This window comes from Nostoc sp. (genome assembly GCF_036917315.1).
GTDB lineage: Bacteria > Cyanobacteriota > Cyanobacteriia > Cyanobacteriales > Nostocaceae > Nostoc.
Map to the genome: position 1 here is coordinate 1 of NZ_JBALDR010000003.1, position 57,671 is coordinate 57,671.

Sequence of the window (57,671 nt, forward strand, 5' to 3'; positions counted from 1 at the left end):
TTGTCGCAAATGTTCAATCAGAGAAGTACCCATGATTTTTATCCCCTCAACACTTGCAATTTTACCTGTTTTAGGGAATGAAACAGCCCTGCCTTAAAAAGGGGGGAACCGGAATCAAAGTCCCCCTTTTTAAGGGGGATTTAGGGGGATCTAAAATTTTTGATACCGACAAGAGGACTTTTCAAACATCCTCTTAACAGAACTAGACAGTATTGAAGTAGCTGTTAGAAAACATGGTAAGAAATTTATGAGTGACATATAGAGAATTGGAACAAAACCATGATTGATGAACAAGAAATAGAAAAATTGTGGCAAGCTTTCAAAGTATTAGACGTAGACGGCAACGGAGCAATCTCAACCGAGGAACTGGGGGAGGTAATGCGATCGCTAGGGCAAAATCCCACGGAAGCGGGGCTGCGTGACTTGATTAAGGAGATTGACGTTGACTTATCAGGCACCATCGACTTTGAAGAATTTAAAACGCTGATGATAGCGAAAGTAGGCGATCGCCAAAGCCGCCTGAAGTTAGCCTTCAGTGCCTTTGATGAGGACGGTAGCGGTCAAATTACTGCCGTTGAACTGCGGACAGTGATGAGTCAGTTTGGGCTGACAGACGCTGAATTGAAAGAGATGTTGCAGGAAGTAGATCATGATGGCGATGGCTCAATTGACTTTGAGGAATTCTGTCAGCTAGTACCGGAGGAGTCAGAGAGGAAAACTGGTTATCAAGACTCACCGATTTCCCTGAACAGTTCGCTCAAAACAGTTGCTACTTCCAATGAGGCCGCAGCAGCCAGCACCCAGCCGACGCCAGAAGCAACGACTCCAGAGTTGGTACAGCTAAGAGAACAGTTAGCACAACAACCAAACTCACCGAATCAGAAAAAAAGTGGTACCTCCCCATTACAAATGCAGATTGGTTTGTTTCGTTTGATTCAAGGAGCAGCCTACCGCAGTTTCCGTGAGAGTTTCTCTGCAAATCACGAAACTCACTTGCGGGTGAAAAACTTGCCATACAAAATTACTGATTTTGTGGAGTTTGTCAAACAGGCGATCGCACTTTACAAAGCATTAGGTATAGTATCCGAGGATTGCTACCCCGTTCTGGATGCAGTGGTTAAATCGATTGCCGATGAATATGCTCGATTGCAGGAGCGGATCGAGAACTGGCAAACAGTGGCAAAGACACCAGAAATGTTGGCAGAACAGCAAGCGATTTTAGAAGCGCGGAGTAAATTTGCCAATGTCAAAGAAAAGTTTGCTGCTGGAGTCGAGTTTGCAATTACGATCAAAAAGAAAAGTCTTAGCCTGGGTGACATCGTAGAAGGTGTGCTGGCCATTAACGAACTCAATCGTCTGCGGGGAATAGAACTGAATGAAGAAATGGCTCCACCACCAACTAAATCTCAGGCAAATCCAAAAGACTATTTGCACAAGTGGAATCGCGTCATCCTCTCCCAAGCAACTGAGGAAATAGATGGTGCAATCATGCCAGTAGCATACTGGTATGAAGACTTTATGCCGAAGTTGTTGGCAGCGTTTAGTGTTTCTAGCACAGCAGATATCCAAAACAACACCGTACCCGACCAAGCGGCTTTGGATGAATGGTATCAGCGTACAAAAAACTCAGGAGAATTTAGCCGCTATGGGGCGGATGTTGCGGAAAATTTTCCCCGTTGCACTCCCAAACAGAAATTGATCCTCAAACAAGCATGGCGGTTAACGCATCACTACCTGAATGGAGTCCAGAAACGCCGGGAACGCCTAGAATTTGGGCGAGAATCAGGGGCGCTATCGCAGTATGTAGCATTCATTGATGTCTATCTAGATCGGACTGAAGTTAAGGATTCCCAAATGCGGGTTAGCTTCCCCTATTACATTGGCCCGGCAGTGTGGCGCTTTTTCCATACCACAGCTGAGATTGTCTGTACCAAGACACCAGAAAAGCAAAAAGCCGCAGTCGCAATCTTCAAAGATTTCTTCCAACTGTTTGCCACAATGTACCCCTGTCCTTACTGCCGACACCACCTGAATATGTATGTTGTCCAAAATAAGGAAGTGGATATGTATCCTGTAGAATACCTGGTGCTTGGACGCGATCCCAACCTGATTGACTTTGAGGTATCACTAGAGGCGAAATTATCCACCGTGGTAAATGGTTCCTCTCTGCGGTTATTCTTCTGGAAACTGCATAACACCGTTTCCTCTTCCATTGCGCGATCGGAAGAATGGTATCACAAGGATGAGAAAGCGTTCTACACCACCCGTTTTTGGCCCAGCCTTGACTCTGAGTTAGCAAGAGCCAATGCACTCAAATACACCAGCATAGAAACTGCTCGGATCTACAACATCTACGGAATTCTCAAGCCATTGGCACGGCTGACAGGGGTAAAAACAGAATTGCCAAAGCTACTGGAGAAGGGCGATGCGAATAATCTTAAGGAAGCGTGTATAGTTGCACAGAATCACATCAAGGATTTAGAAGAAGCTGTGATTATCGGGCAGTTTCTCCAAGAGACATACTACTTTGAGCCTAGCCTTGTGGATAAACCTCCACTTTTCACCCCTGAAGAAGAAGAGTTTGCCCGAACTGGTATGTTTACAGAAACGATTTAAATACTTAGGAATGCTTTAATTCCCCTCCTTCAAAGTTTCGTCGGCAGGGGAATTTTAGCGCGACCCATTAAAATCCGTCTGCTTGGGCTACAGCGTGCCAAACGCTTGGGCTAGCGATCGCCCTTGGCGTTGGCGCAGCCATCGCCGTTACAACATTATGGATTGTCTAATGAGAATTGCCCTTGGTAGCTTGAAATATCGATGATATAAAGGAGAAAATAAAAATAGCCAAAGTAGAAACTTGCCTCAAAAAAGCAATTTGAATGCTTTGAAAAGTCACAGCATTGGCATCTCACGCTGTATGTACCTTTGAATATCCTCTAAAATGACTGTTTAGAAGCGTCAAGGTCTAGTTTATAGAGGATTTTCTCTAAAAGACAACCACCGATGTAACCTGTAACCCCACATGACCAATCAAGAGAAATTGATGAAGAACGAATCAACGTTAGCAAGCAATGCCAACGTAAATTTCCTTATCGGTGGAGGTGAAATGGGGGCTAGGATGCGAGAACAGGATTGGTCAAAAACGTCCCTTGGCCCAACACAACAATGGCCACAAAGTTTGAAGACTGCCGTGCGAATTATGCTAACTTGCCGTCAACCCATGTTTGTTTGGTGGGGCGACGAACTGATTAACCTTTACAATGACGCTTACAAGGCGATTATTGGCGGCAAACATCCAGAAGCACTTGGGCAGCCAGCTTCATACGTGTGGCGGGAAATCTGGGATCAGGTTGGGCCTCGCGCCGAATCAGCGATGCTGAAGAATGAGGGTACTTACGACGAAGCGCTGCTGCTAATTATGGAGCGCAATGGCTACCCAGAAGAAACCTATTATACTTTTTCATATAGCCCGGTTCCTAATGACCAGGGCGACACAGGCGGGATCATCTGCGCCAACACAGAGGACACGCAGCGAATTATCAGCGAGCGTCAGTTGGCACTTTTGCGCGAACTCGCAGCAAGGACGGCAGACGCGCGAACATTCGATGAAGCCTGTACGTTGAGTGTGAGTTGTCTGGAGAGCAACCCTTACGATCTCCCTTTTGCAATGATTTATTTGGTCGATCCCGATAAGCAGGAAGTTTTTCTGGCTGGAACCTGCCGCATTGAGCAAAACCACGTAGCAGTTCCCGAAACAGTGGCTCTTGATGCCGATGGGGTTTGGCCCTTTGCAGAAGTAATCGGAACACATCAAGCCAAACTGATTTCCGGTTTGGAAATGTCTTTTAGTAGTTTACCCTGTGGTGTTTGGCAGCGATCGCCCCACCAAGCGATCGCAGTACCCATTGCCCCATCCGGTCAAAGCGGAAAAGCTGGTATATTAATCGCTGGTTTGAACCCCTTCAGGCTATTTGACGACAATTATAAAGGATTCATTGATTTAGTTGCGGCTCAAATTGCAGCCAGCATCGCTAACGCCCAAGCTTACGAGGAAGAACGCAAACGCGCTGAAGCCTTGGCAGAAATCGATCGCGCCAAAACCGTTTTTTTCAGCAATGTCAGCCACGAGTTCCGTACCCCACTTACCCTAATGTTGGGGCCATTAGAGGACACCTTAACCACTTGTGCCACGCTGCTTCCAGCCAAAGAACGAGAGCAGCTAGAAATGGTGCAACGCAACGGACTTCGGCTGCTGAAACTGGTCAACAGCTTGCTAGATTTTTCCCGCATTGAAGCCGGAAGGGTTCAAGCCTCTTATGAACCCACCAACCTTGCCACCTTCACCGCAGAATTAGCTAGTGTATTTCGTTCCGCGGTAGAACGGGCAGGGATGCAGTTATCAGTTAATTGTCCTTCCCTGCCAGCACCAGTGTATGTAGATCGGGAGATGTGGGAAAAAATTGTTCTAAACCTGCTCTCGAATGCCTTCAAGTTCACGATGGCTGGAGAAATTGCGGTCAGTTTGCAGTGGTCAAATGACCATATCGAGTTTGCAGTCAAAGATACAGGAATCGGTATCCCAGCCGCAGAAATTCCCCACCTTTTTGAACGATTCCACCGCGTCAAAGGGGCGCAAGGACGAACTTTTGAAGGGTCAGGAATTGGATTATCACTGGTGCAAGAATTGGTGCAAATGCATGGTGGAACAGTTGATGTTACCAGTCTTCTCGGAGTAGGCAGTTGCTTTACCGTGTCAATTCCAACAGGATATGCTCATTTGCCTCCAGACCGGATTAGTGCCCCGCGAACTTTAGCTTCAACTGCATTAGGTGCAACGCCTTATTTAGAAGAAGCCCTGCGGTGGCTACCGGAAGAGGCAGGGGAGCAGGGGAGCAGGGGAGCAGGGGAGCAGGGGAGCAGGGGGGCAGGGGAGCAGGGGGGCAGGGGAGTAGGGGAGAAGGAAGTATTTTCTCTTCTGCCTCTTTGCCCTTCTGTTCCCTCTGCTCGGATTCTCTTGGCTGATGACAACGCAGATATGCGCGATTATGTTAAGCGGCTATTAAGTCAGCAGTATGAGGTGGAATCAGTGCCGGATGGTTTAGCTGCTTTGGATTCGGCTCGTGGACGTGTCCCAGATTTGGTACTGACAGATGTGATGATGCCTGGATTAGATGGCTTTGGACTGCTGCAAGCATTACGAGCCGATCCGCTGACACAAAAAGTTCCCATCATTCTGTTGTCGGCACGGGCGGGAGAAGAGGCACGGGTGGAAGGGTTAGAAGCGGGAGCCGATGATTATCTGATTAAACCTTTCTCTGCCCGGGAATTGTTGGCGCGAGTAGAGGCAGCCCTAAAAATGGCTCGTCTCCGCCAAGAGGCAATGGAACGCGAGCAAGGGTTGCGAATTGAAGCTGAGGTCGCCAAAGCACACCTAGAGACTGTTATCGCTGGTATTCAAGACCAGTTCTTTGTCTTGGATCGAGAGTGGCGTTATACCTTTGTCAATCAACAGGTAGCAGAAATTGTTGGCATCCCTAAGGAAGAGTTGCTAGGTAAGATCGTGTGGGAAGTGCTTCCCGATATGGTTCAAAGCGAGTTTGATACCCAAGTTCATCGAGCGATCGCCCAAAACACTGTTGTTCAGTTTGAATACTTTTATCCAGCTTGGCAGCGCTGGTTTGAGAATCGCATCTACCCCTTTGCAGAAGGAGTAAGCATTTTTGTTACGGACATTAGCGATCGCAAACAGGCAGAAAAAGCACTTCGTGAAAGCGAAGAAAAGTTCCGCAACATGGCTGATAATGCCCCCTTCATGGTTTGGGTGACAGATACCAATAGCCACTGCACCTATCTCAGTCAAAGCTGGTACGATTTTACAGGTCAGACCGAGGAAATGGGTCTGGGATTTGGCTGGTTAAATGCTGTGCATCCAGAAGACTATAATGACGCCAGGAATGTTTTTCTGGAAGCTAGTAGCAGTTATTCGGCCTTCCGTTTGGAATACCGCTTGCGGCGCAAAGACGGCAAATATCGCTCTTGCATTGATGCTGCGAATCCGTGGTTTGGAGTGGAAGGTCAGTTTAAAGGTTACATCGGCTCAGTGATTGACATTACCGAACGCAAAGCCGCAGAAGCCGAACGCGATCGCCTCCTAGAACTCGAGCAAGCTGCCAGAACTGAAGCTGAAAGAGCCAACCGGATTAAAGATGAGTTTCTGGCGGTACTTTCCCATGAATTGCGATCGCCTCTGAATCCGATTCTTGGTTGGGCGAGACTCTTGCAGACTCGTGAATTTGACGCAGTAGCTCTAAAGAAAGCGATCGCAACTATCGAGCGGAATGCTCAATTACAAGCTCAACTAATTGAAGATTTGCTTGATGTCTCTCGGATCTTACAAGGCAAGCTCAACCTGAAGATGTTACCTGTCAACCTAGTACTTGTGATTGAGGCGGGATTGGAAACAGTACGTTTGGCAGCAGAAGCTAAAAATATTCAAATTCAGACGATGCTGGATGCTTCTTTCGGGCAAGTTTTGGGTGATTCTGGTCGTTTACAACAAGTTATTTGGAATCTCTTATCGAATGCCGTTAAATTCACTCCTGAAGGAGGAAAAATTGATATTCAACTAGAGTGCGTTGACGCTCAAGCTCAGATTACCGTCAGCGATACAGGTAAGGGAATCAGCCCTGAGTTTCTGCCTTATGTGTTTGAATATTTTCGTCAGGCTGATGGCACAACAACCCGAAAATTTGGTGGATTGGGGTTAGGGTTAGCAATTGTGCGTCATTTGATCGAATTACATGGCGGCACGATTCAGGCAGAAAGTTTAGGTGAAGGGCAAGGAGCTATTTTTCGAGTTAGGCTACCACTAATTAAAAAAGATTTAACCCCAAAACAAAATATAGATGTTGCTGCATTAAATCCTTCTCCTTCGATTGAAATCCTTGCAGGCATCCAAATCTTAGTTGTAGATGATGACGATGATACCCGTGACTTCCACACATTTGTACTAGAACAGGCTGGAGCAATGGTGACAGCAGTGACATCAGCAAAAGAAGCATTACAAATTTTGGCAAAGTCACAACCAGATATGCTGCTCAGTGATATTGGGATGCCAGAGATGGATGGCTATATGCTAATGCGCCAAGTTAAAGCATTGCAGGCAAACCAAGCCAAACAAATTCCAGCGATCGCTTTAACTGCTTATGCGGGAGAAATCAATCACCAACAAGCACTTGAAGCAGGGTTTCAAAAGCATCTGTCCAAACCCGTCGAACCAGATAAGTTAGTTAAGGCAATTGCAACTCTAATTGGTAGAAGTGTGCATGTCTAAGTATAGAGTGAAAGCTCATTTACTCATGGCTTAATTTATTAGCTTGTTTCAAATATTTTGTTGTTTATTGAGGTCGATTCATTCTTAAAAAAGATATATTTACTCGGAATTAATCTAGCTAAAAGCTGTTAATAATCTGGCTAATTATACCTTCGTTTTATAATTTAAATTGTTAATATAACTCCTGGCTTTGTTGTTTAATTACACAAAACACATCGGCAATTACTTGGGCTTTTAGTATAAATTTTAGTATGTGTTGCCAAGTCACTTACTCAGCTAAATTATTCAGTTTACTTAACTCATCAAATCTTCATGTATTTGAAGTGTAGTTTATCTTTTACAGTAAAAAGAGTGGGAATAATAGAATAAATCGGATTGAGCAAATTATTTAGCTATGAGCCAAATATGTCCTATATCCAAAACCTGTGCTTGTCGTAATGTTGCACGCTGCCGGACTAAGGAAGCAGGTAGGCTCTTTCTCTGGTTCCCCGTTTCACATACCCTGATAAAAGTCACCTCATACTTACAGCAGTTTTCCTTTAAGTATGAACTGATGCACGAGCGACCAGGTTTGAGTTTGGATTGTAAACCCGGACAGTCTCTAGAAATTGCTCGTAACCTAGCCAAACTACTTGCACCAAGAGAATTAAAAGAGACGCAAGTCCTTTTCATTCAAGGTAATATCCAACCTCAACTCCATGATTTTAGTGACATAGCCTCATTACAACGCTTCATTAAGTTGAACCAATCCGACTGGCTGGTTGAAATGCTGGCAACAGAACGATTTACCAGTTACTTCCAACCAATTGTCTCAATTAACGATACATCGCAAATTTTTGGATATGAATCGCTCTTGCGAGGGCTGGATGAAGAAGGCAATTTAGTGCTACCGACACCAATTTTGGAGTTAGCAACCGAAGCCGGACTTCTACCACAACTAGACCAAGTTGCTCGACTCAGCGCAATCACTCAATTCAGCCGCTATCAAGTGAATGGGCACATCTTCATCAATTTTGCACCAACGTCACTTTATGACCCAGCTTTTTGCCTACGTAGCACGGTGGAGGCAATTGATACTGCCGGAATTTCTCACGATCGCGTTGTTTTTGAAGTTGTAGAATCAGACAATCCTCAAGATTTAGCCCACCTTAAGGCAGTGCTTCGATACTACCGGAATGCTGGATTTTTAGTCGCTCTTGACGATCTCGGTTCTGGCTATTCCAGCCTAAACTTGCTGCATCAGTTACGTCCAGACTTTATCAAGCTGGATATGGAGTTAATTCGAGATGTGCATCAAGACCTTTACAAAGCTTCGATTACCGAGAAGCTTCTGGAGATTACTCAAAAGTTAAATATTCAAACCGTTGCTGAAGGAATTGAGTGCATTGAGGAACTGAATTGGTTGCGAGAACGAGGTGCAAATTTTGCTCAAGGCTATTTGATTGCTAAACCCAGTGCAGCGCCTGTCACTACAACCCCTTACTTTGAGCAAATCTTGTTAACTGTAGCATCGGCAAATTCTAAGGTAGTTGAGCAGGTTCAACACCAAAGCGAGCCTGAGCGAATTGTTGCGGCTGTGACGCAGCGCATTCGCCAATCGTTGGAGTTAGACGAGATTTTACAAACGACAGCAGCCGAAGTGCGACAACTGTTTGAGGTAGACCGAGTGCTGATTTACCAGTTTGAGTCAGACTGGAGTGGATTAGTCGCTGTAGAATCCTTAGCAGAAGGGTGTATGTCGATTTTGGGATTTCACGTCATGGATACCTGCTTTCAATCGACGCGTGCAGCTTACTATCAACAAGGTAACACCAGAGCGATCGAAGACATTGAAACTGCGAGATTATCACCGTGCCATGTTGACCTGCTTAGAAGTCTGCAAATCCGGGCAAACCTTGTCGTACCAATTTTGCAGCAAGGGTGTTTGTGGGGATTATTGATTGCTCATCAATGCCGTCAGCCCAGACAATGGCAACAATCGGAGATTAACTTGTTTAACCAGTTAGCAGGTCAAGCTGCGATCGCTATTCAGCAATCAGAACTTTACCATCAATTACAACAAGCAAACCAGGAATTACAACGCCTTGCCTGTTCCGATGGTCTAACCCAAGTGGGAAATCGACGCTGCTTTGATGACACGTTAAACACGCAGTGGCAATGGTTGGCACGAGAGCAAGGTTCGCTATCTTTGATTTTGTGTGATGTCGATTACTTTAAGCTTTACAACGATACGCATGGACATCTGGCAGGAGATGATGCACTCAGACAAGTTGCTAAGGCAATCTCTCAAACAGTTAAACACCCAGCTGATTTAGTGGCTCGTTATGGCGGAGAAGAGTTTGCAGTTATTTTGCCGAATACTGATATTGAAGGGGCTATTGCAATTGCAAAAGATATTCAGATCAATGTTAGTGCATTACAAATGCCTCATCCCCATTCTCAAGTCAGTGAATTCATTACCCTAAGTCTTGGTGTGGCAACTATCACTCCTCATAGCCAACTATCTCCTGCAATCTTAATTGCTGCTGCTGACCAAGGACTCTACCAGGCAAAAGCACAAGGGAGAAATTGTGTTGTGCAGATGGATTGTGAGAATGCTGATGCTAAATAAGCTGATGCCCTTGTAAGTTGCATACAGGACTTACGCAAAAATTGCTAAAAAGCTTAATTTATGGAACCGCCATCGCGCTTCGCGTCTCGCAGAGAAGACGCCATCGCGTAGCGTCTCGTCAGAGAAGAGCGCCGAGAATTCGTAGAGTGTGCGTAATATCATGTTCGCATAATTTAGTTATGATTTCCACAGTCATTGCACCCCACACGCTAGTCGCTCATGGGGGAAACCCCCAGACGCTCGCGGACTCGCTTGCCGCCGGCGCTATCGCCCGAAGACCGCGCTGGCTGCCCTTAATGCCCTCCCCGCTCTTCGGGAGGGGAGAGCGTAGCTTTGGCGGGGTGGGGTTCTTTGGGTTTATAAGTAATCAAGCGAACATGATATAAGTCCTAGGGTAGTTCAAATCGCTAGAAAGATGTAACGCGGATATACGGAGAGGAAAAGACACATGAACCCACTATCTACGCGCAATTATCGTAGTTAACACCAGAGAAACGCTTCAATGTTATTCAGACAAAAACAATGATTGTAGCCATAATGTTAGCAAACAAAGCTCCAAACTTACTTTCTGTCTATTGTTTAAAAGTTGGCTGAGATTTTCCTCTGCTTAGAGTGATGCAAGAGCGTTAAGTAGAGAGGCATAAATAATTAAAGGTTTGTAGTGAAAACTTTAGCCATCAAGTGAGGGCTAAAGTTCTCACTACAAACTAATCTCAAGATTTTTTACATTACTTAATTTACTTCGATTTATTCTCACTTACTTAAAGTTGGTGAAGATAAAACGAAAAATGAAGGTGTGAATAAAATGTTAATGGCTTGACAAGTTGTGATTATATGAAATAATAATCATCTATGTATAGAAATACCTTGATGCTATCAATAAATTTTCATATACAACTGTTAAATTAATTCAATTTTATGTTCATATATGAATGTATTAATTATTTCAGCTGAAGTCAGCCTGATAATCTTTGTTTTTTTATTACTGAACTGGGTTTTCAGCAAATTATTCAAGCTATTTACTAAAACCTTTATACCTAAAAGCGACAATAGAAGCATCAAAACCCTCCGCCGAAATATCACAGGGTTATTGTTACTTGCTTGTGTGGTGTCGTGCATTCTGATTGTGGGTGCTAATGGTTATCTAGTTTATCGGGGCGAAAACCTTCAGCAATACACACTCTTGTTGATTGAGCGTATCCCATCAAGATTTTGGGTGACACTAGGAATTGGCATAGCTCAAAGTATTGGCACTTTGATTTTAGCGGCGATCGCTCTGAAATTTATCAAATATTGGCTGAAGGTAGCCAGCACTCGCGCCAAGAACTTAGAAAAAAATACTGCTGACGATGAAAGTATTGATGCTTTCTTTAACGCCTTCTATGACAGAATCAGCGGTGGAATCTGGCTGTGGGCTACCATCTTGTGTGCCCAGTTTCTCAAATTGCCAGCAACGGTTTCGGAATATTTGTACATCGCGCTGCGAATCTATCTAATCATTGCCGTCGGGTTGCTTATACTCAAAGCAGTCGCTGCGATCGTTGATAGCCTAGATGCTCTTAGCATCAGATACTCCAATCCTGATAACCTGCTGAGATTCTACGATCGCCTCCGACACCTGATACCCTTTTTAAAGCGCTGCTTGGAATTTGTGATTTATGTCTGCATGGCAACATTGGTGATTCAGCAGGTGCAGTTAATTGCCAATGTCGCAACTTTTGGCCCGCGAATTATTAAGATTATCGGTATCATCTTCATTAGTCGCGTGTTGTTTGAGGTCGTTTACTTACTTGTTGAAGAGGTGCTGTTCAAAGACCAGAATCTAACTGAGATTCAAAGAAGTAGACGCCTGACGCTCGTTCCTCTGTTTCGTAGTTTCTTACAATACTTAATTTACTTTGGGGCTACAGTTTTTATTCTCTATGCGCTGAGTATCGATCCCACTCCCATACTTGCGGGTGCTGGTATTGTCGGCATCGCTGTGGGGTTAGGGGCACAAACACTAATTAATGATATTGTCTGCGGCTTCTTTATTTTGTTTGAGAACTACTACTTAGTCGGTGACTATATTGAAGCTGGAAAAGCCGAAGATAAAGTTGTCGAAGGTATTGTCGAGGCGATTGAACTCAGAACCACTCGTGTCAGACATCCTAATGGTCAATTGCAGATTATTCAAAATGGGAATATTGGCTCAATTACTAATTACTCCAAACAGTATATCTTTGCAGTAGTAGAAGTTGGTGTGCCTTATGATTCCAACTTAGCGCACGTGTACAAAGTCATTGAGGAGGTGGGACAGCAGTTAAAAGCAGACGATCCAGATGTACTCGAAGGCACACAGGTGGATGGAGTCGAAAGTCTAGGAGAGTCTAACTTATTGCTACGAACATTAACGAAAGTAAAGCCAGGAAAACATCTTCAGATTCAGCGCGTTCTTCGGAAGATTTTTACGAATGCACTGCTGCGAGAAGGAATTGTAATTCCCGTGCGCGCTGAAAGTGCCGAAGGTTAATTTGGCACTTTCTTTTAATCAAAAATCACTCAGGAGTCATTTAATTTTGGGTTTTTCCTTCAATCAAAAAGCCCAAATTGGCAGAGCAACTTATTTGAAATTGCAATAATTGAAACAGGCACTAATGAATTATACCCTCATCGCCCAAGCCGCAGAATCTGCATCAAAAGCTTCTGTTGTAGTACCACCACCTCCGACTTTTCCAACGGCGGCACAAATTAGCTCTTTCCTTTATACATTCGGTGCATCTATAGTTGTCGTATTTGTACTCTATATATTACTTTTCTATCTACTGCGATCGTTTCTGCGCCGCACAGAAAAAGATACAGCCTTGTTTATCCTTGGGATCTTACAAATCCCTGCGATCGCTATTTTTATCCTGGCTAGTCTAAAACTCTCTCTGACTCAACTCGGATCGGGGGGAATTATTAATTTAATCGATCGAGGACTCACGGCTTTCCTAATTCTTGGTTTCACTTACGGCATAACTTTATTGTTTACAGAAGCAGCAGTCTACTACTTAAAAGACTACGCCCGAAAAACTGAGGCTGTCTGGGATGACGTATTAATTCCACTCCTACAAAATTTTATCCCAGTCATCACTTACCTAATTGGCATATCTCTGTTTTTCAGCACCATTGGGGTTGATTTAACAGGAATTGGGTTAGCAATAGGTAGTATCACTGTAGTGTTGGGATTAGCAGTAAAAGATATTTTAAGCGATTTTTTCAGTGGGTTAGTTTTACTAGTTGATACACCCTTTAGATTTGGAGATGTCATCTCCATGCCAGATGGTTCAATTGCAATTATCAAACACATTGGTATCCGGGTGACAAAACTATATTTGATTAACGAGCATTGCGAGGTTTATACACCAAACACGACTTTGGGAGGTCAAAACATAGTCAATCTCAGTCGTCCTACAACTCACTACGCTTATACGATTCAAGTGTCAGTGAGAGTTGATGCTGATGCAGTGGTAGCAACAAACATTTTGCAACAAATTATCCTCGGTCATCCAGACACATTAGGCGATATTGATGAAAAACTTCAATATTTAGATAGTTTTGCTGCATTGACAGAAGCCGAGGATAATAAACTGTCAAAAAAAGAAGCAGGGCGGCTGCGTTTATTAGTTGAAAAAGATGTGAACACGCAACTGCAAAAAATTGAGCAAGCATTTGAAGATTTTGTTAGAGAAGTTAAGAAGGTAGAAAAGGGTGGGTTGAATTCAGAAGAATTGAAAATTCTCCAGAAAAATTATTTAGAAATATTGAACATTGTGGGGCTGGTAGTCATTACAGAACGTAAGGGTAAACGTCTGCGATCGCGCCTAGAAGAACAAGAGCCGACTGAGAAACAAACTCTAATTGGTTTGATTCGCCAATGGTATCAAACTTGGTTAAAAGATCCTGATTTAGTAATTGAAGACCAACATCTTTTACCAGACGAATGGGAGCAAAAAATTGACCTTCTGAAGATTAAACTAAATAAATTATTTCAAAAAATCGCAAGTCCTGGAGTAGATGAAACAAGATTAGATGACTATTCCTTAAAATTTGTCGAATGGTTACATGATAGTTTTAAAGAGTCTAATACTGCCTGGAAAGAACCACAAGTTCAGCTAACTGATATCCAAGGCTCTGCTATGCAATTTTCTGTCCGTTTCTATGTTGATAATATTCAGTTAGAACACTGGCGACGTGGAAACCGCGTCCAAAATGAGATACGTCGGGAGATGGTAAGGCAGTTAAGACAAGCCTATATCTACACGCTAGGATAATTCAGTCAGTGAAACCAGAGAATAGCGATCGCTTGTGGATGATGCGATCGCTGTCTTACTGAAATCTCATCTTTAAACTCAGTTATTATAAAAACAACGGTTTTGAATCATATTTTAGAATAAGTGTTGTATCAGGCTTGATATGACATAATAAATAAATTTTAAATTTAATATAAATGTGTTGATTTATACAAAATATTAGTAGTGATTGTTATAGCCTTGAAAAGCCCTTTACTTTTGTACTTTTGGCGAAACTTCACCGCCAAAAAAGCACCAGAGCGATAGGAAATTACCTGTTACCAAATGCGATTGATACTTAATCAAACGCAAACTTGGTTAAGTTAACAGATTCTTGTGAGCAGAATAGGTGATTACCTACGCTCTGGTTATTTCTTTTAATTATTTTATCTCAATGGCTGTAAGCGATATCAATGTTATCTCAAATACTTTGGCAGTTTGTGCGTTTGCCAAAGATATTATGAACAAAATATGGTTGTAAGTTGCTAAAATTAATCCCTTCACTGATTCATTAGGCAAAACAGTTCTGTTAGCATTAACGCGGCGTTTAGCCTGTTGCCAGTTCTGAGTAAAGATGTCAGATTCCCAACTTCTTTACTCAGCACTACTACCCCAGTCTCTAGTCTCTCATCCCCATCAGCCTAACCAATTAATTTCTGCCAGCTAGCAGGCCCGATAATGCCATCAGCATCTAAACCATTTTGCTTTTGAAAGTTTTTAACTATAACCTCTGTTTGCGGCCCGTACACGCCATCATTCTCAACACCTAAACGGTATTGTAAGTATCTGACAACTGCACCACCGGCATGGTTTGGTCTGATAATTCGTTTTGCCAAAATTAGATTTATGGCATTCCATGTAGTTTCGTCAGCAATTCCAGTCGGCTGAACTGCGACAATAGTCTGAAATTTTTCTACAGCAGATTTGGTGCTAGCCCCCGTGAAGCCATCTTCCACTAACGCCTTACCATTTTTATCGGTTATTTTTAGTCTATTTAAGGATTTTTGCAGTCTGAGAATAGTGGCATCTGCATTCTCCTCTTCATCTGGTACAGGGTTAACAGGGGCACTTGGCACTTTACCAGTTAAGCCTTTGACAATTGCATTAGCCATTGCTTCAGGATTAAAAAGATTCATATCTTTTTGAGAATCGAGGAAGCAACATTCTATCAAGATAGCAGGCATATCTGTATTTTTCAGAACATACAAGTGGGAACCACTCTTAACGCCACGATTAAAAAATCCTAACTTGATGATTTCATCTAATACAGGTTTAGCAATTTTTCTACCTGTATCGCTAGTCGCATATACTTCTGTGCCGTTAGCTTGGTTGTTAAAAGCATTAAAATGAATCGAGACGTAAATATCTACTTTACTGGAATTAGCTGTAGAACATCTTTTTGAGAGTGAGTCACGGACTGTATTAGCACTACTTGGTCTACATACTACGACTTCATTTCCTAAAGCTCTTAACTTGGCTATAACTCTATTACCTACATCTAGAGTTAAATTATCCTCGAATTTAATACCTCTAGCTCCTGTATCTGGTGGACAATTGTGCCCGCTATCAATTCCGAATTTCATTATTTCATCCTCAATTTACTTGTTTTTACACTAGTTCAAAACTCTTATAATTATATAGACAAAGTTTGGTTAATAACTTTGTGAAAATACTTGTTAGCAATGGCTGCATTATTTTCAGCATTACTACGCTATTAGACCAAAGAAGTTTTTGTGCGAACCTGAACAGCAACTTTTGTTTGGTAAAATCCACTAATTCAAAGCTATATTTTAACCAAAAACACAACTATTATAAGTTATCAATATCGAGAATAACCAGGAAATTTTTGCAATAAATTGAAATCTAGCAATTGCCTCCATTATTTAGATAATAACGCCTTATAAAAGTGGAAGGCCATGACAAATGTACTTAGTTAAGATGCCCAAATCCTTAAACCGAACACACCCCCTGATGTGAACCTGGGTTTATAAGGTCGTAACCTCTTGACAGACTTTACCCTTGGCTTCATGTTAACCCTGAGCAGCTTAACACATAATACTTTACAGTAATAATGAATACGCGTTCGCCCTTGGCGATGGCTCCGCCAACGCTTCTAGACACCTGTGCGAGATTTATCAGATAAACTGCTCAAGAAACGAGGCTCAACATGGGATCTTTAAATTTTGTGAAGCTACTGGAGAATTCCATCAATGAACCCGGCTTAGGGTGGACTCTCTGCTTTATAGGGGAAAATCAATCTAGCAAACTTGCAGAACTCACGCAAGAATTGAGAGGAGAATTTTCGGCAACAGGCGATGGAAAAGAGATTTTATCTGGTTTTTCCTATTGGGGAATCGGCCCAACCATCGCCTGGGATCATGCCTGTAACGATCGATTCTATCTCGTGATGAAAGAGAGTATAGAGTCTTTTAGATATCGATGGCATCAAATTAATACAAATAATATCAAAGATCAAAAATATCATTATGTAAGTTTAGGCGTAGGCACGGGTGAAAAAGACCAACACATTTTAAGTTTATTGGTTAACACAAATCCCGATTTACTCTACTTTCCAGTTGATATGAGTTCGGAGATGTTAAGGTTAGGTGTACAACGGGCAACCAGAGGATCGCAATTGCAAGGTAGCCATGTATTACCAATTCAAGTTGACTTCTCCATTGAGAGAAATGTTGACGAGTTACGAAAACTACTAGATAGAGTTATCAATAACAGTCCGTTGCTATTTTCGCTATTGGGGAACACATTAGCTAATTTTCAACAAGACACAGAACTGTTGCAAACTCTTTCTAAACTAATGCGACGTGAAGATAGGCTACTCCTAGAAGTAGCGACTACCGAAGAATTAAGCGAAGAAGCGGCACAAAATGCGGCGAAAGAATACGCAAAAACTAGATCGTTTAAAGAGTTTGTTACCAGTGCATTGCTGCAAAATACTGACTTACATATCGACTTAAATAGTGTGTTTTTTGATGGTGCCGTAGAAACTGATAGAGGAATTTTGATAAAAATTTTCTATCGTAACCTAAGTGGAAATAAAATTGAGGTCATGTTACCTGACCGATCGGTAATAAATTTTGAAGACCAAGATACGATTCGTTTATATCTGACTCGGAAATATACTTCTAATGGCATAGATCAAATTATATCAGACAGTAATCTGGTGCTTGTTGATAAGCTACACACAGTATTGGAACCACGTTTAAAGAATGGATTTGGCATGGATTTAATCTTACTTGCCTCTGACTCTTCAGGAATTAAGAATAATTCTTCTGTAGCAAATGATATATGGTCTAAACGGTAAGATGTGAGATAAGTATGAAAAACCTAGTGACCTTTATCACGTTTTTCCCTCTACTTCTGGGATTTCTTCTAGCCGGCGTCTGGTGGACTCAGGGAGGAAGTTTTGAGTCACTACTAACAGGTTTGGGATTATTAGCAACAATTACTGGTATTTTTGGCGAACGATGGGCATCAGCTAACGAAAAGAGGAGAGAATTTCTGCGTGCCTTACTGAATGAGTGCAGATCGAATGAGGTAATTCTATCTGATAACCGCTTCAACCCAAACTCGCATAAGCCGGGACGGCCGATAGTTTTTCCGCGATTAATTATATCTGTTACCGAAACCGCGATCGCATCCAATGTCTTTGCAGAACGTCAAGATAGAGAGTTGTTTTCGCTTATACATCAATGGCGACATACTGCCAATGAGTTTAACCGGAGATTAGATATTACCGAGTTACGTACATTCACAAACCTGTCACCACAAGAAATTCGTTCGTTATACGAAGCGCTACAGGAATCGAAAGAGTTCAATGATGCACTTAATTTGACTCAACACATCACAACTTTTTTGAAATCAAAATATTCACAAGGCAGTGGTGATAGTGAAGTCCTAACTCCTTCAAGGAACTACTGACCGGAATCTGTGGGTAGATATTTAACAATCAGCCTAAAAGCACGTTTAAGATCAAAGTAAAGAAATATTTCGTAGCTTACAGGCATGAAACGCATCGTCTTGATTGCTGGGTTTGAATCATTCAACGCTGACTTGTACAGAAAAGCAGCCTTTTTGGCTAACTCTCGCTGTCCTGAGTTGGATATTCGGGTATTTAGCGATCGCGATCTTACCAGTAAACGCACTGAAGTAGAAACAGCACTTGATGGCGCTGATGTGTTTTTCGGTAGCCTACTATTTGATTATGACCAGGTTGTGTGGTTGCGCGATCGCATTTCCCAAATTCCCATCCGTCTGGTGTTTGAGTCAGCCTTAGAATTGATGAGTTTAACCAAGTTGGGTGACTTTGCCATTGGCGACAAACCCAAAGGAATGCCCAAACCAGTTAAATTCATCCTCGACAAATTTAGCAACGGACGAGAAGAAGACAAACTCGCTGGTTACATCAGCTTCTTAAAAATTGGCCCCAAACTACTGAAATACGTTCCAGTGCAAAAAGTCCAAGACTTACGCAACTGGTTAATTATCTATGGTTACTGGAATGCTGGCGGTTCAGAAAACGTCGCTTCATTATTCTGGACACTAGCAGAAAAATATTTAAATTTAAAAGTCGGCGACATACCCCCGCTAATTGAAACCCCCAACATCGGATTACTCCACCCCGATTATCCAGGATTTTTTGAATCGCCCCGCAAATATTTAGAATGGCATAAAACCCATTGTAGAGAAGCGATTCATCGCGTCTTCACAAATCCCGTCTCCCAAAATCCCGTCTCCCCAGTTATCGGAATTCTCCTCTACCGAAAACACGTCATCACCAAACAACCCTACATTCCCCAACTAATTCGCAGTTTTGAAAAAGCCGGTTTAACTCCTTTACCCATCTTCATCAACGGCGTAGAAGGACACGTGGCGGTACGAGATTTAATGACAACCGACTATGAAATTCAGCAACGACAACTAGGCAATATAGAAACTCCCTCACTATCAAGTGAAGCAGTAAAAGTGGATGCGATCGTTTCCACAATTGGTTTTCCTCTGGTGGGTGGCCCGGCTGGTTCAATGGAAGCTGGCCGTCAGATAGAAGTAGCAAAGCGCATCCTCACCGCCAAAAATGTACCTTATATTGTTGCTGCACCACTATTAATTCAAGATATTTCCTCGTGGACGCGCCAAGGTGTCGGCGGATTGCAAAGTGTGGTGTTGTACGCCTTACCAGAATTGGATGGGGCTATTGATACCGTTCCCCTTGGTGGTTTGGTAGGCGAAAATATTTATCTGGTTCCCGAACGGGTGGAGCGATTAATTGGTAGGGTAAAAACTTGGGTGGCCTTGCGGCAAAAACCTGAATCTGAACGCAAGATTGCCATAATTTTATATGGATTTCCCCCAGGTTATGGTGCTGTGGGAACAGCTGCATTATTAAATGTGCCGCGTAGTTTGCTGAAGTTTCTCCACGCACTTAAAGAACAAGGTTATACCGTGGGAGATTTACCAGAAGATGGGGAAGAATTGATTCGCTGGGTGAAAGAGGCGGATGAAGCTAATCCTCTTGTGGGGCAGTCGTCTCGCCTGCCCCTAGATAATGGCGCTCATGTTGCCCACCCCACAAATAGTGTCAATGTTCGCACATTAGAAAAATGGTTGGGATATCTGCAAACTTCCCGCATCGAAAAACAATGGAAATCTCTCACGGGAACTGGAATTAAAACTTATAGCGATGAATTCCAAATTGGTGGTGTGCAATTAGGGAATGTATGGATAGGTGTACAACCACCTTTGGGGATACAAGGCGACCCAATGCGCTTAATGTTTGAACGGGATTTAACGCCCCATCCGCAATATGCTGCTTATTATAAATGGTTGCAAAATGAGTTCCAAGCTGATGCTTTAGTTCACTTTGGAATGCATGGAACGGTGGAATGGTTGCCTGGTTCTCCGTTGGGTAATACGGGTTATTCTTGGTCGGATATTCTGTTAGGAAATTTGCCTAATCTATATATATATGCGGCGAATAATCCGTCAGAATCGATGTTGGCAAAACGTCGCGGTTATGGTGTGTTGATTTCTCATAATGTGCCACCTTATGGTCGTGCAGGTTTGTATAAGGAATTGGTGGCGTTGCGCGATTTGATTGCGGAGTATCGTGAAGATCCGCAAAAGAATTATGTTTTGAAGGAAGGGATTTGTAAAAAAATTGTGGACTCTGGGTTGGATGCAGATTGTCCCTTTGAGGATGCGAAGAAGTTGGGGATTGCGTTTACTCCTGAGAATGTGCGGATGTTTAGCGGTCATGCTTTTGATGATTATTTGGTGGAGTTGTATGAATATTTGCAGGTTTTAGAAAATCGGTTGTTTTCTTCTGGGCTGCATACTTTGGGGGAAAAGCCGAGTGAGGAGGAGTTGGGGTCGTATTTGGAGGCTTATTTTGGGGGGGAAGAGGAAGAAAACGAACCGCCAAGACGCCAAGAACGCCAAGAAGAAGAAAAGCAAATTACAGATTTGTTGATGCAATCTACGGATGAGTTGACGAATTTGTTAAGGGGGTTGAATGGAGAGTATATTCCGCCTGCGCCTGGGGGGGATTTGTTAAGGGATGGGGCTGGGGTTTTGCCGACTGGGAGAAATATTCATGCTTTAGATCCTTATCGGATGCCTTCGCCTGCGGCATACCAACGGGGACGGGAAATTGGTCAAAAAATTATCGCCCAGCATTTGGATGAATATGGGAAATATCCTGAAACGGTGGCGGTGATGTTATGGGGATTGGATGCGATTAAAACTAAGGGTGAATCTTTGGGGATTCTGTTGGAGTTGGTGGGGGCTGAACCTGTTAAGGAAGGAACTGGTAGAGTTGTTCGTTATGAATTGAAGCCGTTGGCGGAGGTTGGACATCCCCGCATTGATGTGTTGGGTAATTTATCTGGGATTTTTCGGGATAGTTTTGTCAATATTATCGAATTGTTAGATGATTTATTTCAACGGGCGGCTGATGCTGATGAATCGGACGATCGCAATTTTATTAGAAGACACGCTTTAGCTTTAAAAGCCCAAGGGGTGGAAAATGCATCGGCGAGATTGTTTTCTAATCCGGCAGGTGATTTTGGTTCTTTGGTGAATGATAGAGTGGTTGATGGTAACTGGGAATCTGGTGAGGAGTTGGGGAATACTTGGCAGAGTCGCAATGTGTTTAGCTACGGGAGAGAAGATAAAGGTCAAGCTAGACCGGAAGTGTTGAATACTTTGTTAAAAACTAGCGATCGCATTGTTCAAGAAATCGATTCGGTAGAATATGGTTTAACTGATATTCAAGAATATTACGCCAATACGGGCGGTTTGAAAAGGGCAGCAGAAAAACAAGGCGGTAAAAAGGTTACAACTAGCTTTGTGGAAAGTTTCTCGAAGGATACTACACCCCGCAATTTAGATGATTTGCTGCGAATGGAATATCGCACTAAGTTGGTAAATCCCAAATGGGCGCAAGCTATGGCAAATCAAGGTTCTGGTGGTGCTTTTGAAATTTCCCAACGAATGACGGCGTTGATTGGTTGGGGTGGTACTGCCGATTTTACTGATGATTGGGTTTATGACCAAGCGGCTGATACTTATGCGTTAGATGCAGAGATGGCGGATAAGTTACGGAAGGCAAATCCTGAAGCTTTTCGCAACATTTTAGGCAGAATGTTGGAAGCGCATGGCCGGGGTTTCTGGGAAGCTGATGGTGATAAGTTAGATAAGTTGCGCCAGTTATATGAGTTGACAGATGAGGAGTTGGAGGGCGTGACGGTTTAGTGAGTTGTGTACGTTAGGCATTGTTAATGCACTTTACTTAATTGTTGAACTAAAAAAAATATATATGACTTTGTTCTTTTGTGATGAGGCTGCTGAAGACAACGAATACAATGTTATTAGAGATGAACCAAGCTTTTCACAAGATAAAGCATTTATTGAAGAAATGTGGTCAGAGTATAAACAATATGCAGATAGGCATTTTTTATCGGAAAGTAGAAAAAATTTTAAGCAACGTATATGGGAAATGTACTTGACGTGTTCATTGATTGCAAAAGGATTTTCAATTACTTCAGATGATAAAGGGCCAGATATACGTATCTCAAAAGAAGAGGTAGATATTTGGATTGAAGCAGTAGCACCAAAAGCAGGTGAAGGAAATGACGCTGTTACAGAACTGCAACCTCAAACTATTAGAGACGTTCCTGATGATCAGATTAAACTACGTTATCGTTCAGCTATTGAAGAAAAATACAACAAAAAGTATAAAAAATATCTATTAGATAGAATTGTTAAGCCAAATGATTGTTACATTATAGCAATCAATGGTAGTGCGATACCATCTGCTAGAAGTGAAATTGAGATTTCCAGAATTATTCGTAGTGTCCTTCCTTTTGGTAATGAAACTCTAAGAATAGATGTTGAAAAAAATGAATTTGTAGACCGATATTATCAGTATCAAGACAAAGTAAATAAAGTAGCTGGTTCTTCAGTTTCAACAGATATTTTTCTGAATAATCAGTATGATGGGATAAGTGCAGTGTTATATTCATGTGTAGATGCTCTCAATCGCCCACAGAAGTTTGGAGATGATTTTGTGTTACTACACAATCCCCTTGCAAAAAATAAATTAGAACGAGGATTTATTAAACTTGGTAGAGAATATTCGGTCGAAAAGCGAATTTTGGAATCCACTAATTGGTTAAATCAATAAGGCCCTAAAAACACGCTAGCGAAACGTATTTGATATCTCGTAACATTCAAGAGTAAATTATATGGAAAACTCTTTTACTGCTGTATATGAAAAGATAGATGATTGGTATATCGGCTACCTCCAGGAGTTACCTAGCGCTAATGTCCAAGAGAGAACTCTGGAAGAAGCTAGAGAAAGTCTACGGGAAGTGATAGAGTTGATTATAATCTCAAATCGGGAACTCGCAGAGCAACAAATTTCCGGTAAAGATGTCCTCCGTGAACAGATTACTGTCAAATTATAGTCAAAAGACGTGAATTGATTTGCCATTTAGAAAAGAAGAGTTAACCAGATTTAAATTTTATTTAGATGAGCAAACAATATAAAATCTATCTTGATGCTTGTTGTTTGAATCGTCCCTTTGATGACCAGATGCAATCCCGTATTTATTTAGAAGCACAGGCAGTTATGACAATTCTAAGTCAATGTCAATCAGCGACTTGGAAACTTATCAATAGCAGTGCTTTAATCGCCGAATTAAACCAAACACCTGATTTAGAAAGACTACAAAACGTCAAAAAATTACTCGATATTGCTAAAATTAAAGTTATTAATAGCACCTTCATTGAAGACAGAGCCGCTCAACTTCAAAAATTAGGATTCTCTAGCTATGATGCCACCCACATCGCCAGCGCCGAAAGAAGTAAGGCTGATGTATTTCTCACAACAGATGACAGACTCTTCAAAAAAGCTCAAAAAAACTCTCAATTAATTAACGTATTGATTAATAATCCCGTTCAATGGCTGGCTGAAGTAATACAAGTCGAGGAAAGTAATGATGAAAACCCAAAATGAAATTATTAAACAAGGCTACGATGCCTTGATCAATTCTCTGGGAGTTACCGATACTATTCGGTTTATTCAATATTTCAGTCCGGGTAAAGGAGACTACACCAAAGAACGTCATCAATGGCTAGATGAAAAAACTTTGGCGGATGTATTGGTAGAGATTAAAGAATTACCCGAAGACGACACCAATCAATATGATGAAATTATTGAGTAGCAATTTAGAGAATATTTGAATTAATCGCGCTATGCCTTTGACAGCTTGGGGCGCACCACTACGTCCAAATTGAGGCATTTCCTAACCAAGCCCTCTTGCCTTGCCCGTTGAGAAATTTTAATTTCCCCCGTTATCATTAGAATGAGTACGCCTTACTAGTGCAAGCCTCAGTATCAGTCACTACCAGGGACATTCGACAGTTAAATAACTACATACTCCAAGCTAATCAAATTACCAAAGATTTGTTGCTATGGCGAGTACCAGTAAACTTAAAAACACTGATGAGAGTTAAAATCAACTCGCTGCTTTGAGAAAACTTTTTTTAAACACGAAAACCTAGTAAATTCTTTAGATATCAGGCTATGGCAACCGAACAGTTAACTAGAGACAGTGATAATCTAGATTTAAATCAGCTACTAAGAACGCTGAATGCTGTTAAACAAGGTGACTTCTCGGCTCGGATGCCTATAGACCATACTGGTGTGGCAGGGAAAATAGCTGATACGCTCAATGATATTATTTATCAAAATGAGCGGATGGCGGCCGAATTACAACGCATTGGTAATGTTGTCGGCAAAGAAGGCAAAATTGCCGATCGCGCCTCTCTCGGAGATGTTCGAGGATCTTGGTCAGATTGTGTTACTTCTGTCAATACTCTAATTACAGATTTAGTTCAACCAACAGCTGAAACTACCCGTGTAATTCGGTCGGTTGCCAATGGTGACTTATCCCAAACGATCGCAACAGAAATTGATGGCAGACCCCTGCAAGGTGAGTTTCTCCAAACTGCTAATATCGTCAACACGATGGTAGAACGTCTCGGTTCTTTTGCATCGGAAGTTACCAGGGTTGCCCGTGAGGTAGGAACTGAAGGGAAATTGGGCGTTCAAGCCGAAGTCCAAGGTGTGGCTGGCACTTGGAAAGATTTGACTGATAACGTTAACTTGATGGCGGGTAATCTCACCGGACAAGTTCGCAACATTGCCGAAGTTGCCACTGCGATCGCAAATGGTGACTTATCCAAAAAGATAACCGTTAATGTCAAAGGCGAAATTCTCGAACTAAAAAACACCGTCAATACGATGGTGGATCAGCTTAATTCTTTTGCGAGTGAAGTAACGCGAGTTGCCCGTGAAGTGGGAACTGAGGGGAAGTTGGGCGTTCAAGCAGAAGTTAAAGGAGTTGCAGGTACTTGGAAGGATTTAACTGACAACGTTAATTTAATGGCAGGGAATTTGACTGCCCAAGTCCGTAACATTGCGGAAGTAACAACGGCGGTAGCTAATGGCGACCTTTCCAAGAAAATTACTGTTGATGTCAAAGGCGAAATTTTAGAGTTGAAAAACACCGTCAACATCATGGTGGATCAACTTAATTCCTTTGCATCGGAAGTAACAAGGGTTGCGCGTGAAGTGGGTGCTGAAGGTAAATTGGGCGGTCAAGCAGAAGTGCGCGGGGTAGCGGGTACGTGGAAAGACCTTACCGATAGCGTGAACTTCATGGCAGGAAGCTTGACGGCACAGGTGCGGAATATTGCGGAAGTGACAACTGCGGTTGCAAATGGCGATTTATCCAAGAAAATCACTGTCGATGTGAAAGGCGAAATTCTGGAGTTGAAAAATACCATTAACACAATGGTGGATCAACTCAATTCCTTTGCATCGGAAGTGACAAGAGTTGCCCGTGAGGTGGGAACAGAAGGAAAGTTGGGCGTACAAGCAGAAGTCCGGGGCGTGGCGGGGACTTGGAAAGATTTAACTGATAACGTTAACTTAATGGCGGGTAATCTCACCGGACAGGTGCGAAATATTGCCGAAGTTGCGACTGCGATCGCAAATGGCGATCTATCTAAAAAAATTACCGTCGATGTCAGAGGTGAAATTCTCGAACTCAAGAATACCATCAATATCATGGTGGATCAACTCAGTTCCTTTGCCAGTGAAGTAACAAGAGTTGCTAGGGAAGTGGGAAGCGAAGGTAAACTGGGCGTGCAAGCCGATGTGCGCGGTGTGGCTGGAACTTGGAAAGATTTAACTGACAGCGTGAACTTCATGGCAGGAAGTTTAACGGCACAGGTGCGGAATATTGCGGAAGTAACTACGGCGGTTGCAACAGGCGACTTATCCAAAAAAATCACTGTCGATGTCAAAGGTGAAATTCTGGAGTTGAAAAATACCATCAACACAATGGTGGATCAACTCAATTCCTTTGCATCAGAAGTTACAAGGGTTGCCCGTGAGGTGGGAAGCGAAGGTAAACTGGGCGTGCAAGCAGAAGTGCGCGGCGTGGCTGGTACGTGGAAAGATTTAACTGACAGCGTGAACTTCATGGCGGGAAGTTTGACGGCGCAGGTGCGGAATATTGCCGAAGTGACTACGGCGGTTGCAACAGGCGATTTATCCAAAAAAATCACCGTTGATGTCAAAGGTGAAATTCTGGAGTTGAAAAATACCATCAATACAATGGTGGATCAACTTAGTTCCTTTGCAAGTGAAGTTACAAGAGTCGCCCGTGAGGTGGGAACTGAAGGGAAATTGGGCGTACAAGCCGAAGTAAAAGACGTTGCTGGTACTTGGAAAGATTTAACCGACAGTGTGAACTTCATGGCGGGAAGCTTGACGGCACAGGTACGGAATATTGCCGAAGTTACAACTGCGATCGCAAATGGCGATTTATCTAAGAAAATTACTGTTGCTGTCAAAGGCGAAATTCTCGAACTCAAGAATACCATCAATATCATGGTGGATCAACTCAATTCCTTTGCAAGTGAAGTCACAAGGGTTGCCCGTGAGGTGGGAAGCGAGGGTAAACTAGGCGTACAAGCAGATGTGCGCGGTGTAGCTGGCACTTGGAAAGATTTAACTGACAGCGTAAACTTCATGGCGGGAAGCTTAACGGCACAGGTGCGAAATATTGCCGCCGTGACAACCGCCGTAGCGAATGGCGACTTATCTAAGAAAATCTCCGTTGATGTTAAAGGTGAAATTTTAGAGTTGAAAAACACCGTCAACACGATGGTAGATCAACTTAACTCCTTTGCAAGTGAAGTTACAAGAGTTGCCCGTGAGGTGGGAACTGAAGGGAAGCTGGGCGTACAAGCCGAAGTTAAAGGTGTAGCCGGCACTTGGAAAGATTTAACCGACAGCGTAAACTTCATGGCGGGAAGTTTAACAGCGCAAGTGCGAAACATTGCCGAAGTTACCACAGCTGTAGCAAACGGCGACTTATCTAAAAAAATCACCGTCGATGTGAAAGGTGAAATTCAAGAGCTTAAAAATACCATTAATACAATGGTGGATCAGCTAAATTCTTTTGCATCGGAAGTTACTAGGGTTGCCCGGGAGGTGGGAACTGAAGGTAAATTAGGCGTGCAAGCTTACGTCAGAGGAGTTGCTGGAACTTGGAAAGATTTGACGGATAACGTAAATTCGATGGCGGGGAACCTCACCGGACAAGTTCGCAACATCGCGGAAGTTACAAAGGCGGTAGCTAATGGCGACTTATCTAAGAAAATTACCGTCGATGCCAAAGGTGAAATTTTGGATTTGAAGAATACTACCAATACAATGGTGGATCAACTTAGTTCCTTTGCCAGTGAAGTAACGCGGGTGGCGCGGGAAGTGGGAACTGAAGGGAAGTTGGGCGGACAAGCGCAAGTCCAAGGTGTCGCGGGAACTTGGAAAGATTTGACAGATAACGTTAACTCGATGGCGGGTAACTTAACGGCACAAGTGCGGGGTATTGCCAGAGTTGTAACGGCAGTTGCTAACGGTGACTTAAAACGAAAACTAATGTTAGATGCCAAGGGAGAAATTGAAACCTTGGCAGAGACAATCAACGAGATGATTGATACCCTAGCGACATTTGCCAATCAAGTAACCACAGTGGCGCGGGAAGTGGGAATCGAAGGGAAGTTAGGCGGACAAGCTAGAGTACCGGGGGCGGCTGGAACTTGGAAAGATTTGACAGATAATGTAAATGAACTTGCTGCTACACTGACAACTCAGTTGCGAGCGATCGCAGAAGTTGCTACAGCTGTAACTAAAGGCGATCTAACTCGTTCAATTGCCGTCGAAGCACTAGGAGAAGTAGCGATACTCAAAGACAACATCAACCAGATGATTGCCAATCTGCGGGAGACAACGCAGAAAAACACCGAACAAGATTGGTTGAAAACTAATTTAGCCAAGTTTACCCGAATGCTCCAAGGGCAGCGAGACTTGGAAACCGTATCTAAACTCATTCTCTCAGAACTAGCACCCTTGGTAGGAGCGCAACACGGCGTATTCTTCCTGATGGAGTCTATTGAACATACACCGTATTTGAAACTAATCAGTAGTTACGCTTACCGCGAACGCAGACATCTAGCTAACCGCTTCCAATTGGGTGAAGGTTTAGTGGGACAATGCGCTTTAGAAAAAGAGCGAATACTGCTGACGGAAGTACCGAACGATTATGTCAAAATTTCCTCTGGTTTAGGAGAAGCCACGCCCCTGAATGCCGTGGTGTTACCTGTACTTTTTGAAGGACAGGTGACAGCAGTGATTGAATTAGCATCCTTCCGCCGCTTTAGCGAAATTCATCTGACATTCTTCGACCAACTTACCGAAAGTATTGCGATCGTTCTCAACACGATCGCAGCATCGATGCGAACGGAAGAGTTACTCAAGCAATCGCAATCTTTAGCTGAAGAACTCCAAACCCAGCAAAGCGAACTCCGCGAAACCAACAAACGTTTAGAACAACAAGCCCAATCACTCAAAACTTCTGAGGATTTACTCAAAGGACAGCAAGAAGAACTGCAACAAACCAACGCTGAATTAGAAGAAAAAGCAGAGCTGTTGGCGATGCAAAAGAAAGAAGTCGAGCGCAAAAATCGGGAAATTGAACATGCAAGACTTTCTTTAGAAGACAAAGCTGAACAACTCGCCCTCTCCTCAAAATATAAATCAGAATTTCTCGCCAATATGTCCCATGAACTGCGGACACCGCTGAATAGCTTGTTGATTTTGGCGAAATTGTTGACAGATAATATCGATCGCAACCTTACCAGCAAGCAAGTCGAATACAGCCAAACAATTTATTCAGCCGGTACTGATTTGTTGACGTTAATCAATGACATTCTGGATCTCGCTAAAATTGAATCTGGAACGATGTCCATTGACATGATTCCAATGCCATTGGCAGAGTTGGGTGATGTGATTGAGCGCACCTTCCGGCAAATTGCTCAGAGCAAAGGACTTGCCTTTACAATTGAATTCACTCCCGAATTGCCAAACACCATCTACTCAGATGTCAAACGCTTACAACAGGTATTGAAAAATCTCCTCTCCAACGCATTTAAATTTACAGAGCAAGGGGAGGTACGCTTACGGATTGCGGTGGCGAAGCTAGGGTGGAGCAACGACAACGAAACCTTAAATCGTGCCCAGGTTGTAATTGCCTTCTCAGTCAGCGATACAGGCATTGGTATTGCCCCCGAAAAACAGAAAGTGATTTTTGAAGCATTTCAACAAGCCGATGGCTCTACCAGTCGCAGATACGGCGGCACCGGATTGGGCTTATCAATTAGTCGCGAAATCGCCCGTCTCTTCGGCGGCGAAATTAAACTAATCAGTCAACCCGCTGAAGGTAGTACCTTTACATTCTACTTACCACAATTGAGTCCTGAGTTCCGAATGCTGAGTGCTGAGTCAACATCAAAACCACTCCCCATTTCCCACTCAGCACGGGCTGAACGCCCGGCTACCGCTAACAGCACCCAGCACCCAGCACTCCTAAATGACGATCGCACGACTATAGAAAGAGGCGATCGCGTTTTACTCATTGTCGAAGATGATGTTAATTTTGCCCGTATCCTTCTAGATATGGCGCAACAACAAGGATTTAAGGTGATAGCTGCCCAAACTGGCAGTACAGGTTTGATGCTAGCGCAGCAATTCCAGCCTTCAGCCATTTTGCTAGATATCCGGCTGCCGGAAATGGATGGTTGGACGGTATTGGATCGTCTCAAACATGACCCGAATACCCGTCACATCCCCGTACATATTATGACAGTTGAGGAAGGCAGACAACGCGGTTTGCAACTAGGTGCGATCGCATATCTGCAAAAACCTTTAACCAGCGAGACAATATCTGAGGCATTGACCAAAATTAAAGGTTTTGTTGAGCGCCAAGTGAAAAATTTATTGGTAGTGGAAGACGACGACACTCAACGGCTGAGTATTGTTGAGTTGATTGGTAATAGCGATGTTTCGACCACTGCTGTGGCTGACGGTGCAACTGCTCTAGAAGCTATTCGCACCCAGCATTTTGATTGCCTCGTCCTCGATTTAGGGCTACCTGACATGACCGGGTTTGAACTGATCGAGCAGATAAAGCTTTTACCTAACGGCAAAGCTTTACCAATTATTGTCTACACAGGTAGAGAAATTAGCAAAGCTCAAGAAACAGAACTCAGACGAATTGCCGAAACAATCATCATTAAAGATGTGCGATCGCCCGAACGCCTCCTTGATGAAACAGCATTATTTTTACACCGAGTCCAAGCAAATTTACCTGAACCGAAGCGACAAATACTCGAACAGCTGCATTCACAAGACTACTTACTTACTGGTAAAACAGCGCTGATTGTAGACGACGATATGCGAAATATCTTTGCCCTTACCAGTATGCTGGAGCGTTATCAAATCCAGGTTTTATATGCTGAAAATGGTAGAGAGGGAATCACCCTGTTAGAAAATACACCAGATATTGATGTGGTTTTGATGGATGTAATGATGCCAGAAATGGATGGTTACGAAACAACACGCACGATCCGCCAAAACGAGCGATTTAAGTCTTTGCCGATTATTGCCCTGACCGCTAAAGCCATGCAAGGCGATCGCGAGAAGTGTATTGAAGCTGGTGCATCAGACTACATTACTAAACCCGTAGATACCGAACAATTGCTGTCGCTGTTGCGTGTTTGGCTATATCGTTAACGGAATAATTCGTAATTACAGCAGTTTTCATGTATTGGAACCAATACGCTTGGGTTAGCGCCAAAAATCTTAAACTGTGTAGGTTGGGTTGAGGAACGAAACCCAACATTTCCTGGGCTTTGTTGGGTTGCACTTTGCTTAACCTAACCTACAATTTTTCATAAAGCCAAGCGTATTGGTATTGGAACCACAGCTGTCGTAGGGGCGCAAAGCCTTGCGCCCCTACCGCGCGATCTATTTACCTGAAAATAGCTGCAAATGGTATCAGTGTGGGTAGTTCACATACATTACCTTGGGCAGATGAAATTTAGATGATATCAGGTTCGGATAATTTAGTTATCCTGACTCAAAAACCAAAACTAAGCTACAATTCAAGCAGAGTAAGCATTTCCCGCTCAGATTCTCCCATGTTTGATAACCTGCAAACCCAAATTTACCAACTAGAACAATTTGCCAACAGCCTCGTTTCTAACCAACTGACACACCTTAGCGTGGTAAGCGTTGGCATCATCTTTGCCGCTGGCTTGCTCACCAGTCTCACACCCTGTATGCTTTCCATGCTGCCAATTACCATTGGTTACATCGGTGGTTATGAAGCTAAAAGTCGCTTGCAAGCAGCTGCCCAATCAACTTGGTTTGCTTTAGGTTTAGCAACTACATTGGCAGGACTAGGGATTATAGCAGGTTTAGTCGGAAAAGTCTACGGTCAAGTGGGAATTGGTTTGCCGATTATCGTCAGCATTATCGCTATTCTCATGGGGCTGAACTTATTAGAAGCACTGCCTATACAATTTCCATCCTTGAATGAAACGAATTGGATTTCCTCAGATTTGCCAACAGGATTGCGTTCCTATTTACTGGGACTGACTTTCGGCTTAGTGGCATCCCCTTGTAGCACCCCTGTTTTAGCGAGCTTGTTAAGTTGGATTGCTAGTACACAAGATTTAATTTTAGGCGCTGTTTTGCTACTTTCTTATACAGCCGGTTATGTAGCACCATTGATTTTGGCGGGTACTTTTACAGCTTCAATTAAAAAATTACTAGAATTGCGTCGCTGGTCTGGTTGGATTAACCCAGTTAGTGGGGCACTATTGGTAGGATTCGGTGTATTTTCCTTAATTTCTCGAATTCCCCTCGGCAGTCTTTAATATCAATAACTTTGTTAGCTTTTACACATAATGACTTTAGAAGATTCAGCTGCAAAAGAATTAAAATGGTGGTCGATACCTGGGCAGTTCTTACGGCAAGAGCTTTTGCCCGTACTGACTAACTTACGACTAGCGATCGCACTACTGCTATTGATTGCAATCTTTAGCTCTACTGGTACTGTCATTGAGCAAGGTCAGTCACCTGCATTTTACCAAGCCAACTACCCAGAACATCCAGCTTTATTTGGTTTCTTAACTTGGAAGGTAATTCAAGTAGTTGGATTAGACCATGTATATCGTACTTGGTGGTTTCTGGCATTACTCATCTTATTTGGCACTAGCTTAACTGCTTGTTCTTTTACACGTCAGTTGCCAGCTTTAAAAGCTGCCCAGCGCTGGAAATATTACGAAGAACCACGACAATTTCAAAAATTAGCTTTAAGTGCAGAACTAGATACTGGTTCCCTAAATTCCCTCAGCCAAATATTACAAAAACACCGCTATAAAATTTTTCCAGATCGAGAAAAAGAAAATCTCCTTTACGCCCGCAAAGGAATAGTTGGACGCATCGGCCCAATTATCGTTCATATTGGCATTGTCGGTATTCTGCTAGGGGGAATTTGGGGGGCAATGACTGGGTTTCTAGCTCAGGAAATGGTTGCCAGTGGCGATACATTTCAAGTGACAAATATTGTCGATGCTGGTCCAATAGCCGCAAAAATCTCGAAAGATTGGTCTGTGCGCGTCAATCGTTTTTGGATTGATTACACTCCATCTGGCGGCATCGATCAATTTTATTCAGATATGTCTGTCTTGAATAATCAGGGAAAGGAAATTGACCACAAGAAGATTTTTGTCAACGAGCCTCTGCGCTATCATGGCATAACTTTCTATCAAACTGATTGGGGAATTGCAGGTGTTCGCGTCCAATTTAACAACAGCCCGATTTTTCAGCTACCAATGGCGCAATTGAACACCAACGGTAACGGGCGCATTTGGGGAACCTGGGTTCCGACTAAACCGGATTTGAGTGAGGGTGTCTCTTTGTTAGCGAAAGACTTGCAAGGGATGGTATTAATTTATGATGCCACTGGCAAACTTGTTGATACAGTCCGCGCGGGGATGTTCACCGAAGTTAATGGCGTGAAGCTGAAAATTTTGGATGTGATTGGTAGCACTGGCTTACAAATTAAAGCCGATCCAGGCATACCAATTGTTTACACAGGGTTTGGCTTGCTCATGCTGGGTGTGGTAATGAGTTACTTTTCCCACTCGCAAATCTGGGCATTACAAAAAGGCGATCGCTTGTATATAGGTGGCAAAACTAATCGCGCCCAAGTTGCTTTTGAACAAGAGGTTTTGGAAATTTTAGATCGGCTAAGTTCACAGCCAAAAGGTGAAGAGAAAGAAACGGCGATTCAAGTTTAAACGCAGAGGGGCGCATTCGCATTAGCGTTCGCGCAGCGTCTCGCAGAGAAGGAAATCGCAGAGGTACGCAGAGGATTACTTTGCGTACCTTTGCGTTGGCCTCTGCGTTTCAAAGTTATTTACAATTAATTACGCCCACACGCCTACAAATTAGGAAATTACTAGAGGTATTTATTAAACATTGGAACAAAAAATTTCTATGTCTGCTAAACTTCAATCTCAGGGACGGGTTTGCCTTCTACCTTTAATCGCTATCTTGTTGAGTATTGCTTCTTGCGCTGCCGAGCAAAAAAATATAAAGCGTGTTTCCCTTGTTGGTACTGGGGCAAGTTTTCCCGCACCTTTGTATGAACGTTGGCTTTCAGATTATAACCAGCAAAATCCCAATATAGAAATTAACTATCAAGCTATAGGAAGCAGTGCTGGAGTGCAACAGCTCGTCGACGGGACTGTAGATTTTGCAGCTAGTGATGTGGGAATTACAAGCGAACAAGCAGCCAAGATAAAACGGGGAGTGATTGCTTTACCTCTAACTGCCGGTTCTATTGTGTTGGCTTATAACCTCACACCAGTTTCACAGCAGTCGCCTCAAGTGAATGTGCCACCTGCTCTCAGGCTACCACGCCAAGTTTACGTAGATATCTTCCTCGGAAAAATTACGAATTGGAATCATCCTAGAATAGCTTTAGCTAATCCAGGTGTAAGTTTACCCGATTTACCGATTCAGGTTGTACACCGAACTGATGGTAGTGGAACTACAAGCGTATTAACGCAACACCTAAGCGCCATAAGTCCAGAATGGAAAAGCAAAATTGGGGCTGGTAAATCGATAGCATGGCAAGTGGGAGTTGGTGGAAAGGGTAACGAAGGTGTTACCGCCCTGATTCAACAGATACCAGGAGCTATTGGCTATGTAGAATACATTTACGCCAAACAAAATAAGCTTTCTGTGGCTGCTTTAGAAAATAAATCTGGTAATTATATTACGCCGACACCAGAATCTGTAGCACAAACTTTAGAAGCAGTGAAATTACCAGGTGATAACTTGATTGCTTTTATCACCGATCCTACAGGTGCCCAGTCTTATCCCATCGTCACTTACAGCTGGCTTTTAACTTATCGCCAATATCCCAACCGAGTCAAAGCTCAAGCACTGAAAAACTTTGTGAATTGGGCTGTGATTGACGGGCAAAAATCCAGTTTGGAACTTGGGTATATTCCTTTATCAAAAAAAGTTGTGCTTCAAGTGCAATCTGCCGTGAAGAAAATTGCTGAATGATGCGCTCATCAGTAATGATGTTACTTTTGGTGACGCACTTCAACTACAGTATGTACATTACCGCGAGGCGTGAAATCTGCTTTTACCGTGACTTCCAACGGATCGCAAGCAGCCACAAAATCATCCAAAATTTGATTGGCAGATTCTTCGTGGGAAATGTAGCGATCGCGGTAACTATTAATATAAAGTTTGAGCGCCTTCAATTCCACTACCCGTTCATCAGGCACATAGCTAACATAAATTGTCGCAAAGTCAGGATAGCCGGAAAACGGACATTTACAAGTAAATTCCGGCAAAGTAATGTTAATGTCATATCGCCTCCCCACACGCGGATTCGGAAAGGTAATTAGTTTACCTTCCGCAATGTCGCGTTCGCCATACTTCATTTCTTGGTTTGCCTGGGATGCACTTTCTGGTAATTTATTAGTTGTCATTTGTCACGTTGTTAGTTTTTAAGTTGTAATTTTAATTTGTAATTTACTTCCCCTGCCCCTCTGCCCCTCTGCCCCTCTGCCCCTCTGCCCCTCTGCCCCTCTGCCCCTCTGCCCTCAATACTCTTCCTTCTCCCAGTCGGGACAATTCTCATCTTCACAACCGTGGGGATGCATGGCACAAACTAATAAATTACCACCATAAACTTGACCGTGGTAGTGACTACAACCGATACAGGCAGGATTTTTTTCAGATGTGGGTTCAACTGAATAAGGAAAGCCCGGATCGACATCTGCTACCATGTCTTCCAGTTCCCAGTAAGCTTCCAACATCGGTTCAGCCAAATCCTGTAGATACTGATCGACTTCCGTAACAATATTATTGTGTACTTGCTCGCTGACTTCTTCCGTTAGCTCAAAAAATGCGTCTACCACTTCACTCATTCCCAGGAAGAAGCGCTCTACTTCATCAGCTACTGTTTCGACGATTTCTACTAAATCTTTTTGCCACTGTTCCATAAACTTGACACCTTTGCAGGCTATAAACAGGACGCTTTGTGTTATCTGGCTTGAAGCACTAAAATACACACTAGGCAATGTATCTTATCAAGTTTTTATCCGAAGTGTCATGTCAAAATGCCACTTTTTACTTATATGTCGATCAAACAATGCTTTTTATCGATCGCGTTGCAAACGTTTTAACTCGTCTTGCAGTTTTAGCACTTCATCGCGCAATTTATCTACATTCTCATCATTTGACGCCTCTTTGACCGTTGGCTCTTCATCTTCCTCTAAAATTTCAATGCGGCGAGGTTGAGAAGGGGGCGTTTCTGGTGAGGTTTCAACAGATGGTTGGGCTTGTTGGGCTTGCTTCATCATGTCCTCAACGAAGCGGCGGGCTTCTTCTGTGTTCATTTCGCCCTTTGCCACCATTTCATCTGCCAGTTTTTGGACTTGCGATCGCACTTCGGCTAATTTTCCCCCTGCTTTCTCACCCGCGTAAGAAGCTAATCCAACACCGAGGTAAAAAGCTTTTTGAACAATATCTCCAAAACCAGGCATGGTTGCTGACCGCTCCTAAAAATAGGGCGACCCGGAGACTACGCCTACCACAAGCCTCCCGTGTTGCTGCTACCTTCCGGTTCTGACAAGATTTGGGTGTTGCGATCGCATAGATCCAGGTCTTATATAAACATAACATGAAAAGTCAGTAAGTGTGTGTCATTCCATAACAATTCGCCATTCATAAAGCTGATAGTTGACGCAGCCGTGTTTTACCAAGGGGTCATCAGCCACAATTGCTTCCGCTTCCTCCTTTGAGGCTGCCTCAAACAGTAACATTCCGCCTCTTTGCTCCACCCAATAGCCTGTTCGCGCTTTGTGTCCTTTAGTAATCAATTCCCGAATGTAGGCTTTGTGAGCAGGTACATATTGGTCAAAGGTAAGTTTATCAACTTTCCCCTCTTCAATTTTTACAAACCACGGCATTGGCTTCTTAACTCCAGTTACAACAAACATCCTGCTTTAGTTATGACTGTTTTTGAGTAGCATTTGAGTAGCAATATACACTAACTATAGCGATTTACTGAATATTTCACTAAAAGAGCAGAAGCAACCCATCTGTGAATGTTAGACTTCTAGGTGCGATCGCAGATCATCCAATGGAGATGCCGAGTTCGTGGGAATCAGTGGTTTTGTTGGTGTGGGGTTCTCAGGAACAAATTCAAAGAGAATTCTGATTTTACCTTTCTGCCAGCCGCCACCCTGAGCCAGTAAAAGCTTACAGTTCGCACCATCTTCAAACCAATCTGAAGCCTTATCCGCTTGTAAGTTGCTGTTCCTATGCACTAAATACTTCAGACGTTGCATCAATTCTTCACCTGTTGATGTTGAAGCCCCAGTCAAGTTAGCATCCTGAGCCATAGAAACAACATCCTGATCGGACAGAATAATTTGATCGCTCATTTAGTTTTCTCTTTCGGTAAACAACATGGCGAATTTAGCGCAAACTCGATCCGCCTTTCCTAAGTTTTCCCACTAACCACCAATTACTAAGCAATAAAAATAATTAATATAGATGAGCCGTTTTTTTATCGCCCTCCTACCACCACAAGATATTCAAGACTACGCCAACGAGATTAAGCAGTATTTTGCCGATCGCTATGCTAGTAGCGGAGCGTTAAAGTCTCCGCCTCATATTACCCTGCAACCGCCCTTTGAATGGGCAGATGATAACTTGCCAGTGTTAGAAGCATCCTTGAAGGAGTTTGCCAGCGAACAACAGCAAGTAGCAATTACACTGAAAGGGTTTAATGCCTTTGCACCTCGTGTTATATACATTAATGTCGTCAGAAGTCAAGAGCTTTTAACTTTGCAAGCTGATTTAATGGCTTATACAGAAAGCAACTTGGAAATTGTTGACAAGGTTTCTAAAACCCGCCCTTTTGCACCCCACTTAACGGTTGCATTTCGGGATTTAACAAAGCAGAATTTTAAAGCTGCTTGGCCAGAATTTGAAAATCGTCAGTTGCATTTTGAGTTTACTGCTGACAAATTAACCTTGCTGCTTCACGACGGGAAGCGCTGGAATATTAAACGGGAGTTTGCTTTTTTCTCTGGTAGTAATTGAGCGATGTTTTTGCGATGGCCGCTGGCGCTGTTTGATATTGGAGCTACCTTGAAGATAATATCCAATATTATATTTACCTGAAGCCTTTTGTAAAATTGTCTGCGCATATCTGTGTGTCCATAACACGTAGTATCATTAATAGTTGAGAATAAGCGATCGCATCTCTTTCTTTTTCACTCTCTGTAGTCGCATACGTCTAACGTCTCAAAGAGTTGCAGCTTGTCGTCACACATCGCTTAAGCTTCGAAACACCTTGCAAATAAGAAATGTTAGATTTATTTATTTATACTTACCTAATTTTTGTAAAACAAGATACATTAAATGGTAGTTTAATCGCAAAGGAACCAAAAAGCATGGCCGTTAGTAGCCCTGAAGTCATCCGTCATATATTGATCGGATTGGGATATTTAACTCCTGAGATCGATCCTAAGCCGGATCTTACTAAATTTGCCCCCTGGAAGCGGAATAACAACTCCTTGACAGACGATCCTACTGAAGAAGCTATTAAAAAGTTTCAGAAACAGTACTCACAAAAACTTGTGGTTAATGGGAATGCTGATGCAGAGACTCGAACTGTCATGGAAGATACAGTGAAAGGGCTTCAGAATAGATTGAAGTTTCACGGTTTTGCAACCAATGCCGAAATTCCTCCAGATAAGCCTTTTTATGGCCCAGCTACTTATACAGCAGTCAAGAAATTTCAGAAATCTCAGGGTTTAACTGAAAATGGGATTGCTACTATTGAACAGCGGCAAATTCTACAGCAACCAAGTCTCACAGATAAACCCCAGACTCCGCCTCAGTCACAACTAAAACTGATAGATTTGTGCTTTCAATTCAAAAAAAATCCTCAAAATCCTTCTTACATTGCAGCCTTAAATAACTTACAACAAAATCTACCCAAGGACGTTTTACACAAAGTTACTAACAAATGGAGGGGGACAAACGATCAAAATCCTGAGATTGTCAAGCTGACGAATCTTTTTACTTATTATGATGACAATAATGCAAATCATCGTGATGCACTAAATCACTTACAAAGTCAGATTACCCCAGCCATCTCTCAAGCATTTTTAAGTCTTTGGAATAAGAAGTAACAAATGGGACTTACAGCAGAATTCAGAATTCAGAACTAAAACTTTGTATCTCATCAACTTGAAATCTGTTGTATATAGGCGTAATCTGCTTTTCCACATCTGATACCAATTCAAAAAATGTTTACGACAGATAAGCCCACCCACGCTGACGCGCACCCCTTAGCAAGGGCAGCAGGATTGGCGAGATGTATTATCTATGTGTTGCATTCTTTTTTCAAATTGGTATGACATACGAGAATTAAAAACCAGGTTTCCGAATCTTTGCTGAGTCGGAAACCTGGTTTTTTAACAATTCTGAGTTCTGAATTCTAAATTCTGATTTAATATTCAATTCCCGGTTGTGCTTTCACACCTTGATCGCGAAAAGGGTGCTTAACTAGGGTCATTTCAGTTACTAAGTCAGCACGCTCAATTAAAGCAGGTGGTGCGCCTCTACCTGTGAGAATAACGTGTTTGTTAGCGGGTTTTTGTGCCAAACCGGCTAAAACGTCTTCTACTGGTAAGTAAGCCATTTTGAGGGCGATATTGATTTCGTCTAACAACACTAGATGAAAGTCTGGGTTGCGGATGTATTCTAATGATTTTTCCCAGGCGGCGCTAGCTTTGTCAAGATCGCGATCGCGGTCTTGAGTTTCCCAGGTAAAGCCTTCGCCCATTGCGTGAAATTCTATTTGGTCTTCCCAAGAACTGAAAACCCTTTTTTCGGAAGGTTCCCAGCTACCTTTGATGAATTGGATTATCGCTACTTTATACCCATGACCGAGCGATCGCAACACCATCCCTAAAGCCGCAGTGGTTTTACCCTTACCGTTACCAGTATTTACAATAATTAACCCTTTTTCTGGTACAGCTTCTGCTATGCGCTTGTCTTGCACTTCTTTGCGTCGCTGCATCTTTTTGCGGTACTGTTCATCAGTTAGAGATGAAGACATTACCTCATCAATCAAGCGCCCAATTTCTTGGTCTGGGTTCAATTCTTTTGGCGTATCGTTTTTCATCAAGCTTGTCTAGAAATAACTGTTAAAAGTGTTGAAAATGAACCAAAATCGCCTTACTTATCGAATTTCACTTACATTACTTGATTGAAAATATCCAGTAAGTTTTCATGTGAAATATTAATGTGTGTTAGCTTTATTAATGATTTGCAGACAAGTGGAAATATATATGATACACAAACTGAACTTATAATTTTAGTTTACTATTACTGTTTTAAATAATTTAATATGTTTATTAAAGCACTTTACCACTAAAAATTTATCATTATTTCCTTTGGTACAGTTATGAGTTCGATAATTTAAGTGTCAGAGGTATGATATCTAATATCAGGAGTTATGCATTTATGGATGTTGTTGTTTCCATTTTTTCCATAAAGCTTGCGTATCTTCTGGTTGCCCATCATAGTTGAGCAATTGGTCTGAAATTATCACCCATGATTGGGCACTGCGTGTCCAAATGTTACCCACTGGGCGTAACCAACTTGTATCATCTAAGGTTCCAGCTTTGACATTGATAGTATTTGAATTGTAAGTTCTTTCATGGAATAATCGCGTTCCGCAGTCGCCACAGAACAGGTTATTTACCTCACGTCCGCTATCATTTTTCCGAGTCCAAGCTTTTGGTTTTCCCTGAACAATTACAACAGCATCTCGTAATACTGTAAGAGACATTCCAAAAGCACTAGACGATTGTTTCTGACACTCCTTACAGTGACATAGGTAAAGTGTTAACGGTTCGGCATTAATTTCATAACGAATCTGTCCACATTGACAACCTCCAGTATATGGAAAACTCACAGTTTTTATCTCCTAACAATTTGTGTCACTTTATTGTAATTAAAACTATCTTAATCTTAAAGGGGGTTTTAATATACACAAATAGAAGAGATGATAACACGAGAAAACTTTCATTCTCTACACTTCCCTAAATTTTCCTCATCCCTCATCTTCATCCGATTCATCATCCTCACTCCAATACTGTTGAGGTGCATTTCCGTGAACTTCTAAAATCTTTGGTTTTTTGATTTTGTGATCGGGTGGATTAATTGCTTCTAACTGCACATAAAATTTCCAATTGTCACCAAAATCATAAAGATAGGTCATTTTACCACCTGTTTCTAGAGATAAATCACCAATCTGCACTTGGTCGGCAAATGGGGGTGTTTCCATGTAGGCATGACCAATTTTTATCATGCGACCAAAATGGTCTTTATAGCTAAATTCGTACAGATGATCGTAATCAAAGTCAAAAGCATCAAGAATTATTTCTGCTAGCCAGCTTAAGGGTTTTTTTGCTGGTATGGCAATACGTCGCCAAGCCTTAAAAAGGGATACTTTGAAAATATAAATACCATCAGTAAAGCCTTGCTTGGGAACAAGTAAATTATGCTCCCATTCTGGAAAAAATGGTTGAAAATGCGGCTGCAATTTTCCAAAACTTACATTCACATCATCCTGCAATTCTCCTCGTATACCCAATGGAAAAAGGAATTGTAACAGAGCATCACCAAAGGGTAAGCGTTGTAAACTAGTAATACGCCACCCCTTACCTTCTTGTGGTTTGCCATGTTTGATAGATAACAATCCAAATAACTCTAACAGGGCAACATTATGCAGACCGGGATAATAACTAATATTGTTTTGATCTTCATGTTTAGGAAATTTTAAACCTTTATCTGGGACGCGAGGCCAAAGTTGAATACATCTAAATAAATTTCCTAATGAATCTTGATGTTCGCCCAAAACTTCGTTATTTCCCCAAATCAACCAAGCTTCTAATAAGTTGAAATAGCGTTCTGTTAGATTGAGGCTTGACCATGATTGCAAAGTTGCTGCATCTAAAACTAAAACCTGCTTCTTCCCTTGGGATTTAATTTGGGCTATTCCAGAACTGCGTAATAACAGATATAGTCCATTAATGTAGGGGTATGATTTCTGTACGGGGCGCTTGAGTTTAGTTTCAATTGGGTAACTTAACCGAGAATTAACTTCTGATAGGACTTTTAGCGGTAGAAGGTTATTAATACTACTAACTTCCACTCCGTTTGGTTGTAAGAAATCTACCAGGGTTTGAAAGTCATGCAGAATCGTACCGGGTTGATTTTCATCAATACTGAGTTCTTGGAGGAGTTGTTGTTGTGACTCTGCAAGAGTTGGCAGTTCAGGATTGAGTGTGCGTTCTAGTCGCGCAAATAAATCTTCCATAAATAAAAATTCTAAATTCTAAATTCACAATTTAACCTTCTGTGTAACCTGCTTTATTTATACTATGACTACAGAAGTTCTCCTGATAAACATTGACCTGCCAAGTGTCACAACAGGACTATCAACACCTTAAGTTTAATGAAATGTGAATGATAATATTTTCACCTTATACTTGACAATCCCAGAAATTTGATATGAATAGTAACACTCGCCTACAGATGATTTTAGCTGATACACGTATTAATACAGTATTACCTGCGATCGCTGAACTAAATCTACCTAACTGGTGGTTAGCCGGGGGTGCAATCCGAAACACCGTTTGGTCTTCAATTTTTGGCAATGACTGTGGGTTAGGTATTAAAGATTTTGATATTGCATTCTTTGATATAGAGGGAAACCGTTCTCAAGAACTAGCAGCAAAGGCGACTCTCACAGAACAATTTCCTGATGACGAGTTTGATGTCAAAAATCAAGCCAGTTTTGCTCGTTGGCGTCTTGGTAGCAGAGCTTATACTAGTACAGAGGATGGCATCACAGATTGGCTGCACACCGCTACTGCTGTGGGAGTTCGACTAAATGCTCAAGGACAATGGCAATTTTTCACACCTTACGGGTTGGATGACCTATTTGGTGGCATTATTCGACCTACGCCAACGCATACTCATAATTTAGATGCCCATAATAAGGCATCTGGATTTTTACAGAAGTGTCCTTATCTGCGGTTGGCGTAAAAGTTACAGTCAGATTTTAGCCACTAGTTTCCGTTACCAGGAAATAATCGCTTTTTAATTTACAACTCTTGAACACTGAAGCGCAATGTTAATAAGTTTCTACGTACTGGGAATAATTAAACTAGAATCCCTTTCACGATAGAACAGGGCTGATGCTAATTTTATAACTTTATAATCAAAAATCATGCCAAATCGTACTGGATACCAAATCAACTCGACTCTCCACGAAGGAATCCAAACAATTATTTATCAAGCACAGACGCCAAAGACGCAACAGCGAGTTATCCTCAAGCTGCTTAAAAATGAATATCCGACCCTTGAAGCCTTTACTCGCCTTAAAAATGAGTATCAAATTCAGCAAGGTTTAGACCATCCCAATATAGTTAAAGCTATCAGTCTAGAAACCTTTGAAAACCGTGTGGGATTATTGTTAGAAGACTTTGGTGGTCAGTCTTTATCTCAACTGCTACAAACAAAAAAACTTGATTTAATTAACCATTTAAAGATTGCTATTCAACTGACTAAAGCTTTAGATTATTTGCATAAAAATCAGATTATTCATAAAGATATCAAACCTCATAACATCATAATTAACTTCCAGACAGGTATTGTTAAACTCGCTGACTTTGGTATAGCTTCCCGTCTTAATAAGGAAAATCCTCAATTTAATAACCCTAACTGTGTTGAAGGCACACTTGCCTATATGTCTCCTGAACAAACTGGGAGAATGAATCGCATTCTTGATTATCGTACTGACTTTTATTCCCTTGGTGTGACTTTATATGAAATGCTCACTGATAAAACACCATTTGTTAGCCAAGATCCCCTAGAAGTAGTTTATAGTCACATTGCAGTTAAAGCGAGAAACCCGCAATTGTTTAATTCACAAATTCCTACCGCCATCTGTGAGATTGTGATGAAGCTGATGGCAAAAAATGCGGAAGACAGATATCAAAGTGCAACAGGATTATTAGCAGATTTAGAATCATGTCTCAACCAGTTAGAAACCAAGGGAATCATTACTGATTTTGTGCCAGGTCGTTTAGATATATTGAGCCAGTTATTAATTCCTCAAAAATTATATGGTCGTCAAGAACAAGTTAATCAACTTTTAGCTGCATTTGAGCGAGTTACATCTGGAACTAGTGAAATGATGCTAGTTTCTGGTTATTCTGGGATTGGCAAATCAGTTCTAGTCAATGAAGTTAATAAACCCATTACTCGCAGACAAGGGTACTTTATCTCTGGTAAATTTGACCAGTTAAAACGCAATATACCTTATGCTTCTTTAATTCAAGCCTTTGCGTATTTAATGCGGTATTTGCTGACCGAGAATAATGAAAAAATAGAAAGATGGCGTAATAAAATTTTATCAGCTTTAGGGACAAATGGAAAAGTTATTACTGAAGTAATTCCAGAAGTAGAATTAATCATCGGGACACAGCCGGAAGTAGCCCAAATTGGGGCAACAGAATCACAAAACCGCTTTAATCATGTTTTTAAAGAATTTATCCAAGTTTTTACTCAAAAAGAACATCCATTAGTCATATTTTTAGATGATTTGCAATGGGCAGATTCAGCCACTTTAAATTTAATTCAACTGCTCATAACTGACACGGACAGCAAATATTTTTTATTTATTGGGGCATATAGGGATAATGAAGTTAGTTCAGCACATCCTTTAATCCAAAAGATAGAAGAAATTAAGGAAAGTGGCACGATTGTTAATAATATTGTATTACAACCTTTAAATTTAGATAATGTAACTCAGCTAGTTGCCGAAACTCTCCAAGAAATAGAGGTTAAGCAGGATAAAGAAACCGGAGTATTTAACAAAGAAATTATTAAATTAGCTGAGTTAATTTGTAATAAAACAGGTGGAAATCCATTTTTTATCACACAACTAATTCAGGCGCTTCATCAAGAAAAACTGTTAATATTTGACTTTTCTAACGCTAAATGGCAATGGAGTTTAGAGGATATTCAGGCAATTGGAATTACCGATAAAAATGTAGTTGAGTTAGTTGCTAGTCGAGTTGAAAAATTACCACAGTTCACCCAAGATGTTTTAAAATTAGCAGCTTGTGTGGGTGACAGATTTAGTTTGGATGTTTTATCGATAGTCAATGAAAAATCACCTTCTTTGACGGCAAATGATTTACACTCGGCTTTGCAAGCGGGATTAATTCTGCCTTTAAGTGAAGCTTACCGTATTCCTTTAGTTTTTAATCAAGAAGAAGCGGTTAATTTAAATTTCGACACTTCACGGGTGGGTTACAAATTCTTGCATGACAGAGTACAGCAAGCAGCATATTCCTTAATTCCAGAAGAACTCAAGAAATCTACTCATCTGAGAATTGGGCAATTGCTTCTTCAAAATATACCTAAAGAGGAAATAGAAGCTAATATTTTTGATATCGTCAATCAGTTAAATGTAGGTATTGTTAACTTGATAGAGCAATCTGAAAAAACTGAATTGGCACGATTAAATTTAATTGCAGGACGAAAAGCTAAAGCTTCTACAGCTTACGAAGCTGCTCTTAAATACTTCACAAATGGGATAGAACTTTTAAATATAGACGCTTGGCAAACGGAATATACCTTAACCATCGGTTTATATGAAGGAGCCGCAGAGGCAGCCTATCTGGGTGGTGATTTTGAGCAGATGCAACAGTGGGCTGAGGTGGTACAGCAAAAAGCCAAAATTCTTTTAGATAAAGTGAAAGTCTATGAAGTACAGATTATCGCTTCTATCATTCAAAGCAAACAATTGGAAGCCATTCAAATAGCAGTATCAATTCTGCAATTATTAGGAATAAGTTTTCCCGATGAACCAACATCAACTGATATTCAGCAGGGAATGGATGAAATCGCTGCTTCTTTGAAAGGGAAAGCCATCGCAGATTTAATTAACTTATCATTAATGACCGATCCTAACAAGATTGCAGCCATGAGAATCTTAATGGGAGTTCTCCCTGCGGCTTTTCAAACTGCTCCGGCAATGATGCCAATTATTGTTTGTAAAATGGTCAATTTGTCCTTAAGGTATGGAAATACGGCTGTATCTGCTTATGGTTATAGTCTTTATGGATTACTTCTTTGTGGAATTCAAGGAGAAATTGATTCTGGCTATGAATTTGGGAAATTAGCTTCACGTCTAGTGTCACAATTTAATGCTGAAGAACTCAAGGCGAAAATTCTGACGGTTGTTAGTGCCCATGTTATGCATTGGAAAGAGCATGTTAGAGAGACATTAACATCATCAATGTCAGGATATTCTAGTGGTCTGGAGACTGGAGATTTAGAATATGCTGGTTATTGTGGTTACATTTATCCCTATCATTCCTTTTGGCTGGGTAAGGAACTTTGGGTTCTAGAAAAAGAACTGATAGCTTATTGTGATTCGCTGAAAAAAATCAAGCAACAAGTAGCTTTCACTTGGAACTCAGTGTATTTGCAAACCGTTCTGAACTTGAAAGGAAGTTTTGAAAACGTGGACTGTTTAATTGGAGAAGCCTACGACGAGCAAAGTATGCTGCCAATTCATCAGCAAGTAAATGACCTTTACACAATTAACCACTTATTTGTTAATAAGCTAATGCTCTCTTACATATTTGGGGAGTATGTTAAAGCTGTAGAAAATGCTGCGATCGCAGAAAAATCTTTAGGTGGTGTTACAGGGTTATTTGTTGTCCCAGTGTTTTATTTCTACGATTCTTTAGCTCACTTGGCAGTATATCATACTGCTAAAGAGTCTGAGAAGCAAGCTATTCTAGAAAAAGTCCAAGCTAATCAGCAAAAGATGGAACTTTGGGCTACTCATGCTCCCACCAATCACTTACACAGATTTTATCTCGTCGAGGCAGAACGGTATCAGGTTTTGGGTCAAAAGCTAGAAGCAATGGACTACTATGAAAACTCTATTGCCAAATCCCAATTAAACGGTTTTCTCCAAGAAGAAGCTTTAGCCTATGAGTTAGCTGGAAAATTTTATCAGTCTCTAGGTAAAGAATTAATTCATCAAACTTATATAACTAAAGCTTATTATGCCTATATTCGTTGGGGTGCGATCGCTAAAGTTAAACACTTAGAATCAAAGTATGTTTTTCTAGTAGGACAAACTACTACCATAGAAAACACTAGTTCAAAAATTGATACCACTCATATTACCACTAACACTACTACCAATAGCAGCTTGAGCGATTTTCTAGATTTTAATGCATTCATCAAGTTTTCACAAGCGATTACTAATGAAATTGTTTTAGAAAATCTATTGGGTAAGCTGATCCAAATTTTACTAGAAAATGCTGCCGCACAAAAAGCAGCACTACTCCTACTTAAAGATAATCATCTATATATTGAAGCTTCTGGAAATGCTACTGACGATGTGGTGACGGTTTTACGTTCTATTCCTGTTGAAACCTATCAAGAATTACCGCTGTCTGTAATTAATTATGTTCTCAGAACTCAGCAGTACATTGTGTTAAATGATGCAATAGTTACAGAGCCTTTTAATTTTGATATCTATATCCAAAAATCTCAAACAAAATCAATCTTTTGTTTGCCCATTATGTACCAATCACAGCTTACTGGCATTATTTATTTAGAAAACCAGTTATCATCAGGAGCTTTTGTTCTAGAAAGGGTAGAGGTATTAAAAGTCTTAGTTTCTCAAATGGCTATTGCCATAGAAAATGCCAGCTTGTACACAAAGGCGCAAGACAAATCTAAAGAATTAGAACAATTGATAAAAGATTTACAAGAGGCGCAACTACAACTTATCCAAAGTGAAAAAATGTCTTCTCTAGGAAATTTAGTTGCAGGCGTAGCACACGAAATAAACAACCCCATTGGTTTTATTACAGGTAGTATTGCCCAAGCAAAAGATAATGTTACAGATTTAATAGACTATCTGCAACTGTACCGAGAAAAATTCCCCAATGCAGGTGCTGAAATTGAAGAAAAAGCTGAAGAGATAGATATAGAATTTTTGCTAAAAGATTTACCAAAAATGATTGATGGCATGACGGTAGGCACACAGCGAATTCGTAATATTAGTACCTCTCTCCGTACTTTTTCTCGTGCTGATACTACCTCTAAAGTGTTAGCTAATATCCATGAAGGTATTGATAGTACTTTGATGATTTTACAACATCGTTTGAAAGCAGATCATAATCGTCCTGCCATTCAAATTATTAAAAAATATGCAGATATCCCATCCGTAAAATGCTATTTGGGACAATTAAATCAGGTTTTTATGAATATTATTGCAAATGCAGTTGATGCTTTAGAAGAAGCAAATAACGGTCGTGATTTTTTAGAAATTCAAGAAAAATATCCGAATATTATTACTATTGAGACTTGTCTACAAGTAGATAATGAAACCGTAGTAATTAAGATTCAAGATAATGCCAAAGGAATGCCTGAAGCAGTGAAAGAATGCATTTTTGAGAATTTATTTACCACAAAATGTGTAGGAAAAGGTACGGGATTAGGATTATCTATTAGTCGGCAAATTATAGTTGAAAATCATGCTGGAAATTTGACTTGTGAATCAGTCTTGGGTCAAGGAACACAATTTATAATTTCTATTCCCATTTTGGGCGAATAAGGAACTTATGATAGTTGTAACCGCAGATTCATGACTTCTCAAAGAAGCTTACTTATCTTTTGTAGTATTTTTCTCCTTGACTATGCTAGTTGCGCAAGTCCTGATTGCCTAAACACAAGAAGAAGTACTTGTGTATACATTTATCAACCAGTAATGTGAAGATTATGCAAAGATGAGTATTTAAGCATAGACATCTAAGTAAGATATTGACTATGTACTTATTTTGAGGATCTTGAGATATTATATTTTCAAGTTAGACACCCAGGGATAACAGCCCACTAGGAGGGCATCAAAATCTTTTTACCAATCAAGAGTCAATAGTTGACTATTTTCTCTTCTATAGGACTCATATCTGATTTCTGAACAAGATTTAAGATAAAACCCTGATAAAACAGGCTTTTCAATCTCAATATGTTTTCAGAAATAAAATTGGAGTCCTAAGTAAAGCGGCGTGAATAATTCAAGGTTTGTAGTGAGGGCTTCAGCCCTCAAAAGAGGACTTTAGTCCTCACTACAAACTAATCTCAATATTTTTTACATTACTTAATTTAGTTTGATTTATTCTTACAGACTTACTTATAGTACGATTTAAGCGGTGGCAAAAAACAAGTATGAAGGATGAATTGTAGGCATTGAAGTCGAAATTTTAGATACTGTGAAGCGTGATTTCCCCTGAATCAGGATCGTAAAAAAAGCCTGAAATAACTAATTTTCATTAATTCATACTCTAATTAATTTGTACAGTGCTTAAGACTTAGATAGTTTGAGAAATTAAAATAAGTGATACTTAGAAGTCTTGCAATAGTGTATGTGAGTATTCAAGAAATATTACTTTTGCTCAAATATTACATATAAAGGATGCCGAAAACATCAATTTTTGCTAATTTATTGTGCCTGAAAACCGCACAAATATTAACTTGAAAACTGAAGTTAAGTTACTGAAAAAATCGATTTAGGTAGGTAAAAATTATGGCAAATATCATTGGAACCAACGGTAATGATAGTCTAATGGGCAGCGACAGCGCGGACACGATTAATGGTAAAACAGGCAACGACCTTTTGAGAAGTGGTGCGGGAAGTGATACTCTCATTGGTGGTACTGGTGACGATACCTTAAGTGCTAGCGATTCATCAGGCGATAAGTTACTGAATGGAGGCGATGGCAATGATTTTCTCTCCGTCTCTAGCTCCTCCCCCGATCCGCAGTACTCCTTCCAGGAACAAGACTCGCCTGACAAAAACACCCTCAACGGTAGTGCTGGTGACGATACCTTGAATGCTAGCAATTCACCAGCTGATAACCTGCTCTCTGGGGGCGATGGCAATGATTCTCTTTCCGCCTCTGGCGCTTTTGGTAATAATACCCTCAACGGTGGTAATGGCGATGATATCTTCACAGATGGCGGTGGCAAGGATATCTTTACAGGTGGCGGTGGCAAGGATAAATTTGTTTACACCTCCTTCCGCTACAACAATAACAATATCGCTGATTTCGGTGGCGTAGGTAAAGGAACAAACCCGACAGCAGCAGTCATTGCCGAAGTGGACACCCTAACATTTCAAGGTGCAGGCTTAACTGCCAAAAATCTGCTGTTGATCCAGAATGGCAACAATTTAGAAATCAGCTTTTCTGGGGTGTTTAATGGTCGCAAACTCATCCTGGAAAACTTTGCCCTGGAAAACCTGGATAATCTGAGCAAATCTACAGGAGCCACTGTAGACTTGGGCAATATTTTGTTTGATGGGCAAACTACCATCACAGACAGCTTTGATGTCTTCAATGCCAACTCCACTCAAAGTACTATCTTCAACAAGAACACTGTTACCTTTCTTAATGACCTCTCCAATAATGTTAACGGCTTTGACAACTCAGATGATGTCATCAATGGTCAGGGGGGTGATGACATCATTGACGGCTTGAGTGGTAACGACCTTTTGAGAGGTGGTGCGGGCAATAATACTCTCAACGGTGGTGCAGGTAACGATACCTTGAATGTTGACTCTTTACTAGGTGATAATTTGCTCTCTGGGGGCGATGGCAATGATTTTCTCTTTGCCTCTGGCTACCAGTATTACTTCGGCTCCGTCTATGGTCCACAAGAAGACGACCTTTTCTTGTTAGGTAATAATACCCTCAACGGTGATGCAGGTAACGATACCTTGAGTGCTAGGGGTTCAAAAGGCGATAACCTGCTCTCTGGAGGCGATGGCAATGATTCTCTTGACATCTCTGGCTATGAGTATAGAGGTAGCAGCGGGAACTACTCAGACTCCAACAACTCTATCTCGTCTGGCAATAACACCCTCAACGGTGGCGCTGGTAACGATACCTTGGGTGCTAGCGGTTCAAGAGGCGATAACCTGCTCTCTGGGGGCGATGGCAATGATTTTCTTAACATTTCTGGCGACGATCAGAATCAAGCTAGCGACTTCTACTACGACTATCGCTCATCCGGCAATAATACCCTTAACGGTGGCGCTGGTGATGATACCTTGGATGCTAGCGGTTCGACAGGCGATAACCTACTCTCTGGGGGCGATGGTAATGATGCCTTCTATGTAAGCTTCTTATCCTATTATCACCCCTCTGATTCTGATTTGGTGACACAAACGGTAGATGGGGGTAAGGGTAACGATGTGTTGTCCGTCTTTTTTGGCAATCCTACCGAAGGAATTACAACAACATTCAATGCCATTACTAACATTGGCTCAATTACGGCGGGCACGTATAGCGTTAGCTACAAGAATATCGAACGATTAAATATTTCAGGTTCACAGTACGATGACAACATTGTGGGGAGCAATGGCAACGATACACTCTCTGGAAGCAATGGTGGCAAAGATACAATCGATGGGGGTAAGGGTGACGATTTGTTGTTGGTCGATTACAGCTATTATGCGACAGAGGCGATCGCAACAACATTCAATGCCACTACTAACATTGGCTCAATTACGGCGGGCACGAATAGCATTAGCTACAAGAATATCGAACAATTAGATATTTCAGGTACAGATTACGATGACAACATTGTGGGGAATGATGGCAACGATAGGCTCTCCACGGGTAATGGTGGCAAAGATACGATAGATGGGGGTAAGGGTGACGATCTATTGTCCGTCAATTCTGGGTTTGCTGCTGGGGCAATTACTTCGACATTCAGTGCCAGTAATAACATTGGCTCAATTACGGCGGGCACGAATAACGTTAGCTATAAGAATATTGAACGATTAAATATCTCAGGTTCAGATTACGATGATTTCATTGTGGGGAGCGATGGCAACGATAGGCTCTCCACGGGCACTGGTGGTAATGATACGATAGATGGGGGTAAGGGTGACGATTTATTGTCCGTCTATTTTTATGCTAGAGGGGGGATCGCAATGGCATTCAATGCTACTACTAGCATTGGATCAATTACGGTGGGTACATATAGCGTTAGCTACAAGAATATCGAACGATTAACTATATCAGGTTCACAGTACGATGACAACATTGTAGGTAACGGTGGCAACGATACGCTCTCTGGCAATGGTGGCAATGATACGATTATTGGCGGTGCAGGTAATGATAGCTTGAGTGCTGGTAGTGCCTATTCAGGCAATAATCTACTCTCTGGAGATGATGGCAATGATATCCTCACAGGTGGCCCGGGTAATGATAGTCTGTATGGAGGAACTGGCACTGATACTTTTGTTTTCGATAGTTACTATGGAAGTGTTGATACTATTTATGACTTCAACGCCACCAATGACCTAATTAAGGTATCGGCTGCTGGTTTTGATAAGGAGTTATCATTAGCTGGTCAGCTTACAATCGGAACATCTGTAAGGTTATCAATAGGTTCACTCTTCGCTAATCAATTTACAATCGGAACATCAGCAACGACAAGTAATCAACGATTTATCTATGACAATATTACGGGCGCATTGTACTTTGATGCCGATGGCAGTGCGGGTGAATTTACTCAGGTAAAATTTGCACAACTTTTAGGTAATGTGACACTAACTGAAAATAACTTTGTGGTTGTTTAATCGTGATTAGCGCTCTGTTATCACTCTAAGTACAGGTTGTGAGGTGCCCAAAAGAGTACCTCACATCCGGTTCATTAATGCAATTAGTGTTAATAGAGAGTATGTGTTGGTTTTTTTTGGCATGGGTGCGGATGATTTGCGGTATTTTTGGTTAAATTAGTTTATATCTGCATTAGCAATTTTGATAAAGTGAATTTTCGATAAATTTACTGTTCCTCAAGGGTGATGGTTGCGTAAGTCCTGTATGTAAGTAGAGAGTTTATTACTTAATCAAATCAACACAAACTTAGTCACAATTAGCACTTGTAACTTATTAATTAACTGTTATAACTAATTGTATACATCAACTCTTGTATGTACTAGCTTTATCATTTACTAGAAAAAAGATTTTCTAGCAGATATAAAAGTCAATTACTAGTGAAATCTACAAGCATATTAGATAGTTTTGATGGGCTAATAATTTTAGCCCAAACTTTAGTTTGTAGTAAAGTACAAGATGCAAAAATCGTAAATAATTAAGGGAGTCATCTTGTGGAAAAAAGAAGAGAAAATGGGGGAATAGTTTCAAAGGCTATTTCGTTCCTGTTAAATCGTATAACTTTGATTGCGCTTGCAGTTACTCTTGTGCTGTTTGTTGGAGGTAAGTTTGAGGTAGCAAGTGCAACTCAACCTAATGCAGAATTAGAAATTCAAAAATTAACATCCTGTTACGCCCTGGGAACTGACGCTATTGGTAGAGGAAATCTCCAAGAAGGAAAGAATATTTATCGGGATTGTTTTACTCAAGATTCAGTTCTCACCGCCATTTTTCCTGATGGGGCAACTCAAACAAATTATGGGACAGATTCTTGGGCAGATTTTGTCTATTCAGTATTTCAAGGAAATGGTTATACAGCTACTCAACACTTGATGGGTACAATAAACATTTCAGTTCAAAATAATCAAGCAACGATGACTTCTTATCTCCATGCGACTCACAAACGCTCGGAAACCAGCATTGATGTCGCTAATGGCACTTATGAAGATCAAGTCGTTAACAGAAATGGGCGTTGGAAAATTCGTAATCGTACTCTCAAACTCATCGATTTCTTGAATCTCAGTTCGCCAACTACTGCTTCTTCAAGCACTAATGCTCGAAGTGCTAATTCCTCAGCTACCTTTATAAGACCAAATATACCTCGTATAAAAGAATAATTCTTGAGACCAGAATGGTATTAATAGGGGTTGGATAAGTATTCTTTACCTCCCTAATAACCTGGAAAAAGGGGTGAATTCCAATATTCACACCCTTTTTTATTTGCCAATTGATTGAAACATAGTGCAAGATCGAATCCAGTCTGATATTCAATAATTAGAAGCTTTAACAAAGTTTTGCAGTCAGCTTATATTCTGTTTGATGTATGAATAGAGAAGTTCGCGATCGCTTCGAGGATTTACAATTAAGCATGGACTATTCCCGTGACTTCCATTACTGACAATCACTACAGTAATGCCCATCCGGGGACAAACTCCTAAACAACTGGTGCTAACCACCCGAAAATCACCCCATAATCCCTCAAACTTTAAACGAGATTTCAACCAATTCTCTAAATCTTCGGAAGCCGTTGAGCCTAACCGCTCGTTTGCACATTGCGAACACACAAGCACTAAACCAGATTCCCATCGGGGAGAAACGGTTGGAATAGAAGTTTCTAATCGAGTATTTATTAGAGGCGATGGTTGCTGAGAATTGGATGCAGACCTCTTGAGGATACGTTTGAGTAATCTCTTAATACGCTGTAGGAATTTTTTCATGGACTACCCCACCTATTTCTCTGACAAGATAGTGTAAATTTCCTATTTAGTCTGTTCTAGTAGATCGCCCAAGAAATGCTAGTCTATGCCAAGTCGTTTGTAGACGATGTAGAATTTTCAGCTATAGACGCCAAGGGGACATGATATTACTATCTTTAATTGCAACTCAGTATTACAATCTAGGGGTTCCCACTCGCTGGGGAAACTATATGGAATTAAAACATGACTAAGCTGATTGAATACGAAGAAGCCAGCGACGAAGTACGTGCAGTGTATGACGACATCCGCGTTACACGTCAAAATGACTACATCAATAACTTCTGGAAAGCCATAGCCAACCATCCTCCCACCCTGCAACGAACGTGGCAAACGTTAAAGGAAGTGATGGTTAGCCCTGGTGAGATCGATCCACTGATGCGCGAACTGATTTATATTGCTGTGAGTGCGACGAATGGCTGTGAGTACTGCATCGCTTCGCACACAGCGGCAGCACGTGCCAAGGGTATGAATGATACTATGTTCGGGGAACTAATGGCGATCGCAGCTACTGCCAATATGACCAATCGCCTCGCCAACGGCTATCAAATTCCGGTGGACGAAAAATTCAAGACGTAGGAGTTTAGCCTTGTCTATCCCTGCTTAAAAATAAGGTTTAGCAGAATTATTTACTATGCCCAAGGTTCAGATTAACGGGATTGATTTGTTCTACGACATTAAGGGAACGGGTGAGCCTTTGCTATTAATAGCTGGCTTTCTTTGCGATCATGCTTATTGGTCGCTAATTATGCCATCGCTGGTTTCCCAGTATCAAGTCATTCGCTTGGATAACCGAGGTATGGGGAGAAGTTCTGCTCCCGAAAACCCCTATAGTCTGAAACAAATGGCTAGTGACGTTGCAGCATTGCTCGATCGCATCGGCATCGATCGAGTGCATCTAGCAGGTCATTCAATGGGTAGTCAGATAGCCCAAGAGTTAGTGTTAGCACACCCTAAAAAGGTAAAAAGTCTGATCCTACTCTCATCTTTGGCAAAAGGTGATGCATTATTCAACAGCATCATTGAGACTTGGGGCGAACTTCCTAGTAATGTAGACCTAAAACTTTATGAAAAAGTCATATTGCCCTGGATATTTACAGATGCGTTCTACTCAATTCCTGACATGATTGAAGGTCTGATTGAATTTGCGATCAGATATCCTTTCCCACCTGCGACTCATTCACTTTATCATCACAGCCAAGCCATCCTTAGTAGTGACACAATAGACCGCCTCCAAGAAATTCATTGTCCTACCTTAGTTATGGTTGGTAAACAAGATATTCTTACTCCCCTAAAGTTTTCCCAACAACTTGCTCAAGGTATTCCCAATGCCGAACTTGTAGTCATCGAACGTGGTGGTCATGGCTTCTTGATTGAGTCGCCGGATGCTGTGGTTGCAGCTATGCTCAATTTTCTGGGGAAGTTGAAACCAGCTTATAGCAATTTTTGATTGTTAAGAGAATTTACCAAAGCCACCGCCGCCAGGAGTTTCTATCACAAAAACATCCCCAGGTTTCATCTCTACTGTTGCTGTGCTGTCTAAATTCTCTTCAATTCCATTCTGACGTTGTATCCAGTTTCGTCCTACTTTTCCTGCCTCCCCATCATTTAATCCAAAGGGAGGAATAACCCGATGACCAGAGAGAATATTAGCTGTCATCGGTTCAAGAAATCGAATGCGGCGGACAACTCCATTACCACCCGAATATTCTCCTTTGCCACCACTATCGGCACGAAGACTAAAGCTTTCTAAAAGTACAGGATAACGAGTTTCTAAAACTTCTGGATCGGTCAAACGAGAGTTAGTCATGTGAGAATGAACACCATCAGTACCATCAAAATTAATCCCTGCGCCAGAGCCGCCGCAGATAGTTTCATAATATTGATATTGCTCATTACCAAAAGTAAAATTATTCATCGTTCCTTGAGAAGCAGCCATAACACCCAAAGCACCATATAAAGCATCGACAATAGTTTGAGAAGTTTCTACATTACCTGCGACTACTGCGGCTGGATAGGTTGGGTTGAGCATACAGCCAACCGGAATAATAATTTCTAAAGGATTAAGACACCCAGCATTGAGAGGAATATTATCATCAACTAAAGTACGGAAGACATATAAAACTGCTGCTTGAGTTACAGCTTTAGGAGCATTAAAATTACTATTTAGTTGTAGAGAAGTCCCAGTAAAATCAATGGTAGCACTGCGGTTTTCTGGGTGGATAGTTACTTTAACTTGAATTTGCGCCCCATCATCCATTTTATAAGTAAATGAGCCATCCTTGAGAACTGCGATCGCACGTCTAACAGACTCCTCGGCATTAGCTTGCACAAATGTCATATAAGCCTGAACAGTATCAATCCCGTATTGTAAAACCATTTTACAAAGTTCTTGAACTCCTCGTTCATTTGCAGCAAGTTGGGCTTTAAAATCAGCAATATTTTGGTCAGGGTTACGAGCAGGATAAGTATGATTTGCAAGGTGCTGTCTGACTGCGGTTTCTCGAAAATCTCCCTCTTCGACCAAGAGGAAATTATCAAAGAGAATTCCTTCTTCTTCTACTGTGGTACTGTGTGGAGGCATAGAACCGGGAGTAATTCCACCAATATCTGCTTGATGTCCGCGAGAAGCAACGAAAAAGATGGGCATGGGGCATTGGGCATGGGGCATTGGGCATGGATTTTTTTCACTACTTTCTAAAAAAACGGGGGTAATTGCAGTTACATCAGGAAGGTGTGTGCCGCCGTTATAGGGGTTATTAGATAGATAGACGTTTCCCGGTTTTAGGGTGTTACCTTTATCGTTAATTAAACTGCGGACACTTTCACTCATTGAGCCTAAATGTACGGGGATATGAGGGGCATTCGCTACTAATAATCCCGATGAATCAAAAATTGCGCAGGAGAAATCCAGTCTTTCTTTGATATTTACTGATGTGGCTGTGTTTTGTAACACAATTCCCATTTGTTCGGCGATAAATTGATAGAGATTTTTAAATATTTCTAAGCGAACAGGATCGGGTTGAGATGTTGTGTACATTTTTAATTCGTATTTGTTCAAATTCAATGAATTACTCAATATTTGCTGATGCCAGTTGAGTTAAGCAAAGTGCAACCCAACACAAAACTTGATTGATGTTGGGTGTCACTTCACACATTATGTTCTCGATCTATAAACCTCATACATTAAAAGGCTACCTGCTACAGCAAGATTAAGAGAGTCAACCGCACCTACCATCGGAATTCGAACAAGATGCTGGCATAAGTCTCGC

Annotated in this window: 36 protein-coding genes and 1 other RNA gene (1 of these 37 running past the window's edge); 24 read left to right on the forward strand and 13 right to left on the reverse strand. The window is 41.5% G+C overall.

What is annotated here, in order from left to right; translation table 11 throughout:
* Window positions 1-279 precede the first annotated feature (279 nt).
* From V7K84_RS02195 to V7K84_RS02215, 5 genes are all read left to right on the forward strand, one after another.
* On the forward strand, window positions 280-2,616 hold the full coding sequence (locus V7K84_RS02195; RefSeq protein WP_334835973.1) for an EF-hand domain-containing protein: 2,337 nt from the start codon (window positions 280-282) through the stop codon (window positions 2,614-2,616).
* 427 nt (window positions 2,617-3,043) lie between these two features.
* On the forward strand, window positions 3,044-7,333 hold the full coding sequence (locus tag V7K84_RS02200) for an ATP-binding protein (RefSeq protein ID WP_334835975.1): 4,290 nt from the start codon (window positions 3,044-3,046) through the stop codon (window positions 7,331-7,333).
* A 394-nt stretch (window positions 7,334-7,727) separates the two neighbouring features.
* A complete protein-coding gene (locus V7K84_RS02205; RefSeq protein WP_334835977.1) occupies window positions 7,728-9,944 on the forward strand; it encodes an EAL domain-containing protein in 2,217 nt (738 codons plus the stop codon).
* A 928-nt stretch (window positions 9,945-10,872) separates the two neighbouring features.
* Entirely contained in the window at window positions 10,873-12,456 is a 1,584-nt protein-coding gene (locus V7K84_RS02210; RefSeq protein WP_334835979.1) for a mechanosensitive ion channel family protein, read from the forward strand.
* Window positions 12,457-12,580: 124 nt separating this feature from the next.
* Entirely contained in the window at window positions 12,581-14,239 is a 1,659-nt protein-coding gene (locus V7K84_RS02215) for a mechanosensitive ion channel family protein (protein ID WP_334835981.1), read from the forward strand.
* 659 nt (window positions 14,240-14,898) lie between these two features.
* Here V7K84_RS02215 and V7K84_RS02220 read toward each other — a convergent pair.
* Complete coding sequence (locus V7K84_RS02220) at window positions 14,899-15,840, reverse strand: N-acetylmuramoyl-L-alanine amidase (RefSeq protein ID WP_334835983.1); 942 nt, start codon at window positions 15,838-15,840, stop codon at window positions 14,899-14,901.
* A gap of 584 nt (window positions 15,841-16,424) precedes the next feature.
* Between V7K84_RS02220 and V7K84_RS02225 the strand changes: the two genes are divergently transcribed.
* From V7K84_RS02225 to pstS, 11 genes are all read left to right on the forward strand, one after another.
* Window positions 16,425-17,579, forward strand: a complete 1,155-nt coding sequence (locus V7K84_RS02225; protein WP_334835985.1) for an L-histidine N(alpha)-methyltransferase — start codon at window positions 16,425-16,427, stop codon at window positions 17,577-17,579.
* A gap of 14 nt (window positions 17,580-17,593) precedes the next feature.
* Window positions 17,594-18,196 (forward strand): hypothetical protein, encoded by a 603-nt coding sequence (locus V7K84_RS02230; protein ID WP_334835987.1) that lies wholly within the window; start codon window positions 17,594-17,596, stop codon window positions 18,194-18,196.
* 84 nt (window positions 18,197-18,280) lie between these two features.
* Window positions 18,281-22,027, forward strand: a complete 3,747-nt coding sequence (gene bchH, locus V7K84_RS02235; RefSeq protein ID WP_334835989.1) for a magnesium chelatase subunit H — start codon at window positions 18,281-18,283, stop codon at window positions 22,025-22,027.
* 64 nt (window positions 22,028-22,091) lie between these two features.
* Entirely contained in the window at window positions 22,092-22,958 is an 867-nt protein-coding gene (locus V7K84_RS02240) for a hypothetical protein (protein ID WP_334835991.1), read from the forward strand.
* A gap of 61 nt (window positions 22,959-23,019) precedes the next feature.
* Window positions 23,020-23,241 carry a type II toxin-antitoxin system HicB family antitoxin gene (locus V7K84_RS02245; RefSeq protein ID WP_334835993.1) on the forward strand — a complete coding sequence of 74 codons (222 nt, stop codon included), beginning with the start codon at window positions 23,020-23,022 and terminating at the stop codon, window positions 23,239-23,241.
* A 65-nt stretch (window positions 23,242-23,306) separates the two neighbouring features.
* Window positions 23,307-23,792: a PIN domain-containing protein gene (locus V7K84_RS02250; protein WP_334835995.1), complete on the forward strand. Its 486-nt coding sequence runs from the start codon at window positions 23,307-23,309 to the stop codon at window positions 23,790-23,792.
* Entirely contained in the window at window positions 23,776-24,000 is a 225-nt protein-coding gene (locus tag V7K84_RS02255; RefSeq protein WP_334836047.1) for a hypothetical protein, read from the forward strand. Before V7K84_RS02250 ends, V7K84_RS02255 begins: the two co-directional genes overlap by 17 nt.
* 362 nt (window positions 24,001-24,362) lie before the next feature.
* Entirely contained in the window at window positions 24,363-30,983 is a 6,621-nt protein-coding gene (locus tag V7K84_RS02260; RefSeq protein ID WP_334835998.1) for a HAMP domain-containing protein, read from the forward strand.
* A gap of 407 nt (window positions 30,984-31,390) precedes the next feature.
* Entirely contained in the window at window positions 31,391-32,131 is a 741-nt protein-coding gene (locus V7K84_RS02265) for a cytochrome c biogenesis protein CcdA (protein WP_334836000.1), read from the forward strand.
* Between the two features lie 30 nt (window positions 32,132-32,161).
* The gene (locus V7K84_RS02270) at window positions 32,162-33,559 is read left to right on the forward strand and encodes a cytochrome c biogenesis protein (protein ID WP_334836002.1); all 1,398 of its coding nucleotides are present in this window, start codon (window positions 32,162-32,164) and stop codon (window positions 33,557-33,559) included.
* A 199-nt stretch (window positions 33,560-33,758) separates the two neighbouring features.
* Entirely contained in the window at window positions 33,759-34,838 is a 1,080-nt protein-coding gene (pstS, locus tag V7K84_RS02275; protein WP_334836004.1) for a phosphate ABC transporter substrate-binding protein PstS, read from the forward strand.
* A 20-nt stretch (window positions 34,839-34,858) separates the two neighbouring features.
* Here the strand turns inward: pstS and queF are convergent, their stop codons facing one another.
* From queF to V7K84_RS02305, 6 genes are all read right to left on the reverse strand, one after another.
* On the reverse strand, window positions 34,859-35,272 hold the full coding sequence (gene queF / locus V7K84_RS02280) for a preQ(1) synthase (protein WP_334701036.1): 414 nt from the start codon (window positions 35,270-35,272) through the stop codon (window positions 34,859-34,861).
* A gap of 114 nt (window positions 35,273-35,386) precedes the next feature.
* Entirely contained in the window at window positions 35,387-35,788 is a 402-nt protein-coding gene (locus tag V7K84_RS02285) for a hypothetical protein (RefSeq protein WP_194046692.1), read from the reverse strand.
* Between the two features lie 156 nt (window positions 35,789-35,944).
* Complete coding sequence (locus V7K84_RS02290) at window positions 35,945-36,331, reverse strand: phasin family protein (protein ID WP_289795595.1); 387 nt, start codon at window positions 36,329-36,331, stop codon at window positions 35,945-35,947.
* Between the two features lie 25 nt (window positions 36,332-36,356).
* Window positions 36,357-36,453: signal recognition particle sRNA small type (ffs, locus tag V7K84_RS02295), an RNA gene on the reverse strand.
* Window positions 36,454-36,490: 37 nt separating this feature from the next.
* Window positions 36,491-36,757 (reverse strand): YciI family protein, encoded by a 267-nt coding sequence (locus V7K84_RS02300; protein ID WP_334836049.1) that lies wholly within the window; start codon window positions 36,755-36,757, stop codon window positions 36,491-36,493.
* A gap of 141 nt (window positions 36,758-36,898) precedes the next feature.
* The gene (locus V7K84_RS02305) at window positions 36,899-37,234 is read right to left on the reverse strand and encodes a KGK domain-containing protein (RefSeq protein ID WP_334836007.1); all 336 of its coding nucleotides are present in this window, start codon (window positions 37,232-37,234) and stop codon (window positions 36,899-36,901) included.
* A gap of 112 nt (window positions 37,235-37,346) precedes the next feature.
* Between V7K84_RS02305 and V7K84_RS02310 the strand changes: the two genes are divergently transcribed.
* Window positions 37,347-37,898, forward strand: coding sequence for a 2'-5' RNA ligase family protein (locus tag V7K84_RS02310; RefSeq protein ID WP_334836009.1), 552 nt, complete (start codon window positions 37,347-37,349; stop codon window positions 37,896-37,898).
* Window positions 37,899-38,251: 353 nt separating this feature from the next.
* Complete coding sequence (locus V7K84_RS02315; protein ID WP_334836011.1) at window positions 38,252-38,995, forward strand: peptidoglycan-binding domain-containing protein; 744 nt, start codon at window positions 38,252-38,254, stop codon at window positions 38,993-38,995.
* A gap of 320 nt (window positions 38,996-39,315) precedes the next feature.
* Here the strand turns inward: V7K84_RS02315 and cobO are convergent, their stop codons facing one another.
* From cobO to V7K84_RS02330, 3 genes are all read right to left on the reverse strand, one after another.
* On the reverse strand, window positions 39,316-39,993 hold the full coding sequence (gene cobO, locus V7K84_RS02320) for a cob(I)yrinic acid a,c-diamide adenosyltransferase (RefSeq protein ID WP_334836013.1): 678 nt from the start codon (window positions 39,991-39,993) through the stop codon (window positions 39,316-39,318).
* 339 nt (window positions 39,994-40,332) lie between these two features.
* Complete coding sequence (locus V7K84_RS02325) at window positions 40,333-40,788, reverse strand: GFA family protein (RefSeq protein ID WP_334836016.1); 456 nt, start codon at window positions 40,786-40,788, stop codon at window positions 40,333-40,335.
* A gap of 138 nt (window positions 40,789-40,926) precedes the next feature.
* On the reverse strand, window positions 40,927-42,195 hold the full coding sequence (locus tag V7K84_RS02330; RefSeq protein ID WP_334836018.1) for a plasmid pRiA4b ORF-3 family protein: 1,269 nt from the start codon (window positions 42,193-42,195) through the stop codon (window positions 40,927-40,929).
* A 194-nt stretch (window positions 42,196-42,389) separates the two neighbouring features.
* On the opposite strand from V7K84_RS02330, the gene V7K84_RS02335 reads away from it, so the two are divergent.
* From V7K84_RS02335 to V7K84_RS02350, 4 genes are all read left to right on the forward strand, one after another.
* Entirely contained in the window at window positions 42,390-42,926 is a 537-nt protein-coding gene (locus tag V7K84_RS02335; protein ID WP_334836020.1) for a nucleotidyltransferase family protein, read from the forward strand.
* 184 nt (window positions 42,927-43,110) lie between these two features.
* A complete protein-coding gene (locus V7K84_RS02340) occupies window positions 43,111-48,537 on the forward strand; it encodes a trifunctional serine/threonine-protein kinase/ATP-binding protein/sensor histidine kinase (RefSeq protein ID WP_334836022.1) in 5,427 nt (1,808 codons plus the stop codon).
* A gap of 969 nt (window positions 48,538-49,506) precedes the next feature.
* On the forward strand, window positions 49,507-52,569 hold the full coding sequence (locus V7K84_RS02345) for a beta strand repeat-containing protein (RefSeq protein ID WP_334836024.1): 3,063 nt from the start codon (window positions 49,507-49,509) through the stop codon (window positions 52,567-52,569).
* Between the two features lie 531 nt (window positions 52,570-53,100).
* Window positions 53,101-53,763: a nuclear transport factor 2 family protein gene (locus V7K84_RS02350; RefSeq protein WP_334836026.1), complete on the forward strand. Its 663-nt coding sequence runs from the start codon at window positions 53,101-53,103 to the stop codon at window positions 53,761-53,763.
* Between the two features lie 183 nt (window positions 53,764-53,946).
* Here the strand turns inward: V7K84_RS02350 and V7K84_RS02355 are convergent, their stop codons facing one another.
* Complete coding sequence (locus V7K84_RS02355) at window positions 53,947-54,363, reverse strand: (2Fe-2S) ferredoxin domain-containing protein (protein ID WP_334836028.1); 417 nt, start codon at window positions 54,361-54,363, stop codon at window positions 53,947-53,949.
* Between the two features lie 222 nt (window positions 54,364-54,585).
* On the opposite strand from V7K84_RS02355, the gene V7K84_RS02360 reads away from it, so the two are divergent.
* Together V7K84_RS02360 and V7K84_RS02365 are read left to right on the forward strand one after the other, a co-directional pair.
* Complete coding sequence (locus tag V7K84_RS02360; RefSeq protein WP_292728612.1) at window positions 54,586-54,978, forward strand: carboxymuconolactone decarboxylase family protein; 393 nt, start codon at window positions 54,586-54,588, stop codon at window positions 54,976-54,978.
* Window positions 54,979-55,033: 55 nt separating this feature from the next.
* Window positions 55,034-55,849 (forward strand): alpha/beta fold hydrolase, encoded by an 816-nt coding sequence (locus tag V7K84_RS02365; protein ID WP_334836030.1) that lies wholly within the window; start codon window positions 55,034-55,036, stop codon window positions 55,847-55,849.
* A gap of 3 nt (window positions 55,850-55,852) precedes the next feature.
* Here V7K84_RS02365 and V7K84_RS02370 read toward each other — a convergent pair whose 3' ends face one another.
* Both V7K84_RS02370 and V7K84_RS02375 read right to left on the reverse strand, forming a co-directional pair.
* Window positions 55,853-57,439, reverse strand: a complete 1,587-nt coding sequence (locus tag V7K84_RS02370) for a hydantoinase B/oxoprolinase family protein (protein ID WP_334836032.1) — start codon at window positions 57,437-57,439, stop codon at window positions 55,853-55,855.
* A gap of 117 nt (window positions 57,440-57,556) precedes the next feature.
* Window positions 57,557-57,671: the 3' end of a TrmH family RNA methyltransferase gene (locus tag V7K84_RS02375; protein ID WP_334836034.1), read on the reverse strand. The gene runs 701 nt beyond the window's last position; 115 of the gene's 816 nt are visible here — the last part of the coding sequence; its start codon lies beyond the right edge, outside the window; the stop codon is at window positions 57,557-57,559.

What these genes read in the sequence shown, in the direction of transcription:
- V7K84_RS02370 (WP_334836032.1), bottom strand. Translation starts at nt 57,439, where the DNA reads ATGTACACAACATCTCAACCCGATCCTGTTCGCTTAGAAATATTTAAA.
- V7K84_RS02300 (WP_334836049.1), bottom strand. Translation starts at nt 36,757, where the DNA reads ATGCCGTGGTTTGTAAAAATTGAAGAGGGGAAAGTTGATAAACTTACC.
- V7K84_RS02245 (WP_334835993.1), top strand. Translation starts at nt 23,020, where the DNA reads ATGGAAAACTCTTTTACTGCTGTATATGAAAAGATAGATGATTGGTAT.
- V7K84_RS02225 (WP_334835985.1), top strand. Translation starts at nt 16,425, where the DNA reads ATGGGATCTTTAAATTTTGTGAAGCTACTGGAGAATTCCATCAATGAA.
- V7K84_RS02215 (WP_334835981.1), top strand. Translation starts at nt 12,581, where the DNA reads ATGAATTATACCCTCATCGCCCAAGCCGCAGAATCTGCATCAAAAGCT.
- bchH (WP_334835989.1), top strand. Translation starts at nt 18,281, where the DNA reads ATGAAACGCATCGTCTTGATTGCTGGGTTTGAATCATTCAACGCTGAC.
- V7K84_RS02355 (WP_334836028.1), bottom strand. Translation starts at nt 54,363, where the DNA reads ATGAAAAAATTCCTACAGCGTATTAAGAGATTACTCAAACGTATCCTC.
- pstS (WP_334836004.1), top strand. Translation starts at nt 33,759, where the DNA reads ATGTCTGCTAAACTTCAATCTCAGGGACGGGTTTGCCTTCTACCTTTA.
- V7K84_RS02360 (WP_292728612.1), top strand. Translation starts at nt 54,586, where the DNA reads ATGACTAAGCTGATTGAATACGAAGAAGCCAGCGACGAAGTACGTGCA.
- V7K84_RS02305 (WP_334836007.1), bottom strand. Translation starts at nt 37,234, where the DNA reads ATGAGCGATCAAATTATTCTGTCCGATCAGGATGTTGTTTCTATGGCT.
- V7K84_RS02290 (WP_289795595.1), bottom strand. Translation starts at nt 36,331, where the DNA reads ATGCCTGGTTTTGGAGATATTGTTCAAAAAGCTTTTTACCTCGGTGTT.
- V7K84_RS02230 (WP_334835987.1), top strand. Translation starts at nt 17,594, where the DNA reads ATGAAAAACCTAGTGACCTTTATCACGTTTTTCCCTCTACTTCTGGGA.
- V7K84_RS02205 (WP_334835977.1), top strand. Translation starts at nt 7,728, where the DNA reads ATGAGCCAAATATGTCCTATATCCAAAACCTGTGCTTGTCGTAATGTT.
- queF (WP_334701036.1), bottom strand. Translation starts at nt 35,272, where the DNA reads ATGACAACTAATAAATTACCAGAAAGTGCATCCCAGGCAAACCAAGAA.
- V7K84_RS02240 (WP_334835991.1), top strand. Translation starts at nt 22,092, where the DNA reads ATGACTTTGTTCTTTTGTGATGAGGCTGCTGAAGACAACGAATACAAT.
- V7K84_RS02285 (WP_194046692.1), bottom strand. Translation starts at nt 35,788, where the DNA reads ATGGAACAGTGGCAAAAAGATTTAGTAGAAATCGTCGAAACAGTAGCT.
- V7K84_RS02365 (WP_334836030.1), top strand. Translation starts at nt 55,034, where the DNA reads ATGCCCAAGGTTCAGATTAACGGGATTGATTTGTTCTACGACATTAAG.
- cobO (WP_334836013.1), bottom strand. Translation starts at nt 39,993, where the DNA reads ATGAAAAACGATACGCCAAAAGAATTGAACCCAGACCAAGAAATTGGG.
- V7K84_RS02315 (WP_334836011.1), top strand. Translation starts at nt 38,252, where the DNA reads ATGGCCGTTAGTAGCCCTGAAGTCATCCGTCATATATTGATCGGATTG.
- V7K84_RS02220 (WP_334835983.1), bottom strand. Translation starts at nt 15,840, where the DNA reads ATGAAATTCGGAATTGATAGCGGGCACAATTGTCCACCAGATACAGGA.
- V7K84_RS02255 (WP_334836047.1), top strand. Translation starts at nt 23,776, where the DNA reads ATGAAAACCCAAAATGAAATTATTAAACAAGGCTACGATGCCTTGATC.
- V7K84_RS02330 (WP_334836018.1), bottom strand. Translation starts at nt 42,195, where the DNA reads ATGGAAGATTTATTTGCGCGACTAGAACGCACACTCAATCCTGAACTG.
- V7K84_RS02335 (WP_334836020.1), top strand. Translation starts at nt 42,390, where the DNA reads ATGAATAGTAACACTCGCCTACAGATGATTTTAGCTGATACACGTATT.
- V7K84_RS02250 (WP_334835995.1), top strand. Translation starts at nt 23,307, where the DNA reads ATGAGCAAACAATATAAAATCTATCTTGATGCTTGTTGTTTGAATCGT.
- V7K84_RS02270 (WP_334836002.1), top strand. Translation starts at nt 32,162, where the DNA reads ATGACTTTAGAAGATTCAGCTGCAAAAGAATTAAAATGGTGGTCGATA.
- V7K84_RS02210 (WP_334835979.1), top strand. Translation starts at nt 10,873, where the DNA reads ATGAATGTATTAATTATTTCAGCTGAAGTCAGCCTGATAATCTTTGTT.
- V7K84_RS02200 (WP_334835975.1), top strand. Translation starts at nt 3,044, where the DNA reads ATGAAGAACGAATCAACGTTAGCAAGCAATGCCAACGTAAATTTCCTT.
- V7K84_RS02345 (WP_334836024.1), top strand. Translation starts at nt 49,507, where the DNA reads ATGGCAAATATCATTGGAACCAACGGTAATGATAGTCTAATGGGCAGC.
- V7K84_RS02310 (WP_334836009.1), top strand. Translation starts at nt 37,347, where the DNA reads ATGAGCCGTTTTTTTATCGCCCTCCTACCACCACAAGATATTCAAGAC.
- V7K84_RS02340 (WP_334836022.1), top strand. Translation starts at nt 43,111, where the DNA reads ATGCCAAATCGTACTGGATACCAAATCAACTCGACTCTCCACGAAGGA.
- V7K84_RS02260 (WP_334835998.1), top strand. Translation starts at nt 24,363, where the DNA reads ATGGCAACCGAACAGTTAACTAGAGACAGTGATAATCTAGATTTAAAT.
- V7K84_RS02265 (WP_334836000.1), top strand. Translation starts at nt 31,391, where the DNA reads ATGTTTGATAACCTGCAAACCCAAATTTACCAACTAGAACAATTTGCC.
- V7K84_RS02195 (WP_334835973.1), top strand. Translation starts at nt 280, where the DNA reads ATGATTGATGAACAAGAAATAGAAAAATTGTGGCAAGCTTTCAAAGTA.